Here is a 56,547-nt window from a genome sequence, read left to right on the forward strand (position 1 = left end):
TGCGCGCTGATGCCGGCATGCTCGCGAAACAACCGGGACAAGTGCCGCGCGCTGACATGCGCCCGCCCCGCCAGCTCGCTCAGCGGCCAATCGCGCACTGGGTCGGCGCAGATCAGATCTTGCGCGCGGTGCAGCGCCGGATGCAGATGATTGCGCCAGGCCAGCCACGGCGACAGCTCCGGGTCTTGCGGCGAGCGGCGGAAGTAGACCACCATCTCCCGCGCCACGGCGCGCGCGATGGCGGGATCGATCCGCTCTCCGATCAAATGCAACGCCAGATCGATGCCGGCGGTGATGCCGGCGCTGCTGCAGCACGGTCCGTCCTGTACGAATACCCGGTTCTCCTGCACCCTGGCCGCCGGCGCCAATGCGCGCAAGCGGTCCAGCAAGGTATGGTGGGTGGTGCAGGCGCGATCATCGAACAAGCCGGCCTCGGCCAGCAGCAGGCTGCCGGAGCAGATGCCCACCCAAGACACGCCGGATTGAGGCTTGCGCGCCGCCAGCCAGGCAACGATGCGGCGCGCATACGGCTTGGCGTAAGCCACGGCGGACGGCGTCGAACCCGGCACCACCACCAGCGCGCCCTCCGGCAGCTCCTCTGGCAAGGGCTGCAGGCTGGCTAGCGGCAAGCCCAGCGACGTCGCGGTTTCCGGCATCGGGCTGACAAAATGCAAGCGCAGGTCCGCGCCAAACTCGCCAGCCAGGCGCAACGCCTCGGCCGGCCCCGCCAAATCCAGCAGCAGCAGGTCCGGCGGCAAAACGAAGTACACCTCAAGCACGGCCAACCCTCGCCGCCATCGACAGCGCTCGGCCGCCGAATACCGATACCGCCAACCCAGCCAGCAGCAGGCCGCTGCCGGCCAATTGCGCCGGCGTCAGGCTCTCTCCCAGCAGCAGATGCGAGGCCAGCAGCCCCACCACCGGCACCAGCAGCGAAAACGGCGCCACCTTGGCGGCGGCGTGCCGGGTCAGCAGCCGGCTCCACAGGCCATAGCCGAACATCGAGGCCACCACCGCCAGATAGGCGACGGCGCACAGCGACTGCAGATTGAAATCGCGCAGAGCCAGCAAGATGCGCTCGCCGCCCTCCAGCCACCACGACAGCAGCAGAAACGGAATCGGCGGGATCAGGCTGGACCAGATCACAAGCCCCAACGGTGCCACCTTGTAGCCGTCGCGGCCGATGGCGCGCACCACCACATTGGACGCGGCCCAGCTGGTGGCGGCCGCGATGGTCAGCCCAAAGCCTAGCGCCGTCATATTGCCGCCCTTGCCGATCCCGATCAGCGCCAAGCCGCCCAAGGCCAGCGCCAAACCCGCCAGCTGGCTGCGCTGCCAGCGCTCGTTCAGGAAGAAGCGCGCCAACAGCAAGGTGAAGAAGGCTTGCGACTGCAGCACGACCGAGGCCAGCCCGGCAGGCATGCCCAGCTTGATCGCCGAGAACAGGCAGCCGAACTGCCCCACGCCCACCGTCAATCCATACAGCGCCAGATAGCGCCACGGCAGCGGCGGCCGTTTGACGATGAACACCGCCGGCAGCGCCACCAGCGCAAAGCGCAAGGCGCCCAGCAGCAGCGGCGGCACACCGGCTACGCCCCATTTGATCACGACGAAGTTGACGCCCCAAGCCACCACGATGGCCAGCGCCTGCGCCACGTCAATCGGCGGCATGGTCCGCTCCCGGCCACAATACGGCCTGCGCCACGATGACACGCTCGCCATTGAAGGTGGCGGTCGGCGAGCCATACAGCCGGTAGCCCAAAGCCAGCGCCTCGCTGACCCGCTTGCAAAAGGCCGAATCGTCAGGGCCGGTCAGCAGCCGATAAGCCGGCAGCCCGTCCGGCGGCAACCTCGATGCGTCTTGCGCCATGCTTACTCCTGATCTGAACAAAACCAATCCCGACACCTTATGCCATGCCGATGTCAATCGACAAGCTCGGCCGCGCGCGCCATCCGCCGCAGCGCCTCATCGACCGTGACAATGGCGGCGAAGCGTCCCGCCAGCACCAGTTCGGTCCGCTCGCGGATTTCAGCCGGACTGTAGACGCGGCCGCTAAGGGGATGCGTCATGGCGAAGGTCAGCGTGGCCTCGCTGACGAAGTCCACCTCATAACCGAGGTCCGATGCCACGCGGGCGGTGGTTTCGCAGCATTGCTCGGTACGGATGCCGGAAATCGCCAAGCGGCGGATGCCGCGCGCGTCCAGCCAGGCCTGCAGGCCAGAGTCTGTCAGGGCGTTGTGCACATGCTTGACGAAAGTCGCCGCCGGCTGATGAGTCAGCCAGGCTTGCGGACGCACCAGACCGGACTCGACGCGAAACGACGCGTCATCATCCACATGCAGGATGTTGACCACCGGCGCGCCGCGCGCCTCGGCGCCGGCGATCAGCGCGCGCTGCGCCTCGCGGTAGGCCGGCAGCTCACGCTCATCCCAATAAGGGCGGGAAAGAAAAGAGTCCTGAACATCTATCACCAGCAAAGCAGTCTGTTTCATGCGGCCTATCCTCGGCTCAGGTGGAATATGGACGCCATGCTAATTCTGTCATCGCCTTGCCTGAAGGCCTGATGAAGACAATCACCTGCCAAAAAAGGACATCATTCAGATCCAGCCCAGCACCGGCTGCAGCTCGTCATACATCAGCCACAGCGCCGTAGCGGCCATCATTCCGCCCATGGACAGGTTGTATACCAGCAGCGCCTCGGGCCTTTGCAGCCAACGGCGCAGTTTTTCCCCGCCCCACGCCCACACGCTGATGCACGGCAGGTTGACCACGGCGAACACCAGCGCCAGCAGCAAGGCCGCCGCCATCCGGCCATCCGCCTGGGCCGGCATGAACAGGATGGACGCGTTCAGCACCATGACCCAGGCCTTGGGATTGAGCCACTGGAACATCGCCGCGCCGACAAAGCCCAACGGCCGCGCCTGCGCCCTGCCCTCCGGCAAGCCGGACATCGCCAGCGTCCAGGACAGCCACAGCAGATAGACGCACCCAGCCACAGCCAACGGCAAACGCCAGGATTCCAGCCAGCCCAGCATCTGCGCCAACAACATGGCCACGATAAACACCTGCAGCGCGCAACCCAGGCTGATGCCCAGCATATGCGGCACGGTGCGGCGGAAGCCAAAGTTGACGCCGGAGCTGGCCAGCATCAGGTTATTGGGCCCCGGCGTGATCGACATCAGGGCGACATAGGACAGCAAAGCGAATTCGGGCATGGTGCGTCTCCTGCAAAGCGGCAAGCGGCGACAGACTGTCGCCTACCCGAACATGCTATGCGCAGCCGTTGAATGGATACAGATTCAAAAATCCATTATTGATCTGGTTACAGATTGTTCTTTTCAGCAACTGTCACCCTACTCTATGATAGGTGCTGTGCCCCATCACCCAGACCAACGATGCAGAACAGCGCCCCCACCCTCTATCAGCAACTGGCCGACGACCTATCGCTGGCAATCCGCCGCGGCACGCTGCCGCCGGGGTCGCGTCTGCCATCGGTGCGGCGTACCGCGCACAGCCGCCAGCTCAGCCTCAACACCGTAGTCAGCGCCTACCGCGTGCTGGAAGACCGCGGCCTGATAGAAGCCCGGCCGCAATCCGGCTACTATGTGCGCGCCCGGCTGCCGTCGCCGGCACGGCCCGCCGTTACCGAAAGCGGCCCGGCCTCTCCCACTCAGAACGCCGTGCTGGACCTGATCGGCACCGTTCTGCAGGCGCAGCAGACCGAGGGCTTCATCGACCTGGCCCTGGCCTGCCCGCGCGGCGGGGACTTCTATCCCGGCAACAAGCTGGCGCGGCTGATGGGCCAGATCCTGCGCCGCCATCCCGGCATGGTCAGCACTTACGCGCTGCCACCGGGGTCGGAGCGGCTGCGCACCCAGATAGCCCGCCGCGGCATGGACCTGGGCATGACGCTGCAGCCGGACAACATCATCCTGACCCACGGCTGCATGGAGGCGCTGCAATTGGCGTTGCGCGCCGTCACCCGCCACGGCGATGCCGTGGGGCTGGAATCGCCCACCTATTTCAACCTGCTGCCGCTATTGGCCAGCCTGGGCCTGAAGGCAGTGGAAATCCCCACCGACCCGCAAACCGGGCTGTCCATAGATGCGGTGGAGGTGTTGCTGGCCGAGCAGCGCATCCAGGCGCTGGTGGCCATGCCCAATGTTCACAATCCGCTGGGCTGCTGCATGCCGCTGGACAACAAGAAGCGGCTGGCCAAGCTGGTCAACCAGTACCAGGTGCCGCTGATCGAGGACGCCTTGTACGCTGAGCTGCAATTCGCCGACACGCTGGCGCCGGCAGTCAAGGCCTTCGATGCCGACGGCTGGGTCATCGTCTGCGCCAGCTATACCAAGACGCTGGCGCCGGATTTCCGCATCGGCTGGATGGAGGGCGGCCGCTTCGATGCCGCGCTGCGAAAGCTGAAGTTTGCCTCATCGGTGGCGCAGCCGGCGGTGCTGGCGGAAACCCTGGGCGCGTTTCTGGAGTCCGGCGGCTACGATCACCACCTGCGCACGCTGAAGCGCCGCTACGCCGCCCATGTGGAGAAGGTGCGCGGCCTGATCGCCCGTCACTTCCCAGCCGGCACGCGCGCCACCCAGCCGCAAGGCGGCTTCCTGATCTGGCTGGAGCTGCCGGAGGGCTGCGACAGCGTGGCGCTATTCCACGCGGCGATGGCGGAGAAAATCAGCCTGATTCCCGGCCCGCTCAGTTCGCCCGGCGGCCGCTATCGCAATGCGATGCGCTTGTCCTGCTGTTATCCGCTGGATGAACGCTATTTGACGGCCTTGGTGCGCGTCGGCCAGCTGGCCTGCGAGCAGCAGGAACAGGCGCGTCGCCATGGCCATGAAATAAACGGCTGACGCGGCGGCCCTTTGGCGTTAAAATAGGCATTGCCTCTACTTCTCGTCGCGCCAACAATGTTTGACGCGACGCCTTGCCTCCCGGGCCGCGCCCGGCCCGCTGGGTTACCGAATCGAAGCTCCATCGCCCGTCTGCGGTAGTCGGTATCGACAGCCGACGCGGCCAATGCGTTACCCGTATTTACTGAAAGGAATCCCATGTCCAAAGAAGACATGATCGAACTGGAAGGCGTCGTTATCGAAATGCTGCCGGAGTCGCGCTTTCGCGTGCGCCTGGACAACAATATGGAAATCCTCGCCTACGGCTCCGGCAAAATGAAGATGCACCGCATCCGCGTGCTGCTGGGCGACCGCGTCACCGTGGAAATGTCTCCGTACGACCTGACCAAGGGCCGCATCAATTTCCGTCACCCCACCGCCAACATCGGCGCCGGTTCCCGTCCGCCGCAACATCGCCGCCGTTAATATTTACGGCATGGCCGCCTTGCGGTCACGCCTTGGTAACCCAATGAAGATTCATGAATTACAGCCAGGCGATCTGGTCACCGAACAACACGGTACTGCCACCATCGCCTTTGAAGTGGTCGCCATCAAACAGATGGGACGGCGCTTCGCAGTCACCTTCCATTCCGCGCTGGGCCTTGCCAGCGCGAATTACGCCGGCGACGCCTGGATCCGCGCGATCCGCGCCTGAGCCACCGCCGGACGCGCCGCCCAGTCTCTGCGGTTAGAAAATCCGGCATTAAAATCATTTGACATATTTCATATTGGTTCCATAGTGGTATTACGTGCCAGCCGGCATGCTCCACTATAGGAAGACCAATATGAAACTCATCGCCACTCTTGCCCTGTCACTGCTGGCTGGCTCCGCGCTGGCCGCCCCCTGGAATGCCGGTATGGCCTACAGCAAAGGCCAGGTTGTGCAATGGCAGGGCCGCAGCTGGCAGGCCAAATGGCCTACCCGCGGCGAAACACCAGGCGCCAACCCCAAAGGATCGTGGATCGCCCACGTCGGCAGCGCGTTGCGTAAGCTGGATGATGCCGCCCCCGTCATTCCCACCCTGCAGCAGGCGCTGCAGCATGAAGCAGATCTGACCAACAACGACTTTTTCCGCAAGGTGAAAGCGTCCATCCGCACCCTGTCCAACGATCAGGTGGCGCTGGTTGCGCCCGGCAATGCCGCCAACCCCGTCAACGTGCGCCGCGTCGAACGACTGCTGCCGTCCGCCAAATGGGATTACTATTTCAGCCGCCGCGACCCCAGCTATACCTACACCCGCTTCCTGCAAGCCGTGGCCAAATTCCCGGCGGTGTGCGACGACTACAGCGACGGCCGCGACGCCGACGCCATCTGCCGCCACAGCCTGGCCACCATGTTCGCCCACTTTGCTCAGGAAACCGGCAACCACGACGCCAGCGACACCATCCCGCAATGGCGCCAGGGCCTGGCCTATCTGCGCGAAATGGGCTGTTCCGATACCGGCCCCGGCTGCGGCTACAACACCGAATGCGACGATCCGGTATTCAACAAGGTATGGACCTGCGGCAAAAACCCGGACGGCAGCTGGAAAAAGTACTTCGGCCGCGGCGCCAAGCAGCTTTCCTACAACTACAACTATGGCCCGTTCTCCCAGGCCATGAACAACGGCGACCAGTCCGTGCTGCTGCAGAACCCGGACCTAGTGGCCAGCACTTGGCTCAACCTGGCCTCCGCCACCTTCTTCTTCGTCTATCCGCAGCCGCCCAAGCCTTCGATGCTGCAGGTCATCGACGGCACCTGGGTGCCCAACGCCGCGGACATCGCCGCCGGCGCCGGCAACAACTTCGCCACCACCATCATGATCATCAATGCCGAGTGCGGCGGCGGCACCGAGCGCCAGGCCGCGCAGAATCGCATCGACTACTACAAGCAGTTCGCCCATGACCTGGGATGGGACTACGGCGCGGAACAGCTGTCCTGCGCCAATATGCAGCGCTTCACCTCTGCCAGCTCCGCCGCCTACAACATCTACTGGGAAAAGGATTGGCAATGGGGACATGACTACCAGTGCCAACTGGTGAGCTACCAGACGCCGTACAGCGCGCTGCAGCCGGGGAATTACCAGCATTGCGTCGAGGATAACTGGGGCATCAAGCTGCAGTAACGGCGTCAAAACGAAGACCGGCGCACCGTCTCGCCACGGTGCGCCGGTCTGCCAACGTGTCCATGCGTCCCTAAGCCAGACGCTGCGAGTCAGAATTTAACCTGCTGCTCCAGCTTCAACACCTGCTTGATTTGCCCCTTGGTCCAGGCGCTGCGCGCGGCATAAGGCGCGCAAGCCTCCGGATGCGTCTCGCTCTCCACCACGCGGAACAGGCCCTGAAACTTCCAGCTGCTGGTATTCTCCTTCAGGAACACCGGGATCACCCCGCCTTGGCGCGCCAGTTGCTCGCCCGCGGCGCGCTCCGGCGGGCAGGAATTGCACAAGATGACATGAGGCGCGTCCGGATTCAGATCCGGACGCAGGCAGGCGGCCACCACCTTGCCTTTTTTGCGCGGCAAGTAGGAATGCTTGTTGCCGCCGACCACGGCGTGGATTTCCTCGCGGGTATAGCTCTTGCCCTTTTCAAACATGGATATCTCCAAACAATCACCCGTCCGGCCGCCACCCCTTGCGGCAGCCTTTGATGGGACGGGCATGCAAGATATCCAAATTCGCTTAAAAGCCAGATAAAACCGCGGGCTTCGTGCGCAAAAACGGCATCAAAGCCCTTTACACGCCTCGCATCAGGGACTCCAGCTCGGCCAGGCTCTGCGGTCTCACCGCGCGGCCTATCTCCACGCCGTCCCGCAGCAGGATGAAGCTAGGCCATAGTTTGACGCCATGCACACGCCCCAAGCGCCGCCCCTTGCCGTCTTCCACCGCCAGATGGCGCAAGCCGGGATGGGCAGACAGAAACTGCGCCAGCAAGGACTGCGTCCCCTGGCAATGCGGGCACCAGTCCACGCCGAACTCCAGCAAGGTCAGGCCCGGCAAGGCCGCCACGGCCTCCGGCGCGGGATTATCGGCCAAGTAATGGCTCATGATTGCCTCCAAAGAAAAACACCCGCTCGGCGCGGGTGCAAGAGATAAACGGCATCAAACGGCGAGATGGCCGCCCAGCTTCAACTTGCCGACCAGCCAGGTGTGGTCGTAGCTGACGATCTCGAACGGATTGCCGAACGGATCGACAAAGGACAACGCGCAGAAGAAGCGATGATCGTGCACCGAGTCGCGGGCGATAGTCTGGCCTTCGCGATTGGTGACGCGCTCGCCGGCCAGCCGGTCTATCCATTCCAGGAAATCCTGCCCGCTGACCACAAACGCCACCGCGCCCTGGGCGCTGGAAACCGCATCCGGGTCCTCGCTGATGGCCAAGCGCACGCTGCCGCTGGCGTTGACCAGCATGGCGGTGTTGTGCTCGCCATCCGTCTTGTAGCGCGCATCCGGGGCCAATCCCAATACCCGCTGGTACCATTTCAACGCCACAGCGACGTCCTTGACGCGGATATGGATATGATCGATCTTGCCTAAGCTCAGCATGCCTACCTCTGATGTATACGGTGGTTGGGCGCCGGACGAGCCGGCGTCGGTCTTATCTAACAAATCTTGATGGGCCACGAAACCCGCGAAACGACACGAAAAGCCAAAGGCATGAACACCTGGCGAGTAAAACCCACGGGAGCGACCGCCTTAAGCGCTCGCCTTTCAAAGGCCTTGCTAATTTCGTGTTCATTCGTGTATTTCGTGGCCAATACGTTTTTGGGTTTATCGATTTTCCGTGCCAATCCGTGGCCACGGCTATTGCTTCTTGTCCCGCTCCAGCAACGGCGCCAGATAGCGTCCGGTATGGCTGGCCGGGTTGGCGGCCACTTGCTCCGGCGTGCCGCTGGCGATGATCTGGCCGCCGCCGGCGCCGCCTTCCGGCCCCAGGTCGATCAGCCAGTCCGCCGTCTTGACCACGTCCAGATTGTGCTCAATCACCACCACCGTGTTGCCGCTCTCGCGCAGGCGGTGTAGCACCTGCAGCAACAGGTCGATGTCGTGGAAGTGCAGGCCTGTGGTCGGCTCGTCCAGGATATACAGCGTTCGGCCGGTATCGCGCTTGGAGAGTTCCAGGCCCAGTTTGACGCGCTGCGCCTCGCCGCCCGATAGCGTGGTGGCGCTCTGGCCCAGGCGGATGTAGCCCAGGCCCACATCCATCAGCGTTTTGAGTTTACGCGCCACCGGCGGCACCACCGCGAAGAACTCCAGCGCCTGCTCCACCGTCATTTCCAGCACTTCCTGGATGCTCTTGCCCTTGTACTGCACTTCCAGCGTCTCGCGGTTGTAGCGCTTGCCGTGGCAGACATCGCAGGGCACATAGATGTCCGGCAGGAAGTGCATTTCCACCTTGATCACGCCGTCGCCCTGGCAGGCCTCGCAGCGGCCGCCCTTGACGTTGAAGGAGAAACGGCCCGGTCCATAGCCGCGCTCGCGCGCCAGCGGCACGCCGGCGAACAGCTCGCGGATAGGCGTGAACAGGCCGGTATAGGTAGCCGGGTTAGAACGCGGCGTGCGGCCGATCGGGCTTTGATCGACGTTGATCACCTTGTCCAATTGATCCAGGCCCTTGATCTCGCGGTACGGCGACGGCTCCTCGCTGGCGCCGTTCAGATCGCGCGCGGCGATCTTGTAAAGGGTGTCGTTGATCAGGGTGGATTTGCCGGAGCCGGACACCCCGGTGATGCAAACCAGGCCGCCCAGCGGCAGATTCAGCGTCACGTCCTTCAGGTTGTTACCGGTGGCGCCGATCAGCTGCAGCATGCGCTCCTCGGAGAGCTCGCGGCGGCCGCCCGGCAGCGCGATCTTGCGGCGGCCGGACAGGAAGGCGCCGGTGACCGAGTTCTCGCTGGCGGCCACGTCGGCCGGCGTGCCGGCCACCAGCACTTCACCGCCGTGCTCGCCGGCGCCGGGGCCCATGTCCACCAGATAATCGGCCTCGCGGATGGCGTCCTCGTCGTGCTCCACCACGATCACGCTATTGCCCAGGTCACGCAGGCGCTTCAGCGTGCCCAGCAGGCGATCGTTGTCGCGCTGGTGCAAGCCGATGGACGGTTCGTCCAGCACGTACATCACGCCGGTCAGGCCGGAGCCGATCTGGCTGGCCAGCCGGATGCGCTGCGCCTCGCCGCCGGACAGGGTATCGGCGGATCGGGACAGGTTCAGGTAATCCAGGCCTACGTTATTCAGGAAGGACACCCGCTCGCGGATTTCCTTGACGATCTTTTCCGCCACCGCCTGCTTCTGGCCGGAAAACTCAAGCTGGTCGAAGAAATGGGCGGTTTCCTTCAGCGGCAGCTGGTTGATTTCGTGCAGCGTGCGCTGGCCGATGAACACATGGCGCGCCTCCAGCCGCAAACGCGAGCCGCTGCAATGCGGACAGGCCTGATTATTCTGATACTTGGCCAGCTCCTCGCGCACCGCCATGGAGTCGGTCTCGCGGTAGCGGCGCTCCAGATTGGGAATGATGCCCTCGAACGGATGCTCGCGGGTGAACTTGCTGCCCTTCTCCGACATATAGCTGAACTCGATGCTGTCGCGGCCCGAGCCATGCAGCACCACGTTGCGGATCTTTTCCGGCAAGTCCTCAAACGCGAGATCGGTGACGGAGAAACCGTAGTGCTCGCCCAGCGCCAACAGCATCTGATAATAGAACTGGTTGCGCTTGTCCCAGCCCTTGATCGCGCCGGAGGCAAGGCTCAACTCTGGATGCGCCACCACGCGCTTGGGATCGAAGAAGGTGATCTCGCCCAGGCCGTCGCACTTGGGGCAGGCGCCCATCGGGTTGTTGAACGAAAACAGCCGCGGCTCCAGCTCCGGCAAGCTGTAGCTGCACACCGGGCAGGCGAATTTGGCGGAGAACCAGTGCTCCTTGCCACTATCCATTTCCACGGCGATGGCCCGGCCCTCCGCATGGCGCAGCGCGGTTTCGAAGCTCTCGGCCAGGCGCTGCTGCATGTCGGCGCGCACCTTGAGGCGGTCTATCACCACCTCGATGGTGTGCTTCTTGTTCTTGTCCAGCTTGGGCACGGCGTCCAGTTCGTACACCTCGCTGTCCACCCGCACGCGGACGAAACCCTGAGCGCGCAGGTCGTCGAACAAATCCAGGTTCTCGCCCTTGCGGCCAACGATGACCGGCGCCAGGATCATCACCCGCGTTTCTTCCTGCAAGGCCAGCACATGGTCCACCATCTGGCTGACTGTCTGGCTGGACAGCGGCTCGCCATGCTCCGGGCAGTGCGGATCGCCGACGCGGGCGAACAGCAAGCGCAGATAGTCGTGGATTTCGGTGACGGTGCCGACGGTGGAGCGCGGGTTGTGGCTGGTCGCCTTCTGCTCGATGGAGATCGCCGGCGACAAGCCTTCGATCAAGTCCACGTCGGGCTTTTCCATCAGTTGCAGAAACTGGCGGGCATAGGCCGACAGGCTTTCCACATAGCGGCGCTGGCCCTCGGCATACAGGGTGTCGAAAGCCAGCGAGGACTTGCCGGAGCCGGACAGGCCGGTAATCACGATCAACTGGTTGCGCGGCAGGTCCAGATTGACGTTTTTCAGATTGTGGGTGCGGGCGCCACGGATACGGATGCTGTCCATAAGAAGCTGTTACTCACCGTCGGTCAGGGAACCTGTTAATATACCCGACTTGGCCGGGACGGCTCCACTTGTCCGTGCATTGCGCGTGTAAACGCGTCATCCTTTGCCTGCCGCGGTCGTTAAAACCAGATTCAGCCAAACTAACCTCGAATACCGCATGAACGCCACTGAATTGCGGGCCAGCCTTGGGCTGGCCGGTATCTACGCCCTGCGCATGCTAGGCATGTTCCTGATCCTGCCCGTGTTCGCGATCTATGCCGAAAAACTGCAAGGCGCCAACAACCATACATTGATCGGCATCGCGCTGGGCAGCTATGGCCTGACCCAGGCCCTGCTGCAGCTGCCGCTGGGCATGCTGTCCGACCGCATCGGCCGCAAAAAAGTGATTTACGGCGGCCTGCTGCTGTTCGCCATCGGCAGCTTCGTCGCCGCTGGCGCGCACGACATCGCCACGCTGACGCTGGGCCGCGTCATTCAGGGCGCAGGCGCCATCTCCGCCGCCATCACCGCGCTGCTGGCCGACCTGACGCGCGAGGAAAACCGCACCAAAGCGATGGCCATGATAGGCATGTCGATCGGCACCACCTTCGCCGCCAGCCTGGTACTGGGGCCGCTGCTGGCCAAGTATATCGGCGTCAACGGCATCTTCGCCCTGACCGGCTTCTTGTCTCTGGCGGCGCTGATCGGCGTATGGCTGATCATCCCGGACCCCGTGCAATCGCGCTTCCATTCCGATACCGAGGCCAATACCAAACGGCTGCCGGCGGTGTTGAGGAACAGCCAGCTGCTGCGCCTGAACTACGGCATCTTCGCGCTGCATGCGGCGCAGATGGCCATGTTCGTCACCATTCCGTTCGCGCTGATCAAGACTGGCCACCTGGACAAGTCGCAACACTGGGAGGTGTACCTGCCGGTGACGGTAATCGGTTTCATACTGATGGTGCCGGCCATCATCTACGGAGAGAAAAAAGCGCGGCTGAAGCCGGTATTCGTCGGCGCCATCGCGCTGATGACGATGGCGCAGCTCGGCATGGCGCTGGCGCTGGACAGCTTCTGGCAGATCATCGTCTGGCTGTCGCTATACTTCATCGCCTTCAATATCCTGGAAGCCACCCTGCCCTCGCTGATCTCCAAGATCGCCCCGGCCGACGCCAAGGGCACGGCGATAGGCGTGTACAACACTTCCCAGTCATTCGGCCTATTTCTCGGCGCCGCCGCCGGCGGCTGGCTGTATACCCACTACGGCCCGGCTGGCGTGTTCGGTTTCACCACCTTGCTGATGCTGTCGTGGCTGATCTGGTCGCTGGGCATGCAGCCGCCCAAGGCCGTGCGCTCGGTGATGTTCCACATCGGCGAGTCCTGGCGCGGCGACGCAGAAGCGCTGTCGCGCGAGCTGGCCGGCGTGGCGGGAGTGCATGAGGCCTCGGTGCTGCTGACAGATCGGGTGGCTTATCTGAAGGTATCGCAGCAACAATGGGACGAGACCGAAGTGCGGCGATTGATAGACGCCACCTTCTAAACGCAGACGTCCAGCTGGATACGACAAGGGCGGCTTCCCGATGCCACGGGCACCGCCTTTGCTCCATAGATGCCTTTGCGTACTCACCTTGAAGTTCGCCAAACTCCAATGACGAAAAACACAAACCGCCTGCAACAAAAGCTACAGGCGGTTTGATAAAAACCAATCAGGAAATAGCTTACCGGATCAACTGGAGATGTAGTTGAACAGGGACAACTGCGCCACTTGCGCATAGGTTTTCTGGGTGTACTGCAGCGAAGTCTGCGTCTGGGTGAACTGGGAAATCGCCTGCGCCATGTCCAAGTCCTGCAAATTGCCGATACTGCTGTTGTACTGCAAACCCAGACTGCTGCTCATGGACTGCAGATTGGCATTTTCCGCCTCGCGCGAGCCAACGGACGCCAAGCTGACCGACATCTGCTGCGTAGCCGATGTGATCTGATTGATCGCCCCCTGTACCTGAGTATCATAATTAGCCGGCTTGGGATTCTGCCCCAACAAATTATACAAGTTGATCAGGGAGTCAAAAGCAGCCGTTGGGCTGCCGCCGGGGATGCCGAAGACCGCATTGCCGGGATCGGAAATGGTCATGGTGCGCGACGCGGACACCTGCACGCTGCGCTGGCCATTATCGCCGTTATAAGTGGCAACCGGCGGCACCGCGGAAAGATTGACCGAGAACGGCGCGGTCGTCACCTGATTGCCGCTGAACAGATAGCTGCCGTTGCCGTCCGTTGCGTTGGCATAGCCTGCCAGCTCGTTGATGCCCTCCCCGACAGTTTTCTGGATCTGCTGCAATTGAACGGTGGACAACGCGCCATTGCCGGCATAGATCGCCTGACTCTTCATCGAATTCATCAGGTCGATCGCGTTTTTCAGCGTCGTGTCAGATAGGGACAGCCAAGAATCTACCGATTGGGTATTTTTCTGGTACTGGTTATTCTGGCCGTTCGAGGTCTCCAGCAACTGGATGCGCGCCGCGGCCACAGGATCGTCGGCCGGCGTAACCACGCGTTTCTGGTTGTCGATCTGCGTATTGATCTGTAGCAATTCGGCTTGCAGATTCGACATATTGTTCACGCCAGACTGGTACAGCGTGGAAGAACTGATACGCATCGTCGCGCTCCTTCAATAACTAACTGCCTCAAGACATGATGTTCAGAATACTGGAGAACGTAGTCTGGGCAAGCTGGATCACCTTGCTGCACGCCTGGTAGGACTGCTGATATTTGATCAGGTTTGCCGCCTCCTGGTCCAGATTCACCCCGGTGGCGTTGGAATTATTGGTGGTGGCCTGCTGCAACGAGGCCTGCGCCGCCGTATTCTGCAGGCTTGAAGTATTGGTCTGGTTGCCCACCGATGCCACCAGAGTCGAATAATAGGTCTGATACGACTGGTTATTCACCAAGCTCTGGTTCTGCTGCGCGGTCAACTGACGCAAATTGTTGCCATCGCCCAGAGACTGCGTGCCCGGCGTTTGCGGTCCCACCGTAAATGTCTGACCATTGACCGGCGAACTCGACAACTGGAAACCGATGCCGACATCGACCGGCGGAACAGCCGTCGTCTGCAGCTTGTAGCTATTAGGCAATGATGGATCGACCACTACATTATACGGCCCGCCGGGATTAGCGCCGGCTATGGTGGCGGTCATGGTCACTGGTGCACCAGCCGCCGTGACGGTCATACTGGTCAAGCCAGTGGAAGGGTGCTGCGCAATCGGCGCGAAAGTCGGCGGCGTCGTATTCAGGCCGGCAGTATACGTTCCTGGCAAGGTAGACCACACGCCGCTCATCACCGTCCCGCTGCCGCCTGCCGTGCCGGTGGGCACCAGGTTCGACGCCGTGGCCAGCTTAGCCGGGTCCGACATCACCACGGCAAATTGACTGGCCGCATACTGCGGATTGTTGGCATACGCCGACAAATCCTGAAAGATGGGGCCGCCGGGCTGGCCGTTGAAGTCCATACCCAGTTTATTCTGATAGTTCATCGCCGCAGACAGGTTGATCGCCATGGAACCGAGCTGATTCTGCGTTTGCGCCAGCGCGTTGTCGCGGAAGTTCAGTAAGGCGCCCAACTGACCGCTGCTGAAGAGGCTATCGGACAACACGGTAAGCGTGCCGTTGCCATTGGTGAAGCCGACCTGTACGTTGGACGGGTTATTCGGGTCGGTCTGGGTGCCCATCTGGTTGACGGTGTTGCCGGAAACCAGCGATTGGCCGCTACCGATGTAAACCGTATAAGAACCATCGCTCTGCTTGAATACCGAGGCACCCACCAACTGATTCAACTGCAGCACGGCCTGATCGCGCTGATCGAGCAAAGAATTCGGCTGGCCCTGCGGCGGATTGGGGTTGCCGCCGGTCGCTGCTCCGATCTGCTGATTCAGCGAAGCGATCTGCTGCGCCAAGGCATTGATGCTCTGTATCGAGGTCGTGATCTGGCCATTGGCCCCTTGCTGCATTTGCACCAAACGGCTGTTCATTGAAGTGATCTTGGTGGACAGCGCCTGGGCCATGCTCAGCACCGTCTGGCGGCTAGGCAAAGAGGACGGCTGCTGCGTCAACGTCTGCATCGCGCCGAAGAAGTCCTGCAGCGCCGGGCTGGGGCTTTGCGTCGAGTCGGCGATCATATTGTTGATCTGCCCAAGCTGCTGATACTGCGTGGTGTAGAAGCTGCTATTGGTTTGCGCGCCCTGCAGCTGCTGCGCCAGAAACTGGTTATAACTACGCTGCACGCTGGTCACGTCGACGCCCTGGCCCAGGTAGCCAAAACCAGCAAACTGGGGCTGACGGCTGGCCTGAGTGGTGTATTCCTGGGTGTAGCCCGGGGTGCTGACATTGGAGATGTTGTTGCTGGTCACCGACAAGCCATTCTGAGCGGCATTCAATCCGCTCACTCCAATCCCGAAAATATCCGCGCCAACGATAGCCATGATTAACTTCTCCCTAGTCCTTTATCGGCAGCGCCGCGCCGGACTTGATCAAACACGCGCCACTTGCTGCGCCAGCGACGCCGCCACATCGACCAGTTTTCGCGCGTAACGCGGATCGGTGGCATAGCCGCCGGATTGCAGGCCTTGCGCAAATCCGTACATGTTCTGGCCTTGGTTCAATACATTGCGATAGCGCGAGGAGCCTTTCAGCAGCTGCGCGTAGTCCGAAAAGGCCTCCGCGTAGGAACCATAGGAGCGGAAGGTTTCCTGCCTTTTTTGCGGCACGCCGCCGCTGTATTCGGTGGTGACGATGGTAGTGGTCTTGCCATGCCAGTCGGAACCAGCCTTGATGCCGAACAGATTGTGGCTGTCGCTGCCATCAGCATTGCGGATGGCGCGTTTGCCCCAGCCGCTTTCCAACGCGGCATGCGCCACCACGCACTCCGGGGCCACGCCCAGTTGCTGCGCGGCCTGGCGAGCGTGCGGCAGCAAGCCGCTCACAAACTCCCGGCTGCTTCCGCTTGCCGGAACGCCAGCCTGCGCCGACGCCGCCTGCGCTTCCTGATACGCTTGCAAGGAGCGCAAGCCGGCAGGCTGCGCGGTCAAGGCCGGGCCATTGCTCTGCAACGCCGCCATCTGGCTGGCATCCGGCTTGAAGCCGGATTGCTTCGCCAACTGCCGGTAGATCATGTCGCCCAGCCCTAATCCGCCGCGCTCGCACAAGGATTGAACCATCTGCTGGTCCGACAAGCTTTGGAACGTGTCGAGGCTATTAGAGGGCTCCTCCTCGTCAAAACGCACCGACCGCATCGATTTCAGCATGGTATTCATCAGCAAGGCCTCGAACTGCGAGGCTGCCTGCCGCGCTGCCGCTTGCGGATTCTTGCTGGCCGCCGCTTTCAACTTTTGCATGCCGGTCGGGTCCGCCGCCAGGGTGTGGCTAAGCGGATCCTGCGGCAAAACGCCCTGAAACTTCATCGTCATATCCCGCTCCTTGACTTAACAAAAAGCAAGAAACATGCCAAAGATTAGATAATTTGCAGATCGGCCTTTAGCGAGCCGGCCGACTTCATCGCCTGAAGAATGGAAATCAGATCCTGTGGAGACGCCCCCAGCGCATTCAACGCATTGACCACCTGAGCCAGATTGGCGCCGCCCTTCAAACCCACCACCTTGCCGCTGGTGCTGTTGATGGTGATGTCGGCCTGATTGGTGACAGTAGTCTTACCGCCGGACAAGGGATTGGGCTGGCTGACTTGCGGGGTATTATTGATGGTGACCGACAGATTGCCGTGCGAGACGGCGCAGGCGCCCAGCGTCACCGCCTGATTCATCACGATGGAGCCGGTGCGGGCATTGATGATGACCAGGGGGGAAACATCTGCCGGGTCGACGGCAATATTTTCCATCCGCGACAGAAACTGCACCCGCTGATTGTTGTCGAACGGCGCCCGCACTTCGATCAGCCGGCCATCGACCGCGCGCGCGGTATCCGCGCCAAACACCTTGTTGATGGCCTGGACGGCGCGGTTAGCCGTAGTGAAGTCGGCATCCTGCAGTTCAAGATGAATGAACTCGCCGTCGCCCAGCGCGGTTTGCACCTCGCGCTCCACCGTGGCGCCGGCCGGAATACGGCCCACGCTCAGTTGATTGATCTGGGTGGAGCTGCCGCCAGCCGAAGCCCCAGCGCCGCCCACCACCACATTACCCTGCGCCATCGCATAGATCTGGCCATCCGCGCCCTTTAGCGGCGACAGCAGCAAGGTGCCGCCGCGCAGGCTTTTGGCATCGCCAATCGACGAAGCGGTCACGTCCAGCGCCTGGCCGCGCTTGGCGAACGGCGGCAGCGTGGCGGTCAGGGACACCGCAGCCACGTTCTTCGGATCAATCTTGGTGCCTGGCGGCACTTGCACGCCGAGTTGATTCAGCATATTGATCATGGCTTGCCCGGTGAACGGCGACGAGGTGACTTTGTCGCCGCTGCCATCGAGGCCCACCACCAAACCATAGCCGATCAATTGGTTGGGACGGACGCCGCCGACATTGGCGATATCCTTCAGCCGCTGCGCGGACAGCGCAGGCAGCGAGGCCAGCAACAAGCTGGCCATGACAATCCATCTTTTCATTACGCCACTCCCGCCGCCGCCATCAGATAGGCAGCAGCGACATGAAGAACTTGGACAACCAGCCTGGCTCATTGTAGAGACGGTTGTTCCCCTTGGTTTGCTGTTCGATGCGCGCGTCCGCCACCTTCAACGATGAAATCGTGCGATCCGGCGCCACATCGCGCGGATTGACCACGCCGGACAGGCGGATCGACTCGGTGTCGCTGTTGATCCTCACCTGCTTCTCGCCGCTGACCACCAGATTGCCATTGGCCAAGACATCGATGACGGTGACGGTGATCGAACTGACAAAAGTGGTAGCAACCTGGCTATTACCCTTGCCGGTATTGTTGGCGGAGCCCGTGCCGTTGAAGCTGGTGCCCCCCAAACCGCTCGCCAGCCCGGAAGGCAAGAAAGGAATCTTGAGGCCGGCATTGATGCCGGAGGTCAGGGACGAGGTCCGGGTATCGGTGGTCTGCTCCGACTGCGAGGTCGAGGAGTTTTCCTGGATAGTGATCTGCAACGTATCTCCCACCTGGATAGGCATTGCATCCTGGAAGATCGGCCGATAGCTGGCGGCCTGGAAGATGGAGCCATTGGCCGGCAAGCCTACTGGCTTAGGTTGCGGCCGCGCGGTGGTCGGCCCCTGCACCAGTTGCGGCTCCTGCACTGCACAACCAGACAATACTATGATGGCAGTCGCCATCATCGCCAGTTTGATCTTCATACTCTCGCTCCTGCCAAAGCGGCCAAGGCCGCCAAGCTGCATTACATGCTGCTCAGTTTCTGCAGCATCTGATCCGCCGTCGTCACAGCGCGCGAGTTCATTTCGTAAGAACGCTGCGCAGTGATCATATTGACCAATTCCTCGGTCACATTGACGTTGGACGACTCCAAAAAGCCGGACTGGATAGTGCCGCGATCATCGGTCTGGGGGTTGCCATCCTGCGGGTCGCCCGAAGCGGCGGTTTGCAGATACAGATTATTGCCCAGGCTCTGCAAGCCCTGCGGATTGATGAAGGTCGTCAGCAAGATTGTGCCGGCCGTTTGCGGCGCGGTGGCGCCGGCCAACGTATATTGCACCACCCCTGCGGGCGAGACCGTAATCTGTTGCGCGGTAGCCGGAATATTGATATTCGGGTTCAGCTGCAAGCCATCGACCGTGACGATATTGCCGTTCGGATCGCGCTGAAACTGGCCATTGCGGGTATAGGCCGTGGTGCCGTCCGCCTGCAGGATTCGGAAAAAGCCGTCGCCGTTGATCTGCAAATCGAGCGGCTGCCCGGTCTGTTGCGGCGTGCCCTGGGCAAAAATGCGGGTAGTGGCGACAGCCGCCGCGCCGGTACCGACCTGCAGGCCGGACGGCAAGAGATTGCCGTTGGCCAGCTGCCCGCCGGGCTGGCGCAGCGTCTGATAATACAAATCCTCGAATATGCCCCGGCTGCGCTTGAAGCCTATGGTATTGACGTTGGCCAGGTTGTTGGACACCACATCCAGTTGGAACTGGCTGGCATCCATGCCGGTTTTGGCGATATACAGTGCGCGCATCATGGCGGTTTACCTATTTCTTTATTCGTTTGCTTGTCGTCAGCTCATCGACAACAACTGCGCAGCCTGCTGATCGTTTTGTTGCGCGGTCTGCATCATCTTGATATTCATTTCATACTGCCGGCCGTGCGAAATCATTTGCACCAGCGCATCCACCGAATTGACGTTGGACGCCTCCAGCGTTTCCGGCACCAGCTTGACATCGGCGCTGGCCGGCAGCGTGCCCCCGCCGTTGACGTGGAACAAACGATCCTCGCCTTTGTACACATCCTTGGGCCCCGGGTTGACCATCTTGATCTGGCCGACCAGTTGCGGCGTGCGATTGGTGCCGGAGAGCGGAATCGCCAGCACCGACCCATCGGCGCCCAGCTGCACCTGCGAGCCGGCGGGCACGGTGATCGGGCCGCCATCGCCCATGATCATCAAGCCGGCGCGGGTGCGCATCAGGCCATTGGGATCCAGCACATAGCCGCCGTCGCGAGTATAGGCCTCCTGGCCATCCGGCCCCTGCACGGCAAAGAAACCCGGCGAACCCAAGGCGAAGTCGGACGGATTGCCGGTATGCTGCAAGCTGCCCTGGCTGGCATCGAAGCCGATGGTGTTGTCCACCACATAGGTCCGGGTGGGCGCGCCATCGCCCAGCACCGGCAGCGCACGAAACGCCGCCAAGTCGGCCTTGAAGCCATTGGTGTTGACGTTGGCCAGGTTGTTTGAAGTGGTGGCCTGTTGCCACATTTCATGCTTGGCGCCAGTCATGGCCAGAAACAGCACTCGATCCATGCTTCAGTCTCTAGTGGGTCGATCAGATATTCAGCAGGGTCTGAATCAGCGTGTCCTGCGTCTTCACCGTCTGCGCATTGGCCTGATAGTAGCGCTGCGTAGTGATCATATTCACCAGCTCGTTGGTCAGGTTGACATTGGAGTCCTCTACCTGCCCCGCGGACAAGGTGCCAGTATTGCCCGTGCCAGGCACGTTGGTGGTCGGCGTGCCGGAGTTATTCGTTTCCGACCACAAGTTGCCGCCCATCGCCTGCAGCCCTTGCTGATTCACAAAGTTGGCGAGTGCCACCTGGCCTATGGTCTTGGTCTGGCTATTCGAGAAGCTGGCCTGGATGGTGCCGTTGCTGGAGATATTGATGCTCTGCAAGGTTCCGGGCGCGATGCCGTCCTGAGTGGCAGACAACGTCGCCGATTGCTGGGCGATCTGCGTGGAATTGGCGAAGTTGACGTTGACGGTCTGCGATGTCGAGGCGGAGCTGCCATTGGGCGGTGCAATGGTGAACGACAGCGGCACGGCGCCTGGCGCTGCGCCGTTGACGGTAGACAACAAACCATTGGTGTTGTAGCCCAATGTCAGCGGATAGGTGCCGGTCGACGTCACCTGATTGCCGTCGACATAGGCGTTGACCGTCCAAGTATTGCCCGTTGCCGCCTGCGAGGTAAGCGTGTAGTAAAACACCATCTGATGGGAGTTGCCGAGGCTGTCGTAAACCGTCTGGTTATTGCTCCAGTTGTACGACGTGCTCACCGCAGGGTTATTGTACGGCGGAATGCCAGTACCGGTCGGCGTCGTGCTGTTTGAATTCAATTGCACCGCCAAGGACAGCTTGGAAGTCGGCACCGGGGAAATCGATGTATTGGTCAGCTGCAGATTACCCACCGGACCATAGGAAATCCCGCCCGAAGCGTTTGCCGTCCAACCCTGCAGGTAATTGCCCGAGGTACCGACGATATAACCCTGGTTGTTCACCTGAAACTCGCCATTGCGGGTATACGCCTGATTGCCATTAGGCGTCTGGACAATGAAGAAACCGCTATTGTTGATCGCCAGGTCCAGGCTGCGTCCCGTGGTCTCGATATTGCCATTGGTCATGTTCTGCGTGATGCCTTGCACCTGCACGCCAATGCCGGGAGTCGTGGAGGTGATGCCATACAAAGTCTGGCCGTACAAGTCGCCAAACTCGGTACGTGAACTCTTGAAGCCCACCGTACTGGCGTTGGCGACGTTGTTGCCTATGGTGTCAAGCTGAACCGACGCCGCGTTCAGACCGCTCAAACCTTGCTGGAAACCCATTTTCGTACTCCTTGAACTCTAACCATGTCACCGCAGGGCGGCGAATCAGGACATTTGCGCCACGCTGGACAACGAAACCTGCGCATTGCCCGGCAGCACCAGCATCGGCGCGCCATTCACCCACGATACAGCCTGAACCTGCTGCGTGTTGTACGCAGTCGCCGCGGTCGTGCCGCCTGCGCTGGCCTGATTGACCTTGGCTTGGAAGGTGTAATTGCCCTTGGGCAGGGCATTGCCATTGCCGTCGGTGCCGTCCCAAGTGAAGGTATTCATCCCGTTCACCGGACTGGCAATCGACTGGGTCGCCACCACGTTGCCGTTCTTGTCCAACACATTGATCTGCACCGACGAGGCCGGACCATTCAGCATCACGCCGCCCTGCGTCGTCTGCCCTGCAGCCGGCGTCTGCAAGCTACTACCCGCCACCAGCACGTTCTTGCCTATCATGCTGGCCGCCATCATCGACTGATTGGCGCTCTGGGCATTCACCAGCTGCTGCATGGTCTGATTCAGCGACTGGATGCCGGCCACCTGGCTGATTTGCGCCATCTGGCTGGTGATCTGGCTGTTGTCCATAGGATTCAACGGATCTTGGGCGTTCAGCTGGGCGGTCAGCAAGGTCAGAAAATTACTCTGCATGCTTTGCGCGCTGCTTGCCGACTGCGCATTGCCGCCGGCCGAACCGTTGGCCGCCTGAATGCTGGTAGCGCCCGGCGCCGGCTGGTTGTTCAAATTGCCGTAGTTGAAGCTGCCGCTAGTGGCCATGGCCATCTCCCTGGAAAAGCTTACTGGCCAAGCTGCAAGGTCTTCTGCAGCAAGGTCTTGGCTGTGTTCATCATTTCGACATTGTTTTGATACGCGCGGGAGGCGGCGATCATGTCCGCCATCTCCTCCACCACATTCACATTTGGCATCGTCACGTAGCCGCGTTCATCGGCCAGCGGATTGCCCGGCTCATACTTCAGACGCGGCGGCGTCTGGTCTTCCACCACGGAGGTGACGCGCACGCCTGCGACCTGAGGCTGCGCGCTATCCACCGGCACCGCCGTAAACACCACATGGCGTCCCTTGTACGGCTGACCGGTGGAACTGGTTGCGCTTTCCGCGTTGGCGAGGTTGCTCGCCACCACATTAAGCCGCATCGACTGCGCCGACAGCGCCGACCCGGAAATATTGAACAGATTCGACAAGGACATTTAAGCCTAACCTCCCGTGCCGTTACCCTGGATCGCAGCATTCAGTCCGCCGATCCGCTTATTCAAAAACGCCAGCGTCGTCTGATACTGCAAGGCATTGTCGGCAAACGCGCCGCGCTCGACATCCATGTCCACCGTATTGCCGTCCAGGCTAGGCTGCACGGCGCTGCGATACTGCAGCGGCACCGCAGCCGAGCCTTCCGGCGCGCTGGCGATATGGCGCGGGTCGGTCACCGCCAAGGACAAGCGCCCCTGCTGCTCCGTCTGCGCCTGCAAGGCTGCCTTGAAATCGAAGTCCACCGCCTTGTAATACGGCGTTTCCGCATTGGCCACATTGCTGCCTATCACTTCGGCCCGATAGGCCTGCAGATTCAGCGCGCGCTGCTGGAAATCGAAATAGTGGGCAATCTTGTCTAACATGAACGTCTCCTGACTGACGGCAACCATTAAGCACGAACCGTGCCAGGAAAAATCATCCAGCCAAGCCATTGATTACAAAGAATGGATCGCAAAACGGCAAACTTGTGTCGTTTCACAGCGGCAAAACTTGCCGCTCATCCGCCTTAACGGCAAATTCAGGGGTTCATGCAAGGATTTTGCTTGCCCACCGCGCCAAATCGTGCCAAAACCGTCAATAATGTAGTCAGGGAAAAGTGGGAGTGGACCATGCTGGCCCTGGAAGAATTGTTGATCACGCTGGCGGAACCATCGCCGGTACAAGCCCAAATCATCACCAAGGCATTGGAAGAACTGGGAGCGCGTCAAGTTGAAGTGCACGCGACGGGAGAGGAACTGATCAGCCAGGCCAGGGAACGCCGTCCCAATCTGGTGATCAGCGCCTACCACCTGCCGGACATGACAGGCAGCGATCTGGTACAGACACTGCGCGGCAGCTCGGACCTCTATGACCTGCCCTTCATACTGATTAGCAGCGAAACCAACCCGGAGCGCCTGGAAACCATACGCCAGGCCGGCAGCCTGGCGATCCTGCCCAAGCCTTTCGATGGCCCTCAGCTAGCCCAAGCGATGCAAAGCGTCATGAGCTTCATCAACTGCGCCACCCTGGGCGCGGAAGTCGATGCGGACATGGCGCTGATGAGCGTGCTGATCGTCGACGACAGCCAGACCTCGCGCCACCACATCCGCCAAGTGATGGAGAAGCTGGGCTTCGAACACTTCTGCGAAGCCGCCAGCGCAGAAACCGCCATACCGTACCTGGAGCAGGAGCCGTTCAAACTGATCATCACCGACTTCCACATGCCCGGCATGGACGGCCTGGACTTCGCCCGCTACGTTCGCGACAGCCAGCTGCAACCGGGCACCCCGGTGCTGATGATCACCAGCCAGAACGAACCCGCCAGCCAGGAGGATCTGGAAGACGCCGGCATCGCCGCCTGCTGCGAGAAACCATTCGATATCGAGCAGATGCGCGAACTGGTCCGCCGCCTGCTCAATGAATATTAGGAACGGTTGACGCTTGCAGCGCGGATCGCCCGCAAACGCCAACCAGCACTAGCGCGGCGCCACCCACACCAGGCGCGAATGCGCCTTGTCCTCGCCAAAAGACTGGCGGCGCCAATAACCTTGCGCCCCATACTCCGCCTGAGCCGGCAAATCCTCTACGCGGCAGAAGGTAATCTCGCCGAACCCCGCCTTCAACAACTGGCCGCGCGCCTTCTGCCGGGTCTTGGCGCAGCTAGGATGCGCAGCCGCCGCCAACCATTCCGACGGCGCCGCCGATTCCCACTCCCGAACCAGCTTCAGCTTGGGTTGGGTCATCATCGCCAAACCATTCAACACCGAGGCCAACAAGCCATTCCACTCGGCCGCCACTTCTTTCAATTGCGGGGCCAACTCGCCCGGATACTCCACCCGCACCAACTCAACCTGATCCGCCGCCTGCAGCCAGTTGACGCCATCCGGCGCAAAACCCATCCGCACCAAAGTCAGCAACAGGGCGCGCCGCTCCGGCTGATGCGTGATGAAAGCGCCGCCCTCGCACGGCACATGCAGAAAGAAAGCATCGGCTGGCAGGCTGAGCGTATCCGGCAGGTTGCCTGGCTGGCGGGTATGCGCCAACGCGCCGGCCAGCGCCGCGTCCAGATGCGACACTACGCGCCCATGGCGCGCGAAATGCCCCCACGCTTCCGCCAATGCCAATTCAGTCACGATGGCCGACTGGGGAATGTCGAATACCTGCGCTGCCCGCTCCAGCTCCCGCTTGATCACATCCTTCATCTGCGCCCTGGCCTCGGCGGCCTGAATGGCCTGCGCGTAAAGCTGGGCGATCCGTCTGGCCCAGGGCCGGGTGGCGGCGTAGCGCTGCACAGCGTATTGCATTCCCATGATTCCTTGCGAAACAAAAAAGGCGGCATTGTAGCAAACGGCGCCCCCTCGCCCAAGCCGGCGCTCGCCGCCTTGAGATTGACTCAGGCGGCATCGCCTCACAGCGGCCGATGCCCCCATAGAACGCCCGCCTTCGGCCGAAGCTGCCGTTTTTTTCATGAAAGCGAGAAACCAAGCCATACACAATCAAACACTTATCTTTGCAAACTGCGAAAAACTATTGCCACGAGGCAATATTTACCGTATAGTCCGCTCTCTTGCATTTTCACCGGGCAAACCCACACCACGCCTCTGCCCGAGTGTGTTTTCATCGTCCCTGACCCTTTCCAGGCTTCGTCCAAGCAATAATGTCGCTTTCGACTGGACCGCTGTTCGCCGCTTGCCAGGTTAGTGCCGATGATTTACGGCCCAAAGGCGCCGTATAACCGCCACGAAATCTGGCTATAAGTGACGCCGGCATCATCCGGCCTGAAAGGATATACATGAACTTTTCCGATCTGGGCATCGCCCCGACCATCCTGCGCGCTCTGGAAGCTGCCGGCTACACCTCCCCGACCTCGGTTCAAGCCGAAGCCATCCCGGCCGCCATCGCTGGCCGCGACCTGCTGGTTTCCGCTCAAACCGGCAGCGGTAAGACCGCCGCTTTCCTGCTGCCCGCGCTGACCAAGCTGTCGGAACGCTCCACCGGCAAGGGCCAAGGCCCGCGCGTACTGGTGCTGACCCCGACCCGCGAACTGGCGCAGCAAGTTGAGAAGAACGCGCTGGAATATGGCAAGGACCTGCGCTGGATGAAGACAGCCTGCCTGGTGGGCGGCTCCTCCTTCGGCTTCCAGATTCGCGCCCTGTCCCGCCCGATCGATCTGATCGTGGCCACCCCGGGCCGCCTGATGGACCACATGCGCTCTGGCCGCATCGACTTCTCCCGCCTGGAAATGCTGGTGCTGGACGAAGCCGACCGCATGCTGGACATGGGCTTCATCGATGATATCGAAGCCATCGTCAAGGCTACGCCGGAAACCCGTCAGACCGTGCTGTTCTCCGCCACGCTGGACGGCATCGTCGGCCGCATGGCTGAAAAGATGACCCGCGAACCGCAGCGCATCGAGATCGCCCGCACCGAAACCTCGGGCGGCACCATTGACGAGCACCTGCTGTACGCGGATGACCTGAACCACAAACATCGCCTGCTGGATCATATCCTGAAGGAATCCGGCTTCGACCAGTGCGTGATCTTCTCCGCCACCAAGGCGTATACCGAAGAGCTGGCCGACAAGCTGTCCGATCAGGGCTACTCCGCAGCCTGCCTGCACGGCGACATGCCGCAAAGCTGGCGCAATCGCACCCTGAACGACCTGCGCCGCGGTCGCATCAAGGTGCTGGTTGCCACTGACGTGGCCGCTCGCGGCATCGACGTGCCGACCATCACCCACGTGGTGAACTTCGACCTGCCGAAGCAAGCTGAAGACTACGTGCACCGCATCGGCCGTACCGGCCGCGCCGGCCGCGACGGCACCGCCATCACCCTGGCGGAAGCGAAAGAGTCGCACAAGGTGCGCCGCATCGAGCAATACCTGAAGCGTTCCATCACCGAAGGCGTGATCGAAGGCATGGAGCCGACTCGTCGCCCGTCCAAGGGCGGCCCGCGTCGCAACGGCAAGCCGGGCGGTTACGGCGATCGTCGCGGCAATGGCGGCAATCGTGGCGGCTATCAGGGCAATCGCCGCGAAGGCGGTTACCAAGGCCAGCGCCGCGAAGGCGGCTACCAGGGCAACCGCGGCCCGCGCAGCAGCGCCCAGTAATCCGCCTGCTCGCCGGACAAAACGCCACCGTTCAAACGGTGGCGTTTTTCATTGCCCTGCGTCACTCAGGACTGACGCAAGGCCAGCGCCAGGAACAGCCAGGCGCCGTGCGGCAGCCACTGCTCGCTCCAGCGCCAGGATTGGCTGATGTCCGTCTGCTCCGGCAGAAAAAAAGCCACCCCGTCATCCCGCCCCGGCTCGGCGGTGATGCCATTGCACACGCCGCCCGGCGCGTTGAAATAGCCCGGCTCGTATTGCGGATTGCGGCGGCCATGCCCCTGCCACATGCACATATCGAATGGATTGCGGCCCAATACCCAGTCCACCGCCGCTTGGGCATAGCCGCCCAAGGCAATCGCATGCTCCGGCCAATGCCGCACGGCCTGCCAGCCCGCCGCCGCCAGCGACGCCAGCCTGGCATTCTCGCCTTGCCACCAGTAGCCGCTGGCATTGCGCTGCGGCATGAAAAACCTCGAACTCGCCTCTTCGCCCGGCCGCTGCACCCACTGCCGCGGGTAGCCGAAAGGATTGCCCGCCCGCGCCGTGCGCTCCAATTCGCCCAGCAGGCCATACAGCCAGCCCTGTTCGACCGCGGCCGCATACGGCCCCTCCGGCAAGACTTCCCGATAACGCGCCAATGCCAAATAAGGCAAGCCGGCATCGGAAGCGTGGCAATAGCTGTATCGCCGCTCGTTATCCAGCCAGAACCAGCCGGCATCGTGCTGACGGTCCAGCATGCAGGCCGCGCGCTCGGCGGCCGCATCGGCATACTCGGCCTCGCCGCAGGCGGCATGCAGTTCGCAAGCGGCCAGCAGGCCGCAATAATCGTCGATCAGATTTTCGCTGCCGTCGGCCAGATACGCCTGGCCACTCTCCTGCAAGTGGGCGAAGCCGCGCCGCGCCGCTTCCAGATAGGTTTCCCGGGCAAACTCTCCATCGCGCGGCAAGCGCGAGGCGGCCGCCAACGCGGCGATGGCCATGCCGCCGCCCTGGCGCCAGCCAGCCTGAAACGCCGCCGAGCGCAAGCCTTGCTGCGTAGCGTAGGCGCACAAGCTGCGTTTGCGCTCATCCTTGCTCCAGCCATCGAACAGCGTCTGGTAGAAATAGCCGTCGGGGTGCTGCATCCGCAGCAGAAAATCCGCGCCATGCAAGGCCTCGTCCACCAACCGTTCGTCAAACCACTTGCCGTGGCCGGGCTGCGCCTGCCGGGCACGGATCAGGTTCCACACCAATAGCGGGGTTTGTTGCGGATTCAGATGATTGGCGTAAGACAGATGGCTCAGATACTTGGAGCAGTCGCCGGAGGCATCGTACCAACCGCCGTGGACATCGCGCCTTTCGCCGCCACCTTCTTCCGGTGCGGCACGGTCCGCGGCGTCGTACAGGCCGCTACAGCGCTGAGATTTGAAATAGAACAGCAAGTCAGACAGCAAAGCCGGGCCGTAAAGCCCATCCGCCACCGCGAACGGCGCCGACACCACCGGCGGCGTAATACCCTCCAGCCATAACTGATAGACGCCAGGCCGACTCAGCGCGCCGATATCGGCCTGCCAGTAATGCCAGTCCGGCCAGCCCTCTGCCGGGCCCAGCGCATGCAGGGGGCAGCGCAGCACGACCTGCCCCGCTTCGTCCAGCACCGCCACGCCGTCCACGCAGGCTCCAGCCTCGCCCTGCAACAGCACCTTCTTGTCCGCCCCGGTTTCAAAACCCAAGTGATTGAACAGGAATCGCAATGCCATTCTCGTCTCCTCCGGATCGTGATGGATCTGCCGACGCGCGCCGGTCAACCGCGGCCGTTTTTCAGCAATACCTCGTACTGCGGATTGAACTCATCGAAGATGGGCAGCGCCGCCGCGCCCAAGGCCACCACATCGCGGCCAGCGCTGCCCAGCCGCAGCCGCTCGCCGTCGTGGCGGCGAATCGATACCGGCAAGGGATGCAGGCGCTCGACCAATGCATTCAGCCAATCCGGCGGCAGCAAGCCGCCGATCACCACGGCCTCGATATCCAACAGCGACTCCAGGATATTCACCGCCTGACGCAACGGCCCCACCGCGCTATCCAGCCAGCGCTCGCCGTTTTGCGCAATCGGCAGGCCGGACAGGTGCGCCGGGGTAGCCAATTCGCCATCGGCCACGCCCAGCGTTTCATATAGCGCCCGCAGCGAAACATAGCGCTCCAAACAGCCGCGATTGCCGCATTCGCAAGGGTGGCCGCCCGGCTGCACGATCATGTGGCCCACTTCGCCGGCATTGCCGCGGCCGCCGGTATACAAGCGGCCATCCAGAAACAAGCCGGCGCCCAAGCCTGTGCCGATAAATAGATAGATGAAATTGCGCAATTCGCTGGCCATGCCGTACAGGCGCTCGCCGATGGCGGCGGCGGTGGCATCCTTCTGCAACAACACCGGCAAGCCCAGTCGGCGGCTGAGCCATGCGCCATCCACCGCCTCCCAGCCGGGCAAAGTTGTGGGCCCGACCGAAGTCATGCCCTCCACGCCAAACGGCCCCGGCATGACAAAGCCCATTCCCAGCAGCCGCGTCCAATCGAGTCCGGATGCGCGCCTCAATTCATCATGCATCTGCGCGATTAAGGGCAGCGCGGTCTGAGGATCGGGCCGATGGACCGCCCGCTCCGTCCGCGCGCGGACTCGGCCGGCCAGATCGGACACCACCGCGATCATGGTCTGATGATCGAGTTGCACGCCGATGGAGTATGCGCCATCCGGATTGATGCTGAGCGGCACCGCAGGCTGGCCGCGCGCGCCGCCGCGCAATGGCGCGCCTGCCAGCAGCATGCCGGCGTCCAGCAATTCGGCCGTGATATTGGACACGGTTTGCGGCGTCAACGCGGTCAAACGGGCAAGGTCCGCCCGCGTCAACTGGCGGTTGAGCCGCACAGTTTCCAACACGGCGCGGCGGTTGTGCGAACGCGCGTGCTCAAGGTTGGTGCCGGACACGGTCAGGGCGTCCGGGCGGATAACGGTGGATTTCATGACGGCAGTATCGCAAGCGCCACAGCTGGCCGGCAAGCGAATGACATGAATGCCGCATTTAAATAAATCAAGTTGACGAAATAATCCAGCAATGCTCCAATCATAAATACAATTGTCATTTTTGGCGACGGGACATATCCTCCATGGACAATTCCACTCCCTACCTGATTGGCGTGGACGGCGGCGGCACCGGCACGCGCTTGCGCATCGAATCTCCGGATGGCCGCCCGCTGACCCAGGCGGAAGGACCGGGCTCCTCGCTAGCCCAGGGCATAGAACCGGCTTGGCGCACCGTCCTGGCTTTGTTGGAGCGCGCCTTCGGCGAGATAGGAAAAGTGTTGCCGCCTTACGCCGATTGCGCCATCGGACTAGGGCTGTCCGGCGCGAACAACCCAGAGTGGGCGCGGCAATTCCGTCTGCGCGCGCCGGATTTCGCCCGACTGGAGTTGGCTACCGACGGCTACACCACCCTGCTGGGCGCGCATGGCGGCCAGCCCGGCGTCATCGTCGCCCTCGGCACCGGCAGCGTAGGCGAGGCGCTCTATCCAGACGGCAGCCACCGCGAGGTAGGCGGCTGGGGGTATCCCAGCGGCGACGAAGCCAGCGGCGCCTGGCTGGGACAGCGCGCCGCGCAATTGACGCAAATGGCGCTGGATGGCCGCTATACCCATACCCCTCTTACCCGCGCCGTGCTGGAATTCGTCGGCGGCAACTGGCAGGCGATGATGCGCTGGAACAGCGAGGCCAATCCGGCGCGTGTCGCCCAACTCGCGCCGCTGGTTTTCGCCGCGGCGCGCACGGATCCGGAGGCCGACGCGCTGCTGCGCCAGGCAGGCGAAGACGCCTGGGCCATCGCCCGGGCGCTGGACCCCGCCGGCGAATTGCCGGTCGCCTTATGCGGCGGGCTGGGCCAGGCCTTGCGCGACTGGCTGCCGCCTGGCTTCCGCCAGCAACTGACGCCCGCCAAGGGCGATTCGGCCAGCGGCGCGCTGCTGCTGCTGCGCCGCTGACACAACACAGGAGGAGATGAATATGAAAGTCTACCGTCTGGCATTCGCCAGCGCGGCCCTGCTCGCTTGCGGGCTGAGCGCCGCTGCGCATGCCGAGAAAATCCGTCTGGAATTCTGGACCGACTCGCTGCAACCGACCTTCAACGGCTATTTCGCCAACGTGAAGAAAAACTACGAAGCGCAACACCCCAATGTGGAAGTGCAGTGGGTGGACGTGTTCAACGAGAATTTCGAAACCAAGCTGAACGCCGCCATTGCCACCGGCAAGCCGCCAGCGCTGGTCAACCATGATGTGCCGCGACTGTTCAAGTACGCGCAAAAAGGCACTTTGATCCCGCTGGATGCCGCGCTGGGCGCGGACAAGGCCGCCTATCTGCCGAACGCGCTGGCCGATCTGAGCTTCGGCAGCAAGCTGTACGGCCTGCCGTGGTACAACAATATCAATATCCTGGCGATCAACGGCCAGCTGTTCAAAAAGGCCGGGTTGGACCCGCACGCGCCGGTGACCAGCCTGGAGCAGGAATTGGCGCTGGCCAAGACCATCAAGGCCAAGACCGGCGTGCCCGGCCTGCTGCCGCAGCTGGGGCAGATAGACGGCATCATGCTGGGCCAGGGCCTGCCGCTGATCGAAAACGGCAAGGCCGTGTTCAACAGTCCGCGCCATGTCGCATTGATCCGCAAATTCGCCGACGCCTACCAGGCCGGCGCGCTGGCCAAGGACAATCTGTTCGCCGACGACAACTACCAGGCCAGCGTCAAGCTGTACAACAGCGGCCGGCTGGCGATGATGGAAACCGCCCCCACCGCCGCGCAGCGCACGCAGAGCGACGCCCGCGCCATCTACGCCGTCACCGTGGTGCAGCCGGCGCCGCTGGGGCCGACCAAGATCGCCCAAGGCGGTTACCTGTTCAGCTGGGCCGTATCCAAGGGCTTGCCGGCGCCAACCCAGGCCGAAGCGGTGAAGTTCGCCAAATTCCTGACCAGCGACAGCCAACAGCTGGCCTTCGCCAAAGTGACAGGCGCCACCTTCCCGTCCACCCAGAAGGCATTGACCGACAGCTATTTCGTCAAGACCTCGGCCGGCGGCGCCATAGAGGATTCGCGCATCCAGGGCGCCAAGGTAGCGCGCAATATCCGCACCCTGGTGCTGACCGGCGTGCCCAATGTCGCCGACTTGAAGAAAAACCTGGTCGACAATGTGGAAGCCGCCGTCATCGGCAAGAAGGACGCGCAGAAAGCGCTGGACGACGCTGCGGCGTTCTGGAACCGGCAGCTGAAATAAGGACAGCCGCGCCTATCCCTCCTCTCTTTGCCCCTCCTCGTCTGCCGGAGGGGCTTTTTTCCGCCGCGCAGTACACGGAATGCACGATGAAGACCTCGTCCCGCAACGCCTGGCTGTTTCTGTCGCCCGCCCTGCTGCTGATGGGCGCGTTCACTTTCTGGCCGCTGCTGTTCGGCAGCTACGTCGCCTTCACCCGCTACGATCTGATCTCGCCGCCGCAATGGGCCGGCCTGGACAATTTCCGCTACCTGCTGGACGACCCCGTGTTCTGGCAGGCCATGGCCAATTCGCTGCGCTACCTGTTGGTGGTGCCGGCCATCCAGCTGTCCGGCATCGCCCTAGCGCTGCTGGTCAACCAGGCCTTGCCCGGCATCCGGCTATTCCGCGCCGCGCTATACCTGCCGGTGATCACCACGGTATCCGTTGTCGGCATCATGTGGAACTGGATGTACGCCGACTACGGCGTGCTCAACAGCGCGCTGCACTGGCTGCGGCTGCTGGCCCCGGAGCGCGATATCGGCTTCCTCAGCGACGAAGACCTGGCGCTGTATTCGGTGATGTTCGTCACCTATTGGCGCGGCCTGGGCTACTACATGGTGCTGTACCTGGCCGGACTGCAGGCCATCCCGGCCGAGATGCAGGAGGCGGCGCGGCTGGACGGCGCCAACCGCTGGCAGCGCTTCTGGCGCATCACCGTGCCCATGCTCAAGCCCACCATCCTGTTCTGCAGCCTGATCTCCACGCTAGACGCCTTGAAAGCGTTTGAGGAAGTGCTGGTGATGACGCGCGGCGCGCCGATGAATGCCACTTACACCGCGCTGTACTACGCCTTCCACCAGGGCTTCAACCAGCTGGACTTCGGCCGCGGCAGCGCCGCCGGGCTGATCCTGACGCTGGTCTGCCTGCTGCTGGCCTGGCTCAATTTCCGACTGATCCGCGCCGATCACCGCTGAGAACCGCATGGCTACCCTCGCCCTACCCCGACTCGCCCCGCGCCGCCTGCTGCGCCGGCTGCCCGACTTCATCTTGCTGCTGGCGCTGTCATTCGCCTGCTGCTATCCCTTCATCTGGACATTGGGCATCGCCGTCGGCAATGGCGAGCAGGTGTTCGACTTCCCGCCGCCGCTGTGGCCCAAGGATGCCGGATGGCAGCACTTTGCCGCCGTCTGGGACGCCATCCCGCTGGGGCGTTTCCTGTGGAACTCGCTATGCATCTCCGGCCTGACCACGCTGGGCACGCTGGCGGTATCGGCGCTGGCGGCCTTCCCGCTGGCCAAGCTGCGCTTTCGCGGCCGGCAACTGGTGTTCTACGCCATCATCGCCACGCTGCTCCTGCCCAGCGAAATCAACTTCATCAGCAACTACGTCACCATCACCCGGCTGGGACTGGACGACAGCCGGCTGGGCGTGGTGCTGCCGTCCATCGCCGGCGCTTTCGGCATTTACCTGATGAAGCATGCCTTCGAGGATATCCCGGACGAAATCGTCGACGCCGCCCGCATGGACGGCGCCAATGATTGGCAGGTGTTCTGGCGCATCTGCCTGCCGCTGGCGCGGCCCTACCTCGCCACGCTGGGCATTTTTACTCTGGTATGGTCGTGGAACGTCTACGTCTGGCCCAGCGTGGTGCTGAAAACGCCGGACCTGTACCCGCTGTCCGTCGGCGTGCTGTACCTGAAGGGCGCCTTCGCCACCTCCACCCGCATGGTGGCGGCCGGGGCGGTGCTGGCCATCCTGCCAGTGCTGGCCGTGTTTGTGTTTTGCCAACGCTACCTCATGCGCGGCATGGATGGGGCGGTGAAATGACGCCTTGCCCGCACGACAGGCTGCCGTCGGCTAGAGAAAACACGCGACACCGCCTAACATGATTTAAAACAACACAATACACCGCCTGCCACCCAGGCATTCGTCCGCAAGGGAATGGAGATTTGCCTATGAAATCCCTGACACTCTTGCTGATTCTGCTGCTGGGCGCATCGCAGATCTGCGCCCAAGGCCTCAAGCGCATCTACGTGATAGACAGCTATTCCGACCAGTACGCCTGGAGCCATGCCTACCGAGAAGTGCTGAAAACCGAACTGGCTCCGCTGGCGGCGCTGTCTTTTTTCGAACTGAACTCCAAGGTGGACAAGCCGGACAAGGTCAAGGCGACGGCGGGCAGGCTGGTTCGCCTCATCGATCATGACAAGCCGGATCTGGTCATCGCCGGCGACGACGCCTCGCTGGAGTTTGTGGGCGCCATGATCGACAACAAGATTCCTGTGGTGTACCTCGGCATCAACAACAATCCCAGACGATACTTCAAAACCCCTCAGCAAAACGTGACCGGCGTGCTGGAGCGCCCCTTGTTCTCCCGCAACATCCTCAGCATTGCGCCCTTTGCTCCCGGAAACGCCCACAACATCCTGATTCTGTTCGACAAGGAAATGACGGCGGACGTGATTGAGCAGGAAAGCTTCGATAACCTGCCGGCCATCAAATTAGGCATGTTCGACGTGATGATGGCGGAAGCCGCCACCTTCGAGGACTGGCAGCAGATCGTTGCCAGCGCCAAAGACAAGTACCGCGCCATCTGGGTCGGGCTGTATTTCGCGCTGCATGACCGCAACGGTCGTTATGTGCCGGGCGATGAGGTCATGCAATGGACCATGCAGCATACGCAGGTGCCGGTTTTTGCGTTCTGGAGCTTTGCCGTGGGGCCCAACCGCGCCATCGGCGGCATTGTGCTGACGGGGGCGGAACAAGGCCAGGCCGCAGCCTCCATCACCAAATCCATCCTGATCCATCACAAGCCGCCGTCCAGCATATTCCCGACCATCCCATCGGAAGGCACATTCATTTTCAGCCGCTCAGGGCTGGATCGCTGGCATATCAAGCTGCCGAACGACATGCTGAAGAAAACCACGCTGCTGGATTGAGCATGCCGGCCAGGACGGCTTAACGCCGCTCGCGGCAGCCGCTATTGACGTTTGCCGAACGGTCCCGCCGGTACGGCAAACCATCAATAGCTAAATTATAACCATCGGCATTAAACGATAGTTTTGTGAAATTGACTCGATAAAACATACTCAATAGCCAGACGATGGTTTGGCAACTAACCTAGGTTCAGCAAGTCATCCCATTGCCCCCCACGCAAGGAGAACACTATGAGCCAGGAACAAAAATGCCCTTTCACCGCCGCCCATGCCGGCAAGACACTGGCAGGCACCCGCAGCAACCGGGATTGGTGGCCCAATCAACTGAACCTGAACATTCTGCACCAGCACGCGCCCGCGTCCAACCCGCTGGGCAACGATTTCGACTACGCCAAGGCCTTCAAGACGCTGGACCTGGCCGCCGTGAAAAAAGACCTGTACGCGCTGATGACCACTTCGCAGGAGTGGTGGCCGGCGGACTGGGGCCACTATGGCGGCCTGTTCATCCGCATGGCCTGGCACAGCGCCGGCACCTACCGCACGGCTGACGGCCGCGGCGGCGCGGGCACCGGCAACCAACGCTTTGCGCCGCTGAACAGTTGGCCGGACAACGGCAACCTGGACAAGGCGCGCCGCCTGCTGTGGCCGATCAAGCAAAAGTACGGCAACAAGCTGTCCTGGGGCGATCTGATGATCCTGGCCGGCAACTGCGCGCTGGAATCGATGGGCTTCAAGACCTTCGGTTTCGCCGGCGGCCGCGTAGACATCTGGCAACCGGAAGAAGACATCTACTGGGGCGCCGAGCAGACCTGGCTGGCTACCAGCGACAAGCCGAACAGCCGCTACGCAGGCGACCGCCAACTGGAAAATCCGCTGGCCGCCGTGCAAATGGGCCTGATCTACGTCAACCCGGAAGGTCCGGACGGCAATCCAGACCCGGTGGCCTCCGGCCGTGACGTGCGCGAAACCTTCGCCCGCATGGCGATGAACGATGAAGAGACCGTAGCCTTGGTCGCCGGCGGCCACACCTTCGGCAAAGCCCACGGCGCGGGCGACCCGGCGCTGGTGGGGCCGGAGCCGGAAGCCGCCCCGATCGAGGCGCAGGGCCTGGGCTGGATCAACCGCTTCGGCTCCGGCAAAGGCGCGCATGCCACCACCAGCGGGATTGAAGGCGCCTGGAAGCCAAACCCGACCCGCTGGGACAATGGCTACTTCGACGTGCTGTTCGGCTATGAGTGGGAACTGACCAAGAGCCCGGCCGGCGCGCATCAATGGGTGGCCAAGAACGTGAAGCCGGAGCACATGATTCCGGACGCGCATGATCCGTCCAAGAAACATCCGCCGATGATGACCACGGCCGATCTGTCGCTGCGCTTCGATCCGATCTACGAACCGATCGCCCGCCGCTTCCACCAGAACCCGCAGGCCTTCGCCGACGCCTTCGCCCGCGCCTGGTTCAAGCTGACCCACCGCGACATGGGCCCGAAAGCACGCTACCTCGGCCCGGAAGTGCCGGCGGAAGAGCTGATCTGGCAAGACCCGATCCCGACAGTCGATCACCCGTTGATCGACGCCAAGGACATCGCCGCGCTGAAGGTGAAATTGCTGGCTTCCGGCCTGTCGATCGCGGAGCTGGTCTCCACCGCCTGGGCATCGGCCTCCACCTTCCGCGGCTCGGACAAGCGCGGCGGCGCCAACGGCGCGCGCATCCGCCTGGCGCCGCAGAAAGACTGGGAAGTCAATCAGTCCGAGCAATTGGCGCGGGTGCTGGCCGCGCTGGACGAAGTCCGCCAGGGCTTCAATCGCGCGCAGAGCGGCGGCAAGAAGGTATCGCTGGCCGATCTGATCGTGCTGGGCGGCTGCGCGGCGGTGGAAGCCGCGGCCAAGGCTGCCGGCTTCGCGGTGGACGTGCCGTTTACCCCCGGCCGAACCGACGCGTCGCAAGACCAGACCGATGTCGAGTCCTTCGCCGTGCTGGAGCCGCAGGCCGACGGTTTCCGCAACTACCAGAAAAAAGCCTTTACCGCCCCGGCGGAAGCGCTGCTGGTGGACAAGGCGCAGTTGCTGACCTTAAGCGCGCCGGAGATGACGGTGCTGGTGGGCGGCCTGCGCGTGCTGGGCGCCAATGCCGGCCAATCGCGGCACGGCGTGTTCACGCAGCGGCCGCAGGCGCTGAGCAATGACTTTTTCGTCAACCTGCTGGATATGGGCACGGTGTGGCAGCCGGTTTCGGACGCGCATGACGTATATGAAGGCCGCGACCGCGCCAGCGGCGCGCTGAAATGGACGGCGACCCGGGTCGATCTGGTCTTCGGCTCCAACTCGCAGCTGCGCGCGCTGGCCGAAGTCTATGCCCAAGACGACGCCAAGGAGAAGTTCGTGCGCGACTTCGCCGCGGCCTGGAGCAAGGTGATGAACCTGGACCGCTTCGATCTGCAGTAAGCCTAACCTTGCCCCGGCGCGCGCCTTGCCGCCGGGGCTTTTTTCTTTCCGCAAGCGCCCAGCGCTTGCGCGCCCCGCCCGCCGCGTATCCCGTGAATACAAAAATGCAATAGATTCGTATTGTCAGACAATCCCCGCTCCTTTAATCTGATCCGCACGGCCGCGCTTAAACAAGCAGCCGACAATAAACTGGACAAGAGGACCGCACCTGGATGAACGCCCGCCCACTGACCCTGCCCTCCGCTCGCCCGCTGGGGCGACAGGACTATAAGACGCTCTCTCTGGCCGCGCTTGGCGGCGCGCTGGAATTCTACGACTTCATCATTTTCGTGTTCTTCGCCGTGGTGCTGGGCAAGCTGTTCTTCCCGCCCAGCATGCCGGACTGGCTGAGCCAGCTGCAAACTTACGGCATCTTCGCCGCCGGCTATCTGGCGCGGCCGCTGGGCGGCATCGTGATGGCGCATTTCGGCGACCTGTTCGGCCGCAAGCGTATGTTCACGCTAAGCATCGTACTGATGGCGCTGCCCACGCTGGCGATGGGCATGTTGCCCACCTACCACGATATCGGCATCGCCGCGCCGCTGCTGCTGCTGACGCTGCGCATCCTGCAGGGGGCGGCCATAGGCGGCGAAGTGCCGGGCGCCTGGGTGTTCGTCGCCGAGCACGCGCCATCCCGCCATACCGGCTTTGCCTGCGGCGTGATCACGTCCGGCCTGACCGTAGGCATCCTGCTGGGCTCCTTGATCGCCACGGCCATCAATATGGCGTTTTCCCAGCAGCAGATCGCGGAATGGGCTTGGCGGGTGCCATTTCTGATCGGCGGCGTGTTTGGGCTGGTGGCGATGCAGCTGCGGCAGTGGCTGCATGAAACGCCGGTATTCGCGGAGATGAAGGCGCGCAAGAAACTGTCGCGCGAGCTGCCGCTGAAAACGGTGCTGAAACAGCACAAGACCGGCGTGGCCTTGTCCATGTTTCTGACCTGGTTCCTGGCCATCGCCATCGTCGTCGCCATCCTGATGGCGCCGGCTTATCTGCAGAAACAGTTCAGCATCCTGCCGGTGGACTCGCTGCGCGCCAACAGCCTGGCCGTGGTCGCGCTGTCCTGCGGCTGTCTGGTGGCGGGCTGGCTCAGCGACCGCATCGGCAGCGGCTTCACGCTGATTGGCGGCAGCCTGCTGCTGGGCATCAGCAGCCATTTGTTCTATTCGATCATGGCGCAAGACAGCAGCCAGCTGTATCCGCTGTACACGCTGCTGGGCTTCAGCGTGGGCATCGTCGGCGCGGTGCCGCTGGTGATGGTGCGGGTCTTCCCGGCTGCGGTGCGCTTCTCCGGACTGTCGTTCTCGTACAATGTGGCCTACGCCTTTGCCGGCGGCCTGACGCCGGTGCTGCTGTCCATCTGGCTGAAATACGACGCGATGGCGCCTTCTTACTATCTGATGGTCCAGTGCCTGATCGGCCTGGCGGCCGGCATCTACCTGCTGCTGCGCGAAAAAGGCGGCGTCCTGGCCGAGACGATAGATCAACCCTGACCCATGCCATCGGGCGGCTGAGGCGGCAGCAGCGCGTCTTCCGCCACCCTTGGCAGCCTGGCCGCCGGATCTTGTCGATAGAACAGCTTCAGCAAGCCATACAGATTTGGGAAATCCCTGGCCACCAGGTGGGGGATTTCAAAGAAGGCTTCGCTGAGCACGGCAAAGAATTCAGCCGGGTTTTCGCTGGCGTACGGGTCCAGCCAACCCTCCACGCCATGGTCCACCGTACGGCAAAATTGGCGATAAGCCTGGTTCCATGCCTGGCTCCAGGTTTGGCGGTTCATGCCCTTGTGCAGCGGCGGAGCGCCATTGGCCGGGCCATCCAGCATGTCGAACTGGTGGGCCACCTCGTGGATCACCACATTCCAGCCGTCCAGCAACGGCGATTCATTCACATCCGGCCAGGAAAACACCAGCGGCCCCTGATAATGGGCCTGGCCTATCAACACCTGTTCGGCTTCATGCGCCAGGCCCATGCCATCCTGCCAACGGTTGCGCACCACAAACGGCGCAGGGTACAGCACCGCCTCGCGCCAGTTTTCATAGGCGCGCATGCCCAGGTTCATGCCCGGCAATGCCATCTGCAGCGCCAGCCGGCACCGCATGGCATCGTCCACCGCCATGTCCTCCAGACCGGTGATGGTCTTGGCCAGCAGCAAGTCGCCCGCCAGCCTGAGCAGGCGGTCCCGCTCGTCGGCCGACAAGCCCTCCAGCAGCGGCATGCCGTCTGCCTCTTCCCGCAGCCGCGACAGCAAGGCCGGCGGCATCCGTTTGCCGCCCAGGCGGCGGATCCAGTCTATTAGCATGAACTCTTGGCTCGAAATCGCGTCAGTCATTCATACCTTAGGGCAGAGGCAAGGCAATTCAATGCCTCGCATCGCGCAATACAGGAGAAACCACTATGCCATTCCCCACCTGGCACAATCTGATGCTGAACCCGCTGGCCGCGTTCGGCATCCTGCTGGCTCTGGGCGTGATAGGCGGCCAGATCGCCGTGCGCGTGGCGCGCTTGCCGGCCATCACCGGCTACATCGTCACCGGCCTGATCATCGGCCCCTACAGCCTTAACCTGCTGAACCAGCAATTGCTGAACGAAGCCTCGCTGTTCGTGCAACTGGCGCTGGGCATCTCGCTGTTTGAAGCCGGGCGCCGCGTGGACTTGCGCTGGCTGCGCGTGGAAAAGACGCTGCTGGCCACCAGCCTGTTCTACTGTGTATTGGTATTCGCCGCGCTGTTCGCGCTGCTGAATGCCGGCGGCTTTGGCGCGCCGGCCAGCCTGATGCTGGCGGCGCTGGGCATGGCCACTTCGCCCATCGTGGTGCTGGAGATCGTGCGCGAATCGCGCGCCGACGGCCAGGTCAGCGAGCGGCTGCTGACCGCCACCGCGCTGTCCAGCCTACTGGCGATGATAGGCTTCGCGCTGGCGCTGTCGTACAGCCACCTGTCAGCCAATCACACGGTGGAAGAAGGCATCCTGATGCCCGGCTGGCTGATCCTGGGCTCGGCCGCGCTGGGTCTGGTCGCCGGGCTGGTGACCACCCAGTTGAACCGCTGGCTGGGCGGACACCAGCGCGAAGCTCAACGCGTGCTGTTGTTCGGCCTGATCGCGCTGGTCGTCGGCCTGGCCGACATGCTGCAGCTGCTGGCCTTGCTGGCGCTGCTGATCGCGGGGATGAGCACCCGCGGCATGCGCCACGGCTATACGGTCAGCGAGCCGGGCATCCTGTCGCTGAGCCATGTCTTTACTGTGGCTTTCTTTGTCTCCGCCGGCGCCCATCTGTCGCCGCAGGCGCTGGCCGCGCACTGGCAGCTGGCGCTGCTGTGCCTGCTGCTGCGCTGCGGCATCGGCATGCTGGTGTGGTGGCTGGCCGCGCGCGGCAACGGCCTGTCGCGCAAACAGGGCGCCTTGCTGGGCCTGGCGCTGAGTCCGATGAACAGCGGCTCGGCGCTGCTGCTGGGCCTGGGCATGGTGTCGCTCGGAGAAGCGGCCCAGAGCTTCAGCGCGGCGCTGATGGCCGCGCTGCTGATCAACGAGATCTTCGCCCCCATCCTCAGCCGGCTGGCGCTGCGCCTGGCCGGCGAAACCGCGGGAGCCAATCATGCTTGAATTCAACACAAGCCAGCCGCTCACCCTGGGCGTGGAGCTGGAGCTGATGATACTGAACCGCCGCGACTACAACCTGACGCGCGGTTCCGACGACTTGCTGCTGCAAGTCAACCGCAAGCCGCATGGCTTCGACATCAAGCCTGAAATCACCCAGGGCATGATAGAAATCGGCACCGCCGTCCACAGCGACGTCAACGCCATGCTGGAGGAGCTGTTGGCCATCCGCCAGTTGCTGGTGGACAGCGCGCACAAGCTGAACCTGGGTCTGGCCGGCGGCGGCGCCCACCCCTTCCAGCACTGGGACGATCAGCGCATCTACCCCAAGGAGCGCTACCAGCTGGTATCGGAACTGTACGGTTACCTGGCCAAACAGTTCACCGTCTACGGCCAGCACATCCACATCGGCTGTCCAGACGGCGACGCCGCGGTGCGGCTCACCCACTACCTGGCGCGCTACATCCCGCACTTCATCGCGCTGTCCGCGTCGTCTCCGTTCTATCAAGGCGTGGACACCGCCTTCCAGACCTCGCGCCTGACCAGCGTCAACGCCTTCCCGCTGTCCGGCTGCATGCCGGTGGTGAGCGACTGGGCTGCGTTCAACGAGTATTTCGAACGGATGGAATCGCTAGGCATCGTGGCCAGCATGAAGGACTTCTACTGGGACATCCGTCCCAAGCCGGAATACGGCACGGTGGAAATCCGCATCTGCGACACGCCCTTATCCATCGACACCCCGGTGCTGCTGGCCGCCTACGCCCAGATGCTGGCTCGGCGCTGCCTGGAAGACGGCTGGGACGACATCAGCCCGGAACCCTACCTCACCTACAGCTATAACCGCTTCCAGGCCTGCCGCTTCGGCTTCGATGGCGTGCTGGTGGACGCCCGCGGCAATCGCCAGCAGGGGCTGCAGGAAGACCTGCTGGACTCCCTGCGCGAGCTGGAGCCGCATGCCGAGGCGCTGGGCAGCCAACGCCAGCTGGCGGCGCTGCGGCAGAAAGCGCTGAAATGCCACAGCGATAGCCGATGGCTTCGCCAGGTGTACGAGCACAGCGGCTCGCTCAGCGAGGTGGTGCGCCGGCAAAGCGAACACTGGATGTACGCGGCGCCGGGAGTCGGCGTAAACTGAGCGATCTTCATCATGACTTTCGCATCATGGCTTTCGAACTCTCGCAACAACCGGCGCCGAACCTGCCCGCGCGCTGGTGCATTTTTGATGATTCCCGCCTGTGGCTGCTGGACAAAGCTCTGCCGGCATCCGCCCCAGCCGGTTGCGTGCTGACCGGCCAGCGTTTTCTCGGCATCCACGAGCAACACAATCTGTTTCTGGCGGAACTGGTGGGCGCGCCGCCTGCCAGCGGCGAGTGGCTGCCGCTGCGCCCTGCCCTTCTCGCGCTTCCCGCCGAGCAGGTCCAGGCCGCGGCGCGGGCCGCCCAGTTGCGCCAGTTTTTGCGCAACCACCGCTTCTGCGGCCATTGCGCCACGCCGCTGGCCGTCAATAGCGACCAACTGGGCCGCCACTGCCCCAACTGCGGCCAGGTCTACTACCCGCGCATCTCGCCGGCGATGATGGTGCTGGTGCACCGCGGCCGCGAGCTGCTGCTGGCGCGCAGCCCGCACTTCACGCCCGGCGTGTACAGCGCGCTGGCCGGCTTCGTCGAACCCGGCGAGACGCTGGAAGAGTGCGTGCACCGCGAAACCTGGGAGGAAGTGGGAATCAAGGTAAAAAACCTGCGCTACGCCTTCTCGCAGTCCTGGCCGTTTCCCCACTCGCTGATGCTGGCATTCACCGCCGAGTACGACAGCGGCGACATCCGCCCGCAAGAAGGCGAGATTGAAGACGCCGGCTGGTTCGATATCGACGCCCTGCCCCCGCTGCCGACCGTCATCTCCATCGCCAACCACCTGATTACCCACAGCTGCGAGCAGATTCGAAACCATTTACTCTGAATGGCTTTGTTAGTGGGATGGACGCCCCTTGCGCAAAGCGGCATCGAGGTGCCGCATTGAGAATGCGGGCGACTCGCTGACAGAACGGTGCGATGAAGACGCCATGCGTCATGGCGGACACTAGGGGCTGTTGACGTTTGGTGAGTGGATCGCGTTTGCGCCGATTTGGGCCGGAAGCAAGGCGCACAGTCCGCCGCATAGTCATTCTATGCAAGGGCTGGGCAACGTGGCTTCCGGCCCAAAGCGGCCAAACCCGCAGGGCCGGGCGCCTTTCGCGCCGAATCTTCGTTGTTCCGCGCTGGCAGAGAATGACTATCCGGCGCGCGAAACGCCTCGATTCGTCGCAAAATGCATCCCGGCGCGACCGCCCACCAAACGTCAACAGCCCCTATGGCAGCCGCCCATGCCTTGGCTTCAGTCTTGGATTCAAATGCAAAACCGCTGTTGCGCAAGCCGGCATGCCGCGCTGCTTGCAACTTTTATTGCCGCCCAGTCGTCGCGCCTTTCGCTGCCCAGGAGGCGGGTCTGACGGGCGAAATATATCGTTCGCCTTTCCTCTGGACGCCCCAAGGCGCCATCCTCGCATCCCGTCGCCCGATAAAATCCCATATAGCGTAAAATAGCGAGCTATTGAATGCTGATGCGGGCATGCGCCGCGCTTTCCCGCTATTTTTTGAACGGAAATACCCATACCCATGCTTGACGATATCAAGAAGACCCTCTGGGCCGCGGCTGACAAGCTGCGCGCCAATATGGATGCCGCCGAATACAAGCACCTCGTCCTTGGCCTTATCTTCCTCAAGTACATCTCCGACACCTTCGCCGCCCGTCAGGCCGAATTGAAGAAGCGCTTCGCCGACGAGAGCGACGAATACTTCCTGCACGATTGCGATGATGAGCTGCTGGCGGAAGAGCTGGACGACCGCGACTACTACACGGCGGTGAACGTGTTCTGGGTGCCGGAAGCGGCCCGCTGGGAGAACTTGCGCGCCGCGGCCAAGCAAACCGACATCGGCAAGCGGGTGGATAATGCGCTGGCCGAAATCGAGGGCGAGAACCCCAAGCTCAAGGGCATTCTGGACAAGCGCTACGCGCGCGCCCAGTTGCCGGATGGCAAGTTGGGCGAGCTGGTGGATTTGATTTCCACGATTGGTTTTGGCGAAGACGCCAGCCAGGCGCGCGATGTGCTGGGCCAGGTCTACGAATATTTCCTCGGCCAGTTCGCCAGCGCCGAAGGCAAGAAGGGCGGCCAGTTCTACACCCCGGCCTCCATCGTCAAAACTTTGGTAGCCGTGCTGGCTCCGCACCATGGCAAGGTGTACGACCCCTGCTGCGGCTCCGGCGGCATGTTCGTGCAGTCGGAAAAATTCATTGAAGCGCACGGCGGCAAACTGGGCGACGTGTCCATCTACGGCCAGGAGTCCAACCCCACCACCTGGCGGCTGGCGGCGATGAACCTGGCCATTCGCGGCATAGACTACAACCTGGGCCGCGAACCGGGCGACACCTTTACTCGCAACCAGCACCCGGACCTGCGCGCCGACTTCATCCTGGCCAACCCGCCGTTCAATATCAGCGACTGGTGGCACGGCAGCCTGGAGGGCGACCCGCGCTGGGTCTATGGCACGCCGCCGCAGGGCAACGCCAACTACGCTTGGCTGCAGCACATGCTGCACCACCTCAAGCAAAATGGCCGCGCCGGCATCGTGCTGGCCAACGGCAGCATGTCCTCCAGCCAGAACAACGAAGGCGCCATCCGCGCCGCCATGGTGGACGCGGACGTGGTGGAAGTGATGATTGCCTTGCCCGGCCAGCTGTTCTTCAACACCCAGATTCCGGCCTGCCTGTGGTTCCTGACCAAGCAGAAGACCACGCGCCAGGGCGAAGTGCTGTTCATCGACGCCCGCAAGCTGGGCACGATGATTTCGCGGGTGCAGGCCGAACTGACCGACGACACCATAGCCCGCATCGCCCAGACCGTCGCCGCCTGGCGTGGTGAGGCCGAGGCTGGCGAGTATCAAGACATCCCCGGCTACTGCCGCAGCGTCAAGCTGGCCGAAATTGCCGAGCACGGCCATGTGCTGACGCCGGGACGCTACGTCGGCGCAGAGGAAGTCGAGGATGACGACGAGGCGTTTGCCGATAAGATGCAGCAGCTCACCGAAAAACTGGGTGAGCAGATGGCCAAGGGCGCGGAGTTGGACGCTCTGATTCGTCAGAAGCTGGGGGGGCTGGGGTATGAATGCTGATGTTTGCCGACTGTCTGACCTTGCCAATATCCAGGGAGGCTATGCATTCAAGAGTGCCGACTTTGGGGATAACGGCGTTGCTGTCGTCAAGATTGCCAACATTCAGCCGCCAGTCATCGTTCTGAATGGCGTTGACCGAGTGGCGCCGGAAAAATTGGCAGGTCTTGAACGATTTCGACTAAGCGATGGTGACATTTTGATGGCAATGACCGGTGCGACCGTCGGTAAGGTTGCGCGTTTCAAAGAAACCGAGCCGGCTTATCTGAACCAGCGCGTCGCACGAATCTCATCAAAAAAAGGTAAGGCGTTTGACGACTTTATCTATGCTGTTGTCTCTCTGCCTGGTTTTGACTCGCTTATTGAAGGCGCCTCAGCGGGCAGCGCTCAAGCAAATGTTAGTGCAGCCGGCATTGGCTCGGTACAAATCTCTCGCCTAGCCGAGGGCGAACAACTTGCAATCGGCGAGATAGCGCGGGTTTTTGACGACCGCATCACCCTCCTGCGCGAAACCAACGCCACGCTGGAAGCCATCGCCCAAGCCTTGTTCAAATCCTGGTTTGTCGATTTCGACCCCGTGCGCGCCAAAATGGAAGGCCGCGCCCCGGAAGGCATGGACGAAGCCACAGCTGCGTTGTTTCCGGATGGGTTCGAGGAGTCGGAGTTGGGGTTGGTGCCGAGGGGGTGGCGGTTGCTCACGCTTGAAGATGCTTATGAAATTAATCCCACCCGCAAGCTAAAAAAGGGTGTAGGTGCTCCGTACCTTGATATGGCGGGCGTCAGCACGAGCGGCCATTCGGTAAGTGGTGTGACTGAGCGCGAGATGGGTTCAGGAACCAAGTTCATCAACGGTGATACCTTACTGGCCCGCATTACGCCCTGCCTGGAAAACGGTAAGACCGCTTTCGTAGACTTCCTGACTGATGAACAGACGGGCTGGGGCTCCACCGAGTTTGTAGTGCTGCATCCAAAGGCCCCGTTGCCGCCATATCACGGGTACTTGCTCGCCCGCCATTCAACGTTCCGTGAATTCGCTATTCAAAGCATGTCTGGAACAAGTGGGCGGCAGCGCGTGCAAAATGATGTGCTTGGTCGCTTTCCAGTCGTAGTTCCTTCCAATGCCGTGGCGAACATCTTTTCTGAAGTGGTCGGCAGCATTCAACAGAAAATCTCAGCGAACCATCAACAAGCCCAAACCCTTGCCAGCCTGCGCGACACACTTCTCCCCCGCCTGATTTCCGGCCAACTGCGCCTGCCCGAGGCGGAAGCGCTCATCGCCTGAGAACACCATGACAGAAGACCAACTGGAACAGGAAACCCTAGGCTGGCTGGAAGACGTCGGCTACACCCGTCTGTTCGGACCCGATCTGGCGCCGGAAGGGGCCGATTGCGAGCGGGCCGACTATCGCCAGGTGCTGTTGCTGGAGCGGCTGCGTAGCGCCATCGCCCGGCTCAATCCGGGCATTCCGCTGGCGGCGCGCGAGGATGCGCTGCGCCAGGTGCAGGAGCTGGGCATTCCGGCCTTGTTGTCCGCCAACCGGCGCTTCCACCAGTTGCTGGTGGGCGGGGTGCCGGTGGAGGTGCAAAAAGACGGCGAAACGCGCGGCGATTTTGTGCGCCTCATCGACTGGGCGAACCCGTCCGCCAACGAATGGCTGGCGGTGAACCAATTCGCCATCAAGGGGCCGCGCCACAGCCGCCGCCCGGACATCATTCTGTTTGTGAATGGCTTGCCGCTGGCGCTGCTGGAGCTGAAGAACCCGGCGGATGAAAACGCCGATATCTGGAAAGCCTACGAGCAGATTCAGACCTACAAGGAACAGATACCGGACGTCTTCCAGTACAACGAAATCCTGGTGATTGCCGATGGTTCCGAAGCCCGCATGGGTTCGCTGTCGGCCAATGCCGAGCGCTATATGCAGTGGCGCACCATCGATGGCGTCACGCTGGACCCGCTGGGGCAGTTCAACGAACTGGAAACTCTGGTGCGCGGCGTGCTGGCGCCGGCCTATCTGCTCGATTATCTGCGCTTCTTCGTGCTGTTTGAGGATGACGGCAAGCTGGTGAAGAAAATTGCCGGCTACCACCAGTTTCACGCGGTGCGCGCGGCCATCCAGCAGGTGGTGATGTCTTCCCGCCCCGGCGGCAGCCACAAGGGCGGCGTGGTGTGGCATACCCAGGGCAGCGGCAAGAGCATCACCATGACTTGCTTTGCCGCGCGGGTGATGCAGGACGCCGCGATGGAAAACCCGACCATCGTGGTGATTACCGACCGCAACGACCTGGACGGCCAGCTGTTTGGCGTGTTCTCGCTGGCGCAGGACCTGCTGCGCGAGCAGCCCGTGCAGGTGGCCACACGCCAAGACCTGCGCGCCAAGCTGGCCAACCGGCCCTCAGGCGGCATCGTGTTCGCCACCATCCAGAAGTTCATGCCCGGGGAGGATGAAGACAGCTTCCCGATGCTGTCCGACCGGCGCAATATCGTGGTCATCGCCGACGAGGCGCATCGCACCCAGTATGGCTTTGAGGCCAAGCTCAAGACGCTGAAAGCCCCGAAAGCCGCCGCCAATGACGATAAGGCCCAGCGGGCGGCCGAGCCGCATGCCGTGTATCAGGTGGGTTATGCCCAGCATCTGCGCGATGCTTTGCCCAACGCCACCTTCGTCGCTTTCACCGGCACGCCGGTGTCCAGCGAGGACCGCGACACGCGGGCGGTGTTTGGCGACTATATCCACGTCTACGACATGCAGCAGGCCAAGGAAGACGGGGCCACCGTGGCCATCTACTTCGAATCCCGCCTCGCCAAGCTGTCGCTCAAGGCGGACGAGTTGCCGCTGATAGACGAGGAAGTGGACGAGCTGGCCGAGGATGAAGAAGAAAGCCAGCAGGCCAAGTTGAAGAGCCGCTGGGCGGCCCTGGAAAAGGTGGTGGGCGCGGAGCCGCGCATCGAAGCGGTGGCGGCGGACCTGGTGGCCCACTACGAGGAACGCTGCCAGGCGCAGAACGGCAAGGCCATGGTGGTGGCCATGAGCCGCGACATCTGCGTCCACCTCTACAACGAAATCATCAGGCTGCGCCCGGACTGGCATGATGCCGACCCGGAAAAAGGCGCCATCAAGATTGTGATGACCGGCTCGGCCAGCGACAAGGCGCTGCTGCGGCCGCACATCTACAACCATCAAACCAAGAAACGCCTGGAAAAACGCTTCAAAGACCCCGCCGACCCTTTGCGCCTGGTCATCGTGCGCGACATGTGGCTGACTGGCTTCGACGCGCCTTGCGTGCATACCCTGTACGTGGACAAGCCGATGAAGGGCCACAACCTGATGCAGGCCATCGCGCGGGTCAACCGGGTGTTCAAGGACAAGCAAGGCGGCCTGGTGGTGGACTATATCGGCATCGCCAACGAGCTGAAATCGGCGCTCAAGGAATACACCGCCAGCAATGGCCGCGGCAAGCCGACCGTGGATGCCGCCGAAGCCTATGCCATTTTGGCGGAGAAGCTCGACATCCTGCAGAGCATGCTGCATGGCTACGACTATAGCGACTTCCTGACGGCGGGCCACAAATGCTTGGCCGGCGCAGCCAACCATGTCCTGGGGCTGGAGGATGGCAAGAAGCGCTTCGCCGATGCCGCGCTGGCGATGAGCAAGGCCTTCACGCTGTGCTGCACGCTGGACGAAGCCAAGGCGGTGCGCGAGGAAGTAGCGTTCATGCAGGCGGTCAAGGTCATTCTGACCAAGCGCGATATCAGCCAGCAGAAGCGCACCGATGAAGAGCGGGAGCTGGCTATCCGCCAAATCATCGGCTCGGCGGTGGTGTCCGACGAAGTGGTGGATGTTTTCGAAGCCGTTGGCCTCGATAAACCCAATATCGGCATCCTGGATGAAGCTTTCCTGGCGGAAGTGCGCAATCTGCCTGAGCGCAACCTGGCGGTGGAGCTGCTGGAGCGCCTGCTGGAAGGAGAGGTGAAAAGCCGCTTCTCCGGCAATGTGGTGCAGGAGAAGAAGTTCTCCGAAATGCTGGCTAATGTGGTGAAGCGCTACCAGAACCGCTCCATTGAAACGGCTCAGGTCATCGAGGAACTCATCGAGATGGCCAAGAAGTTTCATGAAGCGGCCAACCGCAGCGAAGCGTTGGGCCTCACTGAAGATGAAATCCGCTTTTACGACGCGCTTGCCAATAGCGAGTCCGCGGTGCGCGAACTGACGGACGAGACGCTGAAGAAGATTGCCCATGAGCTGACTGACAATCTGCGTAAAAACCTCAGCGTGGACTGGTCGGCGCGCGAAAGCGTCCGCGCCAAGCTGAGGCTGATGGTGAAGCGCATCCTGCGGAAATACAAATATCCGCCGGACCAGCAGGACGGTGCCGTGGAGTTGGTGCTGCAGCAGGCGCAAGCCCTGGGTGAAGCGTGGATTTGATGCGGGCTGTTGTGAAAATAATGTCAAAAAAGGATTGCTATGGGCTCAACTTGGCTCGTGCGCGCCGATAGCGGCGGCCGTCTTGCTCCGGAATTCAAATCCAGGGCCATCGTCGCCATCGGCTGGATTGAAGCGGGGAATACCTTGGACCTTGTCACACGCGAAGACTTCTCGCAGCGTATGGCGGAGGCTTACCCGGAGGATTCAAAGCCCAAACAGCGCAGCGCCGCGGGGCAGGTGTTCCGGTTTGTGCGCGAAGTGCAAGTCGGCGACCAAGTGGTTACCTACGACAGTGCCCGCCGTATTTATCTGGTTGGCAGGATTGCCAGTGCCGCACGGTATGACGCTACCCTGTTTGAGGGGGAGTTTCCGACCTACCGCCAGATTGAGTGGCTGCACGAGGTGGCGCGGGATGACTTGACGGTCAAGGCCAAGAACTCGCTGGGTTCGACATTGACCCTCTTCAAGGTCTCGGCAGAAATCTACCGTGAGTTTGAAGCCCTGACGGGTGGCGGGAAGCCACAACAAGCGAGCGAGGAAGACGAGGGGCTTGAGGAAGAGGACCTCCTGCAGGATTTGCAAGCAAGGTCCCTCGAGTTCATCAAAGACCGGGTGAGCAAACTCGATTGGGAGCAGATGCAGGACCTCACCGCGGGACTGCTGCGTGCCATGGGATATAAAACCCGCGTGTCGCCCTCGGGGCCCGACCGCGGTAAGGATATTGTTGCGTCGCCGGATGGCTTCGGCTTTGAACAGCCACGCATCATCGTCGAGGTGAAGCATCGCCGCGGCCAGATGGGAACGAAGGAAGTGCGTGGTTTTCTGGCCGTCATCCGGCACCCTGGCGACAAGGGTTTGTACGTCAGCACTGGTGGGTTCTCACGTGAAGCCTATTACGAGGCCGAACGCGCAAATAACCCCATCACCTTGATGAATCTGGATGACCTCGTTGAGGCCATCCTCGAACACTATGAGGCGATGGACCTGGAAACGCGCGTGCTGTTGCCGCTGAAACGGGTTTACTGGCCGGCCTGACTCTAGCCGGCAAGGATTAAATGCTCCCTGTGGCTGACCTTCTGTAGGTAATGCAGATGCGGCAGCTCGCCCGGGTAGCCGAGCCTGCATGCCTCCTGGCAAAGCGCCCAGGATTGCGTCCTGACACCATGAAGCCCTGGCTGCCGGGCAATGCGCTCTAGCGTGTCTGCCAGGGCTGCGTAGTGGCGTTGCTGGGCTTGTGAGGTCAACAAGGCGTACAGCTCGGCCATCTCTTGTTTGGTGCGCCGCCAGGTCCAGGCTGTCCGTCCTCGAGCTTCGCGACGGACCAGCTCGCAGCCAAGCCAAGTCAGCCGTGGCCTCGCGGTAACGGGTTTCAATGTCTCGGCCTCCAGCCCTGTGCCCTGTGCCCTCGCTTGCCAGCAGCAGCCATTCCACCTGTCCCGCGCCCGCTGGCCAATACGCCTCTTCTTCCGCATCCATCATGTCGCCCAGGGTGGGCGTGCGGATTTCGATTTCCTTGAACTGTCAGCTTGGCTTGGCTGTCTCCACCCGCGGCTTGAGAGCAGCACTGCCGAGGGGATTTTGCGCAGCCGTAGAGTGCGCGAGCGGCAGGATTGAGACTATGAAAAGCGAACTACTGACCGGAGGAAGTTTTGGATTTGCGGAAAAAACAAACGGGCCTTGTATCGCTACAAGGCCCGTGGAATATGGTGCCGGCGGCAGGAATCGAATGATTCCATTCAAAGTGCCGCCAATTATAGGTTTTTGGCCTTTCGATTTTGAATTGTACCCCGAAATGTACCCCGGTACTACGTTGGATGCTTTTTTGCTGCCAAACAACACCAGCAAACCAGCTCATAACCATCCTAACAAGCGGCCAAGCCAGCCCTCTATCTTGCGAGAGATCGTCACCCAGCCTTCGCGCAACAGCGCCTTGGCAGCGTCCTTCACCGCCTCCCACAGCCCAGTCATCGATTCCCGCTGGATACTGGGCGTCACGTATTCCGCGCGGGCTTCACGGGTGACACTCCACTTTTTTTCCTTGGGCAGGCGATGAATGATCTGCTCCAGCAGCAACTGTAGGCCATAGCCCTCCACTGCCGAGATGATCAGGATCTGGCTGAGCGGCACCTCGAACAGCCGGCACAATTCGACTTGCTTCCGGCTGATGTTGTTGAGCTGCTGTGGTCCCGGCGACTGGCTGGCGCTATTCCATTCCCGGCAGGGTTCGATCTTGTCGATCTGGTTGACTACAAACAGCAGTGGGATGTCGCGCTCGCACAGGTGCGGCCGGATCAGTTGCTTGTAGCACTGTTCATCGATGCTCAACGCGCGGTCATCGGCCTTGATCACCCACAGAATCAGATCGAGTTCCGGCAGCATCTCGCGGTAGCGCTCGGCATATTCCTCCTCTTTGCCCTGACACTCGCCCACGCCAGGCATGTCGATCAGCGAGATCCCTTTGCCGTTCTGATGTGCCAGGGTGAATTCGGTCGGCCATACCGTGCACGGGGTGACATCATCCACCTCTGCGACTTTCTCGCCAAACAGGGCATTGCATAGGCTGGACTTGCCCGCGCCGCTTTTGCCCATCAAACCGACCGTGGCCGAGTAATACACCAGCTCATCAATGCGTTCTCGCAAGGCTTTGAGCTGGTCTGCATGCAGCGCGCCGGCATGGGTTTGAAACAGCTCCTGCAGCAGCTTGGCCATTTCTTGCGGGGAGTAATAGGGTTGCGTCATAATGGTTTCTCCAGGTTTCCAAAAAACAACGCCCACCCCCGCTAAGCCGGGGATGGGCGTTGTGCCATTCAGGGGTGGGATCAAGACATATGCGCGAGTTGAACGATGCCGAAGCAAGCCAGCCAAATCCAGAAACACGCTTGGCTGCTATTCAGCGTCTTGGCTCGCTTCCACAGGTAGAGCGGGATCAGTACCAGGAACTTACCGAAGCGGTGGGTCTGGATGCCTGCTTGCTTCAGATGATAGATATCCAGCCCGCATAGGCCGATGTTGAGTATCGGGGTGAGGTACCAGAATAGGTTTTCCCTGAGAAACGTATCAAAATCGATATCCATGGCCCCCGCCGCCATGGATTCCAGGATGAAGCCCAATACCGGCGCGACGCACAGGCAGCGCACGGCGATGTCGTCGATCTTGTCAGTGGGCAGTGGCGGCGGCATCAGGCCATTCAGGTGACTGGCCAATTCGGTATGCGACAGGGCAGTCCAGGTCGGCAGCCCAGGTGACCACACCAGCGAATCCGCTTGCAAGCTCTGCTGGTGAATCAAGGCTTCCATTTCCTCAAGGGACACCGGGCCGTGTCGTTCGCCCGCGTCTTCGTAATGCCATTCAGTCATGATCACTCCAGGGTTCGGTTGCATAGGATGGTGGAAACTTTAGGCCGGACGTTTGCCCTGCTTGCACTGGTCTTCCCATTCCATCAGCTGATCCTGAGTGACGATGGCGCTATCTCCTTCCGGTTGGGTTTTGCGGTAAGCGGTGATCCAGGCAGATTGGCACGCATCGATATCGTCGGATGGCAGTGTGGCGCTGGTGCGGTTTGACTGCCCGATGTGTGCTTGGATGGCCTCAGGACCCAGCAAGACGCTGACCTGACCGCCGTGCTTCCACACAGCATACGACTGAGGCTTGCCCGTGGCCGCATCGAATGCCTCTTCTACGCCATCCAAAAAGCCATCGATATAATGAGCCTGATAGAGCAGCCGCTTGCCATCGGCCGCGTAGCGAACCACCTCGCCTTGGTACTTGCCATTCTCGAATTGGGCGCGGCCTGTCATTGCTCCCGTGGTTTCATCAAAGGCCTCCTCCATTCCAGTCGGTACGCCGCGCTCAAACTTGACGTGGTAGATCAGCTTGCCGGTACTCGGGCTGAAGACCTCCAGCATGCCATCAGCTTGTCCCTGCCGAAACGACACGCGCCAGACAGGATGGTCGCCGCTAGGATCCATGCGTTGGGCAGGACCATCCAAGGTGCCATGGTCGAACGTCAGCCGCTCCAACAACGTGGTGGATTGCGGCTTGAGGCAAGTCACCTCGCCGTCAGGCAGGCCTTGTTCGACTTTGAGGTCGCACAACATGTCCGGGTACGTCACCCATCTGGACATGACGTTTCCAACCGTGGCACGCACCGTCATCAGGCCTGTTTGCGAATCGGTGATCGACTTCTCCGGCATATTGGTCACCTTGCCGCTAAACGGTTCGTTGGCGCCGCTAGCGTATAACTTGCCGTTGACAATTTCGGCATTGCGGTATTCGAGTACAGGCTTGGCGCAGCCGCTCAGTGCCACCAGCATGGCCGCAGCCAGCCATCCCGCGTGTGGGACGCGTTTCATCATTGTTCTCCTTGCTCATCCGGGAAAAAGTGGGACGGTGAATGGCATAGCCATTCGTCCTATTGCACGCAATTTATACTTAAAGAGTTGGATTTCAACTCCGAAAGCACTTCATGTCAATGGGTTGATTCACGACTATCCAAGTTGAATTGGAGCGCGTGATGTCAAACTCAAACCTGAATGTGGAACAGTTGAACCTGCGGGTGGCGAAAGCCGTCGCCCGATATCGCAAAGCGCGCGGGTTGACGCAAGAGGCCTTGGCGGAACAACTGGGGATTGGCCTGGAGGCGGTGTCGCGACTGGAGCGAGGCCGCATTACCCCCACCTTGCCCCGACTGCTGGGGCTGGCGCAGGCGCTGCATTGCGGCGTGAACGACCTGCTGGCGGAAACCAGCCCCAACCCTAGCGATCAGGCGGCCTATCTGGAACTGCTGTTGAAACCACTCAGCCAGGCGGATCGTGCGCTGGTGGTGGAGGTAGTGGAACAGCTCAGCGCCCGTTTGGCGAAATCCTGATGCCGGCGCTAGCGCACGCAGTGAAGCTGATCGCGATAAGCGGCAAATGCTTGGCGATCCGAGAAGCCGCGCAACAGGAAGTACTCGGGGTCATCGCCGGCATCATCCAGGTCCACCACAATCACCTCGCAATCCGCCTGCGAAGCATACACGCCTTCGACTTCTCCACCTGACAGGACGACCAGAATCGCCAGTTGCGCAGACAGCGCAGCGCTGCCGTTTGACTCCTGGTTATCGCTGTCTCCCGCTTCCCAGTCGTAACTCGGTAAGGCATCAATCACCTCGCCATCCGCATCCAGCCGCACCCAGGTCGCAGCCGGATAGTTTGCCTTAACCCAGCGGGCAATACCTTGCAGATCGGGATGATCTGGAAACCGCTCGGCAGGATCGCTATCGCTTTCACCCAGGGCAATGAAGAAGCCATGGCTGTACTCGGCGTACTCCAGCTCGACCCAGCCGCCGACATTGATCTGCAACCAGGCGTTGGTTTGCTGGCGAATGTGCGAGGTAGAGAGCACAGGGATGGCCATGATCCAGTGTGCGTCAGTGGATTGATGGGGCATCGGTATCAATATTCCTCCGCCAGCATGAGGGTCAGTACCCGGCGCGTTTGCTGGGCATCCCAGGGGGCTTCGCTACCAAATTCGCTATCCAGCGCGTAGTAGTCGATTTTCCAAAACACGGTGTCGCCATCGATCTCCACTTGGCCAAAGTCGTGCTCCAGATACGGATCGTTACCGGCATGGAACACTTGGGTTGCCCGGATAGCGGTGAGGAAGCGCTCAGGTTCGACCAGCGCGGCAAAGCCTGGCGTGCAGCACACTTGGCCTAAGCCGTGCGTGGCGAATGGTAATCCTACGCGCAACTGATCATTAAGTTCGGCGGTGCGCAGCTGATTCAACAGCCAGGCGCCGGTTTGCGGCAGCTTGTTGATACTCAACAGCAACGTGGCCGGGTCTGTTTGATGTGGACCAGATAGCAGATCGGCTATCCATTGGCGGATGCCGGCGGCGCCTTGGGCGGGACAAACGCGGCCGTCCAGCGCTTCGATGTGGTGGTGCATGGAGAGGTCTCCGAGTGACGGACATAAAAAATCCCCTGCCTGGCCAAGCCAGAGCAGGGGTGCGAGGGAAAGGAATGGGTCAGTTCAGCAGCAGTAAGGCGTGTTTGAGGGCGTTCTCCTTCAGCTGCGCGCCTCGGCCGAACCAGGCGGAATCCAGCCGGTGATCCTGGCTGCGGGAGCGGCGGCGGTGATCCACGTATTCCGTCACCGCATTCAGCAGCCCCCAGGCGGTGCCACGGCTACCGGGCAGCAGCGCGCCGCGTCCTTCCCCGGCATAGAGGGAAGTCACTTGCTGCATGGCGCGTGAAACCGGGTCGTTGGGCGACGCCATCACCGGTTCGCGCAGCACATCGCTGAAATACTGTTTGGCCTCATCGGTCGAGATCGGACGGTTGGCCAGCTGCTTGATATCGACCATGAAGCGATCCCAGGCGGACAGGCCGATACCCAGCGACTCCTTGACTAACTTCGGATCAAAACGGGTGGAATGCGGCACTTTGACGCCGCCGCCTTCGCGGCCGACAACGAACTGCAGCGTGTTGTTGCAGACCACGCGCACCGAGGTGAACTGCGCGGTGGTGCAAAGCGTGCCGTCGCAGCTGGTGGCCAGCAGCAAGTAGGCATTGACCTGATCCTGGCCTTTGACCTGCATACCCTGTCCAGTACGCGCCAG

Annotated in this window: 52 protein-coding genes (2 of these 52 running past the window's edge); 22 read left to right on the forward strand and 30 right to left on the reverse strand. The window is 61.9% G+C overall.

The features are described 5' to 3' along the window. The 5 genes from JHD59_RS04530 to JHD59_RS04550 all read right to left on the reverse strand — a co-directional run. Positions 1 to 779: the 5' portion of a helix-turn-helix domain-containing protein gene (locus JHD59_RS04530; RefSeq protein ID WP_199153310.1), read on the reverse strand. The gene continues 133 nt to the left of window position 1, outside the view; 779 of the gene's 912 nt are visible here — the first part of the coding sequence; it begins with the start codon at positions 777 to 779; its stop codon lies off the left edge, out of view. Next, the gene (locus JHD59_RS04535) at positions 772 to 1,671 is read right to left on the reverse strand and encodes an EamA family transporter (protein WP_199153311.1); all 900 of its coding nucleotides are present in this window, start codon (positions 1,669 to 1,671) and stop codon (positions 772 to 774) included. Before JHD59_RS04535 ends, JHD59_RS04530 begins: the two co-directional genes overlap by 8 nt. Next, the gene (locus tag JHD59_RS04540; RefSeq protein ID WP_255521358.1) at positions 1,658 to 1,870 is read right to left on the reverse strand and encodes a DUF1737 domain-containing protein; all 213 of its coding nucleotides are present in this window, start codon (positions 1,868 to 1,870) and stop codon (positions 1,658 to 1,660) included. The genes JHD59_RS04535 and JHD59_RS04540 overlap by 14 nt, the downstream gene beginning before the upstream one ends. Positions 1,871 to 1,923: 53 nt before the next feature. After that, positions 1,924 to 2,493 carry an isochorismatase family protein gene (locus tag JHD59_RS04545; protein WP_071108303.1) on the reverse strand — a complete coding sequence of 190 codons (570 nt, stop codon included), beginning with the start codon at positions 2,491 to 2,493 and terminating at the stop codon, positions 1,924 to 1,926. A 105-nt stretch (positions 2,494 to 2,598) separates the two neighbouring features. Further along, positions 2,599 to 3,216 carry a LysE family translocator gene (locus tag JHD59_RS04550; protein ID WP_199153312.1) on the reverse strand — a complete coding sequence of 206 codons (618 nt, stop codon included), beginning with the start codon at positions 3,214 to 3,216 and terminating at the stop codon, positions 2,599 to 2,601. A gap of 180 nt (positions 3,217 to 3,396) precedes the next feature. On the opposite strand from JHD59_RS04550, the gene JHD59_RS04555 reads away from it, so the two are divergent. The 4 genes from JHD59_RS04555 to JHD59_RS04570 all read left to right on the forward strand — a co-directional run bounded on the left by JHD59_RS04555 (position 3,397) and on the right by JHD59_RS04570 (position 7,007). Then, a complete protein-coding gene (locus JHD59_RS04555; protein WP_199153313.1) occupies positions 3,397 to 4,863 on the forward strand; it encodes a PLP-dependent aminotransferase family protein in 1,467 nt (488 codons plus the stop codon). Between the two features lie 198 nt (positions 4,864 to 5,061). Then, entirely contained in the window at positions 5,062 to 5,328 is a 267-nt protein-coding gene (gene infA, locus JHD59_RS04560; protein WP_043622179.1) for a translation initiation factor IF-1, read from the forward strand. A 43-nt stretch (positions 5,329 to 5,371) separates the two neighbouring features. Next, a complete protein-coding gene (locus JHD59_RS04565) occupies positions 5,372 to 5,557 on the forward strand; it encodes a hypothetical protein (RefSeq protein ID WP_199153314.1) in 186 nt (61 codons plus the stop codon). Positions 5,558 to 5,687: 130 nt separating this feature from the next. Then, entirely contained in the window at positions 5,688 to 7,007 is a 1,320-nt protein-coding gene (locus JHD59_RS04570) for a glycoside hydrolase family 19 protein (protein WP_199153315.1), read from the forward strand. An 89-nt stretch (positions 7,008 to 7,096) separates the two neighbouring features. Here JHD59_RS04570 and JHD59_RS04575 read toward each other — a convergent pair whose 3' ends face one another. The 4 genes from JHD59_RS04575 to uvrA form a co-directional block, all read right to left on the reverse strand. After that, positions 7,097 to 7,477 (reverse strand): hypothetical protein, encoded by a 381-nt coding sequence (locus JHD59_RS04575; RefSeq protein WP_103319012.1) that lies wholly within the window; start codon positions 7,475 to 7,477, stop codon positions 7,097 to 7,099. Between the two features lie 139 nt (positions 7,478 to 7,616). Then, complete coding sequence (locus tag JHD59_RS04580; protein ID WP_199153316.1) at positions 7,617 to 7,928, reverse strand: thioredoxin family protein; 312 nt, start codon at positions 7,926 to 7,928, stop codon at positions 7,617 to 7,619. Between the two features lie 54 nt (positions 7,929 to 7,982). After that, complete coding sequence (locus tag JHD59_RS04585; RefSeq protein ID WP_199153317.1) at positions 7,983 to 8,426, reverse strand: VOC family protein; 444 nt, start codon at positions 8,424 to 8,426, stop codon at positions 7,983 to 7,985. 258 nt (positions 8,427 to 8,684) lie between these two features. Continuing rightward, the gene (gene uvrA / locus JHD59_RS04590) at positions 8,685 to 11,519 is read right to left on the reverse strand and encodes an excinuclease ABC subunit UvrA (RefSeq protein ID WP_199153318.1); all 2,835 of its coding nucleotides are present in this window, start codon (positions 11,517 to 11,519) and stop codon (positions 8,685 to 8,687) included. A gap of 157 nt (positions 11,520 to 11,676) precedes the next feature. Here uvrA and JHD59_RS04595 point away from each other — a divergent pair, with 157 nt between their 5' ends. Next, positions 11,677 to 13,038, forward strand: coding sequence for an MFS transporter (locus JHD59_RS04595; protein WP_199153319.1), 1,362 nt, complete (start codon positions 11,677 to 11,679; stop codon positions 13,036 to 13,038). Between the two features lie 186 nt (positions 13,039 to 13,224). On the opposite strand, the gene flgL is transcribed toward JHD59_RS04595, so the two are convergent. Genes flgL through flgB form a run of 11 tightly spaced genes read right to left on the reverse strand, consistent with a single transcriptional unit; the run spans position 13,225 to position 23,316 of the window. Continuing rightward, on the reverse strand, positions 13,225 to 14,154 hold the full coding sequence (flgL, locus tag JHD59_RS04600) for a flagellar hook-associated protein FlgL (protein WP_199153320.1): 930 nt from the start codon (positions 14,152 to 14,154) through the stop codon (positions 13,225 to 13,227). Positions 14,155 to 14,182: 28 nt separating this feature from the next. Further along, positions 14,183 to 15,973, reverse strand: coding sequence for a flagellar hook-associated protein FlgK (flgK, locus tag JHD59_RS04605; protein ID WP_199153321.1), 1,791 nt, complete (start codon positions 15,971 to 15,973; stop codon positions 14,183 to 14,185). A 48-nt stretch (positions 15,974 to 16,021) separates the two neighbouring features. Continuing rightward, complete coding sequence (gene flgJ, locus JHD59_RS04610; RefSeq protein WP_233163894.1) at positions 16,022 to 16,957, reverse strand: flagellar assembly peptidoglycan hydrolase FlgJ; 936 nt, start codon at positions 16,955 to 16,957, stop codon at positions 16,022 to 16,024. Positions 16,958 to 17,001: 44 nt separating this feature from the next. Beyond that, entirely contained in the window at positions 17,002 to 18,099 is a 1,098-nt protein-coding gene (locus tag JHD59_RS04615; RefSeq protein WP_199153322.1) for a flagellar basal body P-ring protein FlgI, read from the reverse strand. Positions 18,100 to 18,121: 22 nt separating this feature from the next. Beyond that, complete coding sequence (locus JHD59_RS04620) at positions 18,122 to 18,805, reverse strand: flagellar basal body L-ring protein FlgH (protein WP_199153323.1); 684 nt, start codon at positions 18,803 to 18,805, stop codon at positions 18,122 to 18,124. Between the two features lie 41 nt (positions 18,806 to 18,846). Further along, positions 18,847 to 19,629, reverse strand: coding sequence for a flagellar basal-body rod protein FlgG (flgG, locus tag JHD59_RS04625; protein WP_199153324.1), 783 nt, complete (start codon positions 19,627 to 19,629; stop codon positions 18,847 to 18,849). 36 nt (positions 19,630 to 19,665) lie between these two features. After that, positions 19,666 to 20,406 carry a flagellar basal body rod protein FlgF gene (locus JHD59_RS04630; protein ID WP_199153325.1) on the reverse strand — a complete coding sequence of 247 codons (741 nt, stop codon included), beginning with the start codon at positions 20,404 to 20,406 and terminating at the stop codon, positions 19,666 to 19,668. 22 nt (positions 20,407 to 20,428) lie between these two features. Next, complete coding sequence (gene flgE / locus JHD59_RS04635) at positions 20,429 to 21,700, reverse strand: flagellar hook protein FlgE (protein WP_199153326.1); 1,272 nt, start codon at positions 21,698 to 21,700, stop codon at positions 20,429 to 20,431. A gap of 45 nt (positions 21,701 to 21,745) precedes the next feature. Continuing rightward, the gene (locus tag JHD59_RS04640) at positions 21,746 to 22,465 is read right to left on the reverse strand and encodes a flagellar hook assembly protein FlgD (protein WP_199153327.1); all 720 of its coding nucleotides are present in this window, start codon (positions 22,463 to 22,465) and stop codon (positions 21,746 to 21,748) included. A gap of 20 nt (positions 22,466 to 22,485) precedes the next feature. Next, the gene (gene flgC, locus JHD59_RS04645; RefSeq protein WP_199153328.1) at positions 22,486 to 22,896 is read right to left on the reverse strand and encodes a flagellar basal body rod protein FlgC; all 411 of its coding nucleotides are present in this window, start codon (positions 22,894 to 22,896) and stop codon (positions 22,486 to 22,488) included. Positions 22,897 to 22,902: 6 nt separating this feature from the next. Further along, positions 22,903 to 23,316, reverse strand: coding sequence for a flagellar basal body rod protein FlgB (flgB, locus tag JHD59_RS04650; protein ID WP_199153329.1), 414 nt, complete (start codon positions 23,314 to 23,316; stop codon positions 22,903 to 22,905). Positions 23,317 to 23,562: 246 nt separating this feature from the next. On the opposite strand from flgB, the gene JHD59_RS04655 reads away from it, so the two are divergent. After that, a complete protein-coding gene (locus JHD59_RS04655; protein ID WP_158248720.1) occupies positions 23,563 to 24,360 on the forward strand; it encodes a response regulator in 798 nt (265 codons plus the stop codon). A 48-nt stretch (positions 24,361 to 24,408) separates the two neighbouring features. On the opposite strand, the gene JHD59_RS04660 is transcribed toward JHD59_RS04655, so the two are convergent. Continuing rightward, positions 24,409 to 25,236, reverse strand: a complete 828-nt coding sequence (locus tag JHD59_RS04660) for a hypothetical protein (protein WP_199153330.1) — start codon at positions 25,234 to 25,236, stop codon at positions 24,409 to 24,411. A gap of 488 nt (positions 25,237 to 25,724) precedes the next feature. Here JHD59_RS04660 and JHD59_RS04665 point away from each other — a divergent pair, with 488 nt between their 5' ends. Further along, positions 25,725 to 27,041: a DEAD/DEAH box helicase gene (locus JHD59_RS04665; RefSeq protein WP_103318979.1), complete on the forward strand. Its 1,317-nt coding sequence runs from the start codon at positions 25,725 to 25,727 to the stop codon at positions 27,039 to 27,041. A 65-nt stretch (positions 27,042 to 27,106) separates the two neighbouring features. Here the strand turns inward: JHD59_RS04665 and JHD59_RS04670 are convergent, their stop codons facing one another. Together JHD59_RS04670 and JHD59_RS04675 are read right to left on the reverse strand one after the other, a co-directional pair. Beyond that, positions 27,107 to 28,780 (reverse strand): glycoside hydrolase family 9 protein, encoded by a 1,674-nt coding sequence (locus tag JHD59_RS04670; protein ID WP_233163895.1) that lies wholly within the window; start codon positions 28,778 to 28,780, stop codon positions 27,107 to 27,109. A 44-nt stretch (positions 28,781 to 28,824) separates the two neighbouring features. After that, positions 28,825 to 30,036 carry an ROK family protein gene (locus JHD59_RS04675; protein WP_199153331.1) on the reverse strand — a complete coding sequence of 404 codons (1,212 nt, stop codon included), beginning with the start codon at positions 30,034 to 30,036 and terminating at the stop codon, positions 28,825 to 28,827. Positions 30,037 to 30,179: 143 nt separating this feature from the next. Here JHD59_RS04675 and JHD59_RS04680 point away from each other — a divergent pair, with 143 nt between their 5' ends. The 7 genes from JHD59_RS04680 (at position 30,180) to JHD59_RS04710 (ending at position 39,217) form a co-directional block, all read left to right on the forward strand. Then, positions 30,180 to 31,046 carry a BadF/BadG/BcrA/BcrD ATPase family protein gene (locus JHD59_RS04680; protein ID WP_199153332.1) on the forward strand — a complete coding sequence of 289 codons (867 nt, stop codon included), beginning with the start codon at positions 30,180 to 30,182 and terminating at the stop codon, positions 31,044 to 31,046. A 22-nt stretch (positions 31,047 to 31,068) separates the two neighbouring features. Beyond that, positions 31,069 to 32,328, forward strand: coding sequence for an ABC transporter substrate-binding protein (locus JHD59_RS04685; RefSeq protein ID WP_199153333.1), 1,260 nt, complete (start codon positions 31,069 to 31,071; stop codon positions 32,326 to 32,328). A gap of 86 nt (positions 32,329 to 32,414) precedes the next feature. Further along, positions 32,415 to 33,281 carry a carbohydrate ABC transporter permease gene (locus tag JHD59_RS04690; protein ID WP_103318971.1) on the forward strand — a complete coding sequence of 289 codons (867 nt, stop codon included), beginning with the start codon at positions 32,415 to 32,417 and terminating at the stop codon, positions 33,279 to 33,281. A 7-nt stretch (positions 33,282 to 33,288) separates the two neighbouring features. Then, positions 33,289 to 34,134 (forward strand): carbohydrate ABC transporter permease, encoded by an 846-nt coding sequence (locus JHD59_RS04695; RefSeq protein WP_199153334.1) that lies wholly within the window; start codon positions 33,289 to 33,291, stop codon positions 34,132 to 34,134. A 128-nt stretch (positions 34,135 to 34,262) separates the two neighbouring features. After that, positions 34,263 to 35,246, forward strand: a complete 984-nt coding sequence (locus JHD59_RS04700) for an ABC transporter substrate-binding protein (RefSeq protein ID WP_199153335.1) — start codon at positions 34,263 to 34,265, stop codon at positions 35,244 to 35,246. A 228-nt stretch (positions 35,247 to 35,474) separates the two neighbouring features. Next, positions 35,475 to 37,685, forward strand: a complete 2,211-nt coding sequence (katG, locus tag JHD59_RS04705) for a catalase/peroxidase HPI (RefSeq protein ID WP_199153336.1) — start codon at positions 35,475 to 35,477, stop codon at positions 37,683 to 37,685. Between the two features lie 212 nt (positions 37,686 to 37,897). Next, the gene (locus JHD59_RS04710; protein ID WP_103321450.1) at positions 37,898 to 39,217 is read left to right on the forward strand and encodes an MFS transporter; all 1,320 of its coding nucleotides are present in this window, start codon (positions 37,898 to 37,900) and stop codon (positions 39,215 to 39,217) included. Here the strand turns inward: JHD59_RS04710 and JHD59_RS04715 are convergent. Beyond that, positions 39,208 to 40,026: a zinc-dependent peptidase gene (locus JHD59_RS04715; RefSeq protein ID WP_233163896.1), complete on the reverse strand. Its 819-nt coding sequence runs from the start codon at positions 40,024 to 40,026 to the stop codon at positions 39,208 to 39,210. The genes JHD59_RS04710 and JHD59_RS04715 overlap by 10 nt on opposite strands. Before the next feature lie 95 nt (positions 40,027 to 40,121). Between JHD59_RS04715 and JHD59_RS04720 the strand changes: the two genes are divergently transcribed. The 7 genes from JHD59_RS04720 to JHD59_RS04750 all read left to right on the forward strand — a co-directional run bounded on the left by JHD59_RS04720 (position 40,122) and on the right by JHD59_RS04750 (position 50,979). Next, on the forward strand, positions 40,122 to 41,327 hold the full coding sequence (locus JHD59_RS04720) for a cation:proton antiporter (protein ID WP_199153338.1): 1,206 nt from the start codon (positions 40,122 to 40,124) through the stop codon (positions 41,325 to 41,327). Next, on the forward strand, positions 41,320 to 42,453 hold the full coding sequence (locus JHD59_RS04725; RefSeq protein ID WP_199153339.1) for a YbdK family carboxylate-amine ligase: 1,134 nt from the start codon (positions 41,320 to 41,322) through the stop codon (positions 42,451 to 42,453). The genes JHD59_RS04720 and JHD59_RS04725 overlap by 8 nt, the downstream gene beginning before the upstream one ends. A 26-nt stretch (positions 42,454 to 42,479) precedes the next feature. Then, a complete protein-coding gene (nudC, locus tag JHD59_RS04730) occupies positions 42,480 to 43,274 on the forward strand; it encodes an NAD(+) diphosphatase (RefSeq protein WP_199153340.1) in 795 nt (264 codons plus the stop codon). Between the two features lie 695 nt (positions 43,275 to 43,969). Continuing rightward, a complete protein-coding gene (locus JHD59_RS04735; RefSeq protein ID WP_199153341.1) occupies positions 43,970 to 45,523 on the forward strand; it encodes a class I SAM-dependent DNA methyltransferase in 1,554 nt (517 codons plus the stop codon). Continuing rightward, on the forward strand, positions 45,513 to 46,802 hold the full coding sequence (locus tag JHD59_RS04740) for a restriction endonuclease subunit S (protein ID WP_199153342.1): 1,290 nt from the start codon (positions 45,513 to 45,515) through the stop codon (positions 46,800 to 46,802). The genes JHD59_RS04735 and JHD59_RS04740 overlap by 11 nt, the downstream gene beginning before the upstream one ends. A gap of 7 nt (positions 46,803 to 46,809) precedes the next feature. Then, positions 46,810 to 49,944, forward strand: a complete 3,135-nt coding sequence (locus tag JHD59_RS04745) for a type I restriction endonuclease subunit R (protein WP_199153343.1) — start codon at positions 46,810 to 46,812, stop codon at positions 49,942 to 49,944. Between the two features lie 39 nt (positions 49,945 to 49,983). Then, positions 49,984 to 50,979: a restriction endonuclease gene (locus JHD59_RS04750; protein WP_199153344.1), complete on the forward strand. Its 996-nt coding sequence runs from the start codon at positions 49,984 to 49,986 to the stop codon at positions 50,977 to 50,979. Between the two features lie 816 nt (positions 50,980 to 51,795). On the opposite strand, the gene JHD59_RS04755 is transcribed toward JHD59_RS04750, so the two are convergent. From JHD59_RS04755 to JHD59_RS04765, 3 genes are all read right to left on the reverse strand, one after another. Further along, on the reverse strand, positions 51,796 to 52,683 hold the full coding sequence (locus tag JHD59_RS04755) for a GTPase family protein (protein WP_199153345.1): 888 nt from the start codon (positions 52,681 to 52,683) through the stop codon (positions 51,796 to 51,798). Between the two features lie 80 nt (positions 52,684 to 52,763). Then, on the reverse strand, positions 52,764 to 53,300 hold the full coding sequence (locus JHD59_RS04760) for a DUF4339 domain-containing protein (RefSeq protein ID WP_199153346.1): 537 nt from the start codon (positions 53,298 to 53,300) through the stop codon (positions 52,764 to 52,766). 39 nt (positions 53,301 to 53,339) lie between these two features. Beyond that, positions 53,340 to 54,296: a toxin-antitoxin system YwqK family antitoxin gene (locus tag JHD59_RS04765; RefSeq protein WP_199153347.1), complete on the reverse strand. Its 957-nt coding sequence runs from the start codon at positions 54,294 to 54,296 to the stop codon at positions 53,340 to 53,342. A 161-nt stretch (positions 54,297 to 54,457) separates the two neighbouring features. Here JHD59_RS04765 and JHD59_RS04770 point away from each other — a divergent pair, with 161 nt between their 5' ends. Further along, positions 54,458 to 54,811, forward strand: a complete 354-nt coding sequence (locus tag JHD59_RS04770) for a helix-turn-helix domain-containing protein (RefSeq protein WP_199153348.1) — start codon at positions 54,458 to 54,460, stop codon at positions 54,809 to 54,811. Between the two features lie 8 nt (positions 54,812 to 54,819). Here the strand turns inward: JHD59_RS04770 and JHD59_RS04775 are convergent, their stop codons facing one another. The 3 genes from JHD59_RS04775 to JHD59_RS04785 form a co-directional block, all read right to left on the reverse strand. Continuing rightward, positions 54,820 to 55,374: a hypothetical protein gene (locus JHD59_RS04775; protein WP_199153349.1), complete on the reverse strand. Its 555-nt coding sequence runs from the start codon at positions 55,372 to 55,374 to the stop codon at positions 54,820 to 54,822. A 5-nt stretch (positions 55,375 to 55,379) separates the two neighbouring features. After that, complete coding sequence (locus tag JHD59_RS04780) at positions 55,380 to 55,874, reverse strand: DUF3768 domain-containing protein (protein ID WP_199153350.1); 495 nt, start codon at positions 55,872 to 55,874, stop codon at positions 55,380 to 55,382. Positions 55,875 to 55,953: 79 nt separating this feature from the next. Beyond that, a protein-coding gene (locus tag JHD59_RS04785) for a DUF932 domain-containing protein (protein ID WP_199153351.1) crosses the window boundary here: on the reverse strand, positions 55,954 to 56,547 show its 3' portion. 360 nt of this gene lie beyond the right edge of the window; only the last 594 of its 954 coding nucleotides appear in the window; the start codon falls outside the window, past its right edge; it ends in the stop codon at positions 55,954 to 55,956.

The sequence above is a fragment of the Chromobacterium sp. ASV23 genome (assembly GCF_016428945.1).
Taxonomy (GTDB): Bacteria; Pseudomonadota; Gammaproteobacteria; order Burkholderiales; family Chromobacteriaceae; genus Chromobacterium; species Chromobacterium sinusclupearum.

Bases quoted from the DNA above. Each gene is read 5' to 3' on its own strand.
- JHD59_RS04780 (WP_199153350.1), bottom strand. From the start codon at position 55,874: ATGCACCACCACATCGAAGCGCTGGACGGCCGCGTTTGTCCCGCCCAA.
- JHD59_RS04695 (WP_199153334.1), top strand. From the start codon at position 33,289: ATGGCTACCCTCGCCCTACCCCGACTCGCCCCGCGCCGCCTGCTGCGC.
- JHD59_RS04685 (WP_199153333.1), top strand. From the start codon at position 31,069: ATGAAAGTCTACCGTCTGGCATTCGCCAGCGCGGCCCTGCTCGCTTGC.
- JHD59_RS04665 (WP_103318979.1), top strand. From the start codon at position 25,725: ATGAACTTTTCCGATCTGGGCATCGCCCCGACCATCCTGCGCGCTCTG.
- JHD59_RS04615 (WP_199153322.1), bottom strand. From the start codon at position 18,099: ATGAAAAGATGGATTGTCATGGCCAGCTTGTTGCTGGCCTCGCTGCCT.
- JHD59_RS04720 (WP_199153338.1), top strand. From the start codon at position 40,122: ATGCCATTCCCCACCTGGCACAATCTGATGCTGAACCCGCTGGCCGCG.
- nudC (WP_199153340.1), top strand. From the start codon at position 42,480: ATGGCTTTCGAACTCTCGCAACAACCGGCGCCGAACCTGCCCGCGCGC.
- JHD59_RS04565 (WP_199153314.1), top strand. From the start codon at position 5,372: ATGAAGATTCATGAATTACAGCCAGGCGATCTGGTCACCGAACAACAC.
- flgC (WP_199153328.1), bottom strand. From the start codon at position 22,896: ATGTCCTTGTCGAATCTGTTCAATATTTCCGGGTCGGCGCTGTCGGCG.
- flgL (WP_199153320.1), bottom strand. From the start codon at position 14,154: ATGCGTATCAGTTCTTCCACGCTGTACCAGTCTGGCGTGAACAATATG.
- JHD59_RS04540 (WP_255521358.1), bottom strand. From the start codon at position 1,870: ATGGCGCAAGACGCATCGAGGTTGCCGCCGGACGGGCTGCCGGCTTAT.
- JHD59_RS04670 (WP_233163895.1), bottom strand. From the start codon at position 28,780: ATGGCATTGCGATTCCTGTTCAATCACTTGGGTTTTGAAACCGGGGCG.
- JHD59_RS04545 (WP_071108303.1), bottom strand. From the start codon at position 2,493: ATGAAACAGACTGCTTTGCTGGTGATAGATGTTCAGGACTCTTTTCTT.
- JHD59_RS04680 (WP_199153332.1), top strand. From the start codon at position 30,180: ATGGACAATTCCACTCCCTACCTGATTGGCGTGGACGGCGGCGGCACC.
- katG (WP_199153336.1), top strand. From the start codon at position 35,475: ATGAGCCAGGAACAAAAATGCCCTTTCACCGCCGCCCATGCCGGCAAG.
- JHD59_RS04595 (WP_199153319.1), top strand. From the start codon at position 11,677: ATGAACGCCACTGAATTGCGGGCCAGCCTTGGGCTGGCCGGTATCTAC.
- JHD59_RS04655 (WP_158248720.1), top strand. From the start codon at position 23,563: ATGCTGGCCCTGGAAGAATTGTTGATCACGCTGGCGGAACCATCGCCG.
- JHD59_RS04715 (WP_233163896.1), bottom strand. From the start codon at position 40,026: ATGCTAATAGACTGGATCCGCCGCCTGGGCGGCAAACGGATGCCGCCG.
- JHD59_RS04630 (WP_199153325.1), bottom strand. From the start codon at position 20,406: ATGGATCGAGTGCTGTTTCTGGCCATGACTGGCGCCAAGCATGAAATG.
- JHD59_RS04725 (WP_199153339.1), top strand. From the start codon at position 41,320: ATGCTTGAATTCAACACAAGCCAGCCGCTCACCCTGGGCGTGGAGCTG.
- flgE (WP_199153326.1), bottom strand. From the start codon at position 21,700: ATGGGTTTCCAGCAAGGTTTGAGCGGTCTGAACGCGGCGTCGGTTCAG.
- JHD59_RS04710 (WP_103321450.1), top strand. From the start codon at position 37,898: ATGAACGCCCGCCCACTGACCCTGCCCTCCGCTCGCCCGCTGGGGCGA.
- JHD59_RS04690 (WP_103318971.1), top strand. From the start codon at position 32,415: ATGAAGACCTCGTCCCGCAACGCCTGGCTGTTTCTGTCGCCCGCCCTG.
- JHD59_RS04660 (WP_199153330.1), bottom strand. From the start codon at position 25,236: ATGCAATACGCTGTGCAGCGCTACGCCGCCACCCGGCCCTGGGCCAGA.
- JHD59_RS04745 (WP_199153343.1), top strand. From the start codon at position 46,810: ATGACAGAAGACCAACTGGAACAGGAAACCCTAGGCTGGCTGGAAGAC.
- JHD59_RS04735 (WP_199153341.1), top strand. From the start codon at position 43,970: ATGCTTGACGATATCAAGAAGACCCTCTGGGCCGCGGCTGACAAGCTG.
- JHD59_RS04550 (WP_199153312.1), bottom strand. From the start codon at position 3,216: ATGCCCGAATTCGCTTTGCTGTCCTATGTCGCCCTGATGTCGATCACG.
- JHD59_RS04700 (WP_199153335.1), top strand. From the start codon at position 34,263: ATGAAATCCCTGACACTCTTGCTGATTCTGCTGCTGGGCGCATCGCAG.
- JHD59_RS04580 (WP_199153316.1), bottom strand. From the start codon at position 7,928: ATGAGCCATTACTTGGCCGATAATCCCGCGCCGGAGGCCGTGGCGGCC.
- flgG (WP_199153324.1), bottom strand. From the start codon at position 19,629: ATGATGCGCGCACTGTATATCGCCAAAACCGGCATGGATGCCAGCCAG.
- JHD59_RS04620 (WP_199153323.1), bottom strand. From the start codon at position 18,805: ATGAAGATCAAACTGGCGATGATGGCGACTGCCATCATAGTATTGTCT.
- JHD59_RS04775 (WP_199153349.1), bottom strand. From the start codon at position 55,374: ATGCCCCATCAATCCACTGACGCACACTGGATCATGGCCATCCCTGTG.
- flgJ (WP_233163894.1), bottom strand. From the start codon at position 16,957: ATGACGATGAAGTTTCAGGGCGTTTTGCCGCAGGATCCGCTTAGCCAC.
- JHD59_RS04675 (WP_199153331.1), bottom strand. From the start codon at position 30,036: ATGAAATCCACCGTTATCCGCCCGGACGCCCTGACCGTGTCCGGCACC.
- infA (WP_043622179.1), top strand. From the start codon at position 5,062: ATGTCCAAAGAAGACATGATCGAACTGGAAGGCGTCGTTATCGAAATG.
- JHD59_RS04575 (WP_103319012.1), bottom strand. From the start codon at position 7,477: ATGTTTGAAAAGGGCAAGAGCTATACCCGCGAGGAAATCCACGCCGTG.
- JHD59_RS04640 (WP_199153327.1), bottom strand. From the start codon at position 22,465: ATGGCCACTAGCGGCAGCTTCAACTACGGCAATTTGAACAACCAGCCG.
- JHD59_RS04750 (WP_199153344.1), top strand. From the start codon at position 49,984: ATGGGCTCAACTTGGCTCGTGCGCGCCGATAGCGGCGGCCGTCTTGCT.
- JHD59_RS04585 (WP_199153317.1), bottom strand. From the start codon at position 8,426: ATGCTGAGCTTAGGCAAGATCGATCATATCCATATCCGCGTCAAGGAC.
- JHD59_RS04740 (WP_199153342.1), top strand. From the start codon at position 45,513: ATGAATGCTGATGTTTGCCGACTGTCTGACCTTGCCAATATCCAGGGA.
- JHD59_RS04770 (WP_199153348.1), top strand. From the start codon at position 54,458: ATGTCAAACTCAAACCTGAATGTGGAACAGTTGAACCTGCGGGTGGCG.
- JHD59_RS04755 (WP_199153345.1), bottom strand. From the start codon at position 52,683: ATGACGCAACCCTATTACTCCCCGCAAGAAATGGCCAAGCTGCTGCAG.
- uvrA (WP_199153318.1), bottom strand. From the start codon at position 11,519: ATGGACAGCATCCGTATCCGTGGCGCCCGCACCCACAATCTGAAAAAC.
- JHD59_RS04570 (WP_199153315.1), top strand. From the start codon at position 5,688: ATGAAACTCATCGCCACTCTTGCCCTGTCACTGCTGGCTGGCTCCGCG.
- JHD59_RS04535 (WP_199153311.1), bottom strand. From the start codon at position 1,671: ATGCCGCCGATTGACGTGGCGCAGGCGCTGGCCATCGTGGTGGCTTGG.
- flgB (WP_199153329.1), bottom strand. From the start codon at position 23,316: ATGTTAGACAAGATTGCCCACTATTTCGATTTCCAGCAGCGCGCGCTG.
- flgK (WP_199153321.1), bottom strand. From the start codon at position 15,973: ATGGCTATCGTTGGCGCGGATATTTTCGGGATTGGAGTGAGCGGATTG.
- JHD59_RS04555 (WP_199153313.1), top strand. From the start codon at position 3,397: ATGCAGAACAGCGCCCCCACCCTCTATCAGCAACTGGCCGACGACCTA.
- JHD59_RS04765 (WP_199153347.1), bottom strand. From the start codon at position 54,296: ATGAAACGCGTCCCACACGCGGGATGGCTGGCTGCGGCCATGCTGGTG.
- JHD59_RS04760 (WP_199153346.1), bottom strand. From the start codon at position 53,300: ATGACTGAATGGCATTACGAAGACGCGGGCGAACGACACGGCCCGGTG.